The following is a 56,648-nucleotide window of genomic DNA, read 5'->3' as shown; positions in this document are numbered from 1 at the left end:
ACAACAAAGCTAGGTCGCTTACCGGGTCGAAAGCCATCACCGTCGCTGGTTGAGTCTCCGCCTCGCCGGCCACCATGACCTGTGGTTGGTCAACCCCCGACACCACATGAGCGTTCGTGACCAAAAGGCCAGACTCCAAAAAGAAGCCGGAGCCTCGTTGAGCACGGGCACACCCCAAACCCAAAATGCTGGCCGTCGAGCCATGAGTTTGGGCAATCAAATCCAAAGAGAAAAGTGTGGCCTCTGGCACCTCCATAGACGGAAGCACTTCAACTGGTGGCGCGTCTTGTCCGACGTCGCTACTTGAACAACCAGCCAGAGCCAAAACCAAAACAGCAGTCCAGCAGATTCGTTTGCGCATGTTTAGGAAGGAAGCATCCGGGCATGGGTAAGAAACGCCGTGTGGGCCACCATGCGGTGATCTGGCCGAACCGCCGGGGGCTCAATATGCCAGGTCCGGTTCAACACCTCAACCGTTTCAGCAAAAGCAAAACCGTGTTCGGTCAAGGCCTCACGAAAGGTAACGGCCTGCACGATGCTCGGGGTGTAGGCCAAAATGATGCCGCCGGGACGCAAGGCCTTAACAGCATGGGGCACCACCTGCCAAGGCTCCGGGAGATCCAGGATCACCCGATCCAAGTTGGTTTCGGCGATACCTTGGTAAACATCGCCGATGGTGATTTTATAGCGATCCATCACTTCGGTGCCCAAAACTGCGGTCACGTTTTCTTGGGCTCGTTGGGCAAAATCTTCACGGATTTCATACCCCACAATGTCCACGCCGGCGCGCAACATGGTCATAGACAAAGCCCCCGATCCAATGCCTGACTCCAGAACGCGTGCCCCGGGGAACAAATCAGCCATCATCAATATTGGGCCAAGGTCTTTCGGGTAAATAACTTGGGCACCCCGCGGCATTTTCAAAATAAAGTCCGACATGGTGGGCCGCACGGCCAAAAAGTTTTCACCTCGACTCGACCGGCATCCGGTGCCATCAAGGTTGCCAATCAAATCATCATGACTTACCACTCCGGTATGCGAGTGAAATTCACCGCCGCTTTCCAAAGTGATGAGGTAACGCCGTTTTTTTCGGTCTACCAGCAACACATGGTCGCCGATGCTGTATTCGTTGCTCATAAAGAGGTGGGTTCCTTTTTTGCGGTGGGTCCAAGTTTTACCGGGACGTCTTGGGTGGCTCGTTCGACCAGACGACAAAAGGCGCAAACTTCGCTGCTGCAGGGCGCTCCACAGGCCGTGCAGGGGCTAAGCGCCGGGCGGTCATCAATCGTTTCGTTTTCTAGCGGCGTAAAGCGATCTACCGCTCGAGCCAAGAACCCCGCATAAAAGTCGTGCTTGCTGCCTGGCGATTGCGCTTCCAAAAGGTTCAATACCTCTTTGTACCCGAGGTGCTTGTTCCCTACTGCTTTCGGGCATTCATCAACGATGTAGTCAATGCCCGTTAACACGCAGTAGGCGGCCATCTCTCGTTCTCCCAGTCGCACTAAGGGTTTTACCTTGCGGGGAAAACCCTGGCCGGCGGGCAGTACCGGTTTTTGTCGCCCCAAATAGTCGCTTTGCCAGCGCAAGGTGTTGCCCAATAAAACCGCTGCTTCGTCGTCAAGGTTGTGGCCCGTCACCACCACGTCGTAGTTGCCTTCGGTGGCCGCTTGGTCAAAGAGGTGGCGTTTACTTAAGCCACAGGCGCTACAGGGGGTTCGTTTGGCTGCTCGGGACCCAGAGGGAATGTCGTACCCGTAGTCCCTGGGGAGATCAATAATCCGCAAATTTACGTCGCGGGTTTTGACGTATTTTTCCACGTAGGTCACTGACTGCTCAGAATATTCTCCAATACCCAAACCGATATAGAGCCCATCAACTTGGTAGCCCATGTCTAACAAGATGTCCCAAAGAGCCAACGAATCTTTCCCCCCGGACACGGCAATTAAAATACGATCGTCGGGAGAAAACATGTGGTGCTCGGCGATGGCCTTGGCCACTTGATCTCGACACAAGCGCAAAAAATGTTCAACACAAAAGTTAGCGTTATGGCGCCGCAGGTCGATAACTGCAGGCTCCCGACAGACCCGACATTTCACGAGTGGCCACCAGAAATCACCGAACGGATTTCAATATGATCTTCGTGAGCCAGCATGGCGTCGCCCGGCACCAGGGTGCCGTCCCGGATGACCAGCACCGACTCACGGTTGAGTTCCAAGCGATTCAAAAGCGCAACCACCGACATTGTTCCCTTGAATTCCAAGGTGCGGTTGGGGTTACGTAATTCTACCTTCATGCGCTGTTTTTTTCTTCTGCGGAGGGGGCCTTATGGCGAATTTCTAGCGTTTCCCCGGCTTTCAATTTTTCAGAAAAAAGCACCGGCCCGCTCCCCCGTTTACTGGTTCGCCCAACAAAACGCAAAACGGTGGCCACCAAAAAAATAACCTGCCAACCGCGATGGCCACCCATTAGTCCGCGCCGCACTCCGGTACGCAGGAGCCCACTCAACGAAAAATGCATGATTAAAGGCGGCGAATCTCAACCGTGGTGGAGGCAATCCGCCCCACCCGTCGCCCTAAAAAATAAGCGACGGTAACCACTGCTACACCCAGCATTACTGCTCCGGCCAGCAGCGACGTTCGGTGCTCTTCTAAGTTTCCCAAAGGCCCCCCGGCTGTCCGCCGGAGTTCTTCTTCTAAGTCCGCTGGAGTAATTTTCTCAACCATTGAGCCCTCTTTCGCCACCAATGCGACTCAAAGCAAGAGCGGTCACCCCGCTAAGCGCGGCCGCCATCATTAGGTAAGGCAGCCACGACCACCAACCAACAAAAAAATGGATCTCTTGAAGCCCCCGCAAACCGCCGATTGCTAAAAGAACCAAACCCAGCCCAGAAAAAAGAGCACTTAAAATGCCGTTAATCAAAAAACGGCCCGAGGCACGCAGTGGGTCCACGGTTTCTTGACGCAAATAGCGCCCCAGCAGATCAATCAGGTCACCTGATTCTCGTTTACGTCCCATGATGGCTCCACGCTATCCAAACGAGTGGTGGCCCGTTGATCTGACGGTTAGGAAACTAGAACCGGAAACGGTTCCAACAAAGCCAACGGCGGGCCTACGGGGAAGGCCACCAGATCTAAAACGATTTGGTCGTGGAGTTGAAGAAGATTTTCGGGAAGCGGATCGGCATTGCTAATCAGCGCAAAGGTCAAGGTGCGTCCCTCTAACGTTTCGACCACACCGGCCAAGCTCACTACATCATTCAAGGTGCCAGTTTTTGCGCGCACCCGGCCTTCGCCCGACGATCCCACCAAACGGTTGCGCATGGTGCCGGTAGAGCCGGCGAGGGCCAAACCGCTCCGGAGGTCGGTGGCGTCCCATCCACCAGTATCCCCAAGCAAATCCACCAAAAGAGAACAAGTAACGAGGTTTCCGGGGTCCAGGCCTGACCCGTCAGCGGCCACTATTTCTTGTAAGAATATTTCCCCTAAAGCGCCGCTCATTTCTTGAAGGCCTTGCTCGGTGGTGCCGTGCCCATAAGAGAAACCAGCCAAAGCTTTGACCAGCAGTTCCGCCGTGGTGTTATCGCTGGCCTGCAACATTTGCGCAACCAAGATTGCCACAGGGGGCGAATCGATAGAGGCCAACTCGACCAAAGCATCCTCGGGAGCAAGGCCAGAACTGGCTCGTTGATAAATCCTCAAAGAACGGTCTTCAAGTAAATCATCGAAGAAGGCCGCGGCAAATGCCGCAGGATCTTCGGTGGCGGTGTTTAAACCATTCGCCGTATTTTCGCTATCCCACTGAGAGAAACCGTCATTAACCGATAACGCACTCAGCGGCCCAGATTGGTTTTGGGCACCGGCCCGAAAACGCTCCGGCCAGGTGGCTACCCAGCGCAGATCATCAAAGTAACTTTCATCACCAACTACCGCTCCGGTGATGGTGTCAACATCGGCGGCGGCGATCTGGTCGGCCAGCAAGTTGAGGTCCGTGTAGGGCAAGGGTGTCGAAAAACGGTCGGCATAATCGGCGGTCATAAGTAACGGATCGCCGGCTCCCACCAGCCAAATGTTGCCGTCTACCACCCCATCAACGGGACCACTTTGTGCCATAACCCGTGTAGTAAAAACATAGTCGGGGCCCAGCACCGCCAGAGCGGCGGCGGCCGTTAATAACTTTTGTGTGCTGGCGGGCACCAGAGGCAAATCTGCTTGATGGGCATAACGGGTTTCCCATCTTTCGTTCACTGCTAAGCAACTGCCGGCGGGGAGTTCCGCCACCGCTTCGTCCAAGGTTGCCACCAATCGGCGTTGCGCTTCGGGCCCTTGAAGAACTTCTGGCAATCGACGACCCGAGAGCAGTGGGGTGGACAAGCGAGGGGCTGCCGCCTCAACAGTCAACGGTGGGCGGTTGGCATCGACATCGGTCACCTGGGACTGCCAAAAAGCACCCACCGCTACCAAAGCGAACACTAAGGGTAAAAATAATCTTGAGACCACGAGGGCATATTAGAGGCCAAACCCGCCTCTGCGTGTGCAAGCCGTAGTTTTATGCACTATTGCCCGTAAGGTCATTTCTCACCGCCCCTGTCACCAGCCTTCAGCAAGCGAAGTATTTATGTCCTATTCCGTAGCTCTTTCTGAACATCCTGACCCCGGGGTGGCCACCGGCGAAGCTGTGGGCCAGGTAATGGAAGCCTTTAGCACCCCGCCCGATGTGGTTTTACTTTGGGTCACCGAACCCTTTGCCTCCCACCTAAAAAGTATTGCCGACACCGTTCAGCATCTACTGGAAACTCCTTGCTTGATGGGGGTAGTAGCGGAAACCGTGTTGGCAAATCATCAAGAAATTTTTGGCACCCCAGCTGTTTTGCTTTGGGCCGGGCACACCGAAACGGCCCGTCCTTTTTCCATACACCCCGGAGATTTACTTCCTCAAAGCCAGCACGATGGTGATGCGTTACTCCTTTTTTACGACGCAGATTTTCACTATATGGCTGAACTTTTAGACGATCACCCTTCTTACGACTGGATAACCGGCGGGTCCAGTTCGGCAAAACAATGCTCACTTATCCTGAACGGACAGCCACAGACCAGCGGAGCGGTGGGGCTAGTATTTCCCACCGGTTCCGTCAACGCTCCCCGCTTGACCACCGCTTGTCGACCTATCGGCGACCCATTTATTATCACCGACCGAAGAGGCCACTTAATCGAACTGCTGGGGGGCCGCCCGGCTATGGAAAGGCTTGACGCGGCGCGAAACTCGCTGTCTGAAGAAGACCAAAAGCTCTTGCCACGCAGGTTGTTTATCGGGCAAGTGGAGCGTGAAAGCAAAAGCGATTTCCAGGCCGGCGACTTTCTTATACGCCCGGTGGTTGGCAAACAAGAAAACACTGGAGCAATAGCCATTGGCTACCCCATAGAAATAGGGGCCACCGTTCAGTTTCAAATAAGCGACCCGGAAGTGGCTATTCAACAAACAGAAGAAAAGTACCGCCACTGGGAGGCCGACTCTTTATTGTGCTTCGTTTCAAAACACCGAGGGAACACCTTGTTTGACGAAGAAGGCAAAGAAGCGGAGCTCCTCTTGGAGGCTCTTGGCTTTCCGACAATCGCCGGGATGTATTGCACCAGCGAAATAGGCCCCACGGCAACCTTTGGTGCCTTGCACTACTGCTCAACTTCCACCCTGCTCTTTAGCGCACTTGAATAATACCCGACCAACCGGTATCGGGGGGATAGTGTGGCCGCTGTCTCTCCCCTCAACGAAAAGTTTTTCTTATGAGCAATTTGGCCCTTGAAAAAGAAGCAGTAAACGTAGTACGTGCCTTGGGCATGGATGGTCCGCATGCGGCTCGCTCCGGCCACCAAGGAACGGCCATGGCCTTAGCGCCTTTGGCTCATGTTTTATGGACCAGGGTCTTGAACTACGATGCCACAGACCCCGCTTGGCCCGACCGGGATCGCTTTATTTTGTCGCCGGGGCACGCCTCGATGTTGTTGTACTCCATGCTTCATCTCACAGGCTACGGGTTGACCCTCGACGATCTTAAGGATTTCCGTCAATGGGATTCAGCAACTCCCGGCCACCCCGAGGTTGGGCACACCGCAGGGGTCGAGGTAACCACCGGACCGTTGGGCCAAGGCTTCACCAATGCCGTCGGTATGGCCATAGCAGAACGCAACTTGCGGGCCCGTTTTGGGGCGGAACTTTGCGATCACTTCACTTACGTGATTTGCGGCGACGGCGATCTGGCCGAGGGCATCAGTCACGAGGCCGCTTCGCTGGCTGGGCACCAAGGCTTGGGGCGACTTATCGCCGTCTACGACGACAACCACATCACTATTGACGGGCCCACCGAAATCGCCCTCTCCGACGACGCCCCTACCCGCTTTGCCGCTTACGGGTGGGAGGTCATTGACCTCGGAGAAGCAGCCGAAGATTTAGACGCCATGGAAGCTGCGTTGCAATCCGCAAAACAAAGCACCGACCGGCCGACGCTTATTGTCTTGCGCTCGCATATAGGGGCCCCTTCACCGGAGGCAGATACCTCTGGCGTGCACGGGTACGCCTTGACCGACGATGGTATTGCCGAAACTAAACGCCGTTTAGGGATGCCCGAGGATCAATCTTTTTACGTGCCCGATAATGTTTTGGACTTTTATCGACAGGCCGGCCAACGCGGGCAACAATCTCGCCAAGCGTGGGAAGACCGTTACCGCAACTACTCCGGAGACCAAGCCGCTTGGGACGCCAGCCAGAACGGAACCGGTCTCGCCGATTGGAGCGACCAACTTCCTACCTGGTCGCCCGGCGATTCAGTGGCCACCCGTAAGGCTTCCAACGAGTGTTTGCAAGCCTTGCTTGACGCAGTGCCCGGACTCATCGGCGGCGGTGCCGACCTCACCGGTAATACCGGAACCACCATTATGGGCCACGGGGTGCAGAGCAGCGAGTGCCCAGAGGGTCGCCAAATTTACTTTGGGGTGCGGGAACACGCCATGGGAGCAATCTGTAACGGTTTAGCTTTACACGGCGGGTTTGTTCCCGTTAACGGCACTTTTTTAGTCTTTAGTGATTACATGCGCGGAGCGGTGCGCTTAGCGGCGTTAACCCAAGCAAAAAACATTTTTGTGTGGAGCCACGACTCGGTGGGCGTTGGCGAAGACGGCCCCACCCATCAACCTATTGAACATGTGGCTTCCTTGCGGACCATGCCCGGTCTGCGAGTTTTGCGTCCGGCGGACGCCAACGAGACCGCCGCCGCTTGGCAACTCGCTATCCAAGGGCCCGGTCCTTCCGCACTCATTTTGACTCGACAGAACGTGCCAGTTTTGGCAGGAACCGATGACTACGCAAAGGTGGCTCGCGGCGCTTATGTCTTGAGCGATGCCCATCAGCGCCCAGACATCATTTTGATGGGAACCGGCAGCGAAGTTTCTTTAATAGTCGAGGCGTCAGAGACCCTGCAGAGCGAAGGCTTGGCGGTACGGGTCGTTTCTATGCCTTCCATGGATCTCTTCGCGGCACAAGATGCGGCTTACCGTGAAGAAGTTTTGCCCCCCGGCGTACCGGCGGTCTCTATTGAGGCGGGCAGCACCATGGGTTGGCATCGTTGGGCCGACCTCCCTCTTGGCATTGATCGCTTTGGGGCTTCCGCTCCCGGAGACGAGGTTATGGCCCGCTTGGGAATGACCGCCGAAGCCGTCGTAACTGCCGCCCATCAACTCGTTAACCGTTAGGAACCCCATGAGCCGACTTCATGACCTTTTCAATCAACAGGGACAAAGCCCCTGGTTGGATAATTTGCGCCGCTCGTGGGTGGCCTCTGGAGAACTGCAAGATTGGGTAGACCGCGGGGTACGCGGTATTACTTCTAATCCATCCATTTTTGAAAAAGCCATGACCGGTACCGACGCTTACGATGAGCAACTGCGAGAACTTAAAGCATCCGGGGCCTCCATTGAAGAAAGCTACTGGGCTTTAGTGGTCAGCGACATTGAAGGAGCACTAGGCGTCTTGCGCCCCCTCTACGAAGCCAGCGATGGGGTAGACGGCTTTGTTTCGGTGGAGGTTGACCCCACCTTGGCCCCCGACACTGAAGGCACCATTACGGCAGCCCGGGCCTTGCATCAACGCATAGACCAACCCAATGTTTACATTAAGATTCCCGCTACCCAAGCAGGCATTCCAGCCATCGAGCAGATGATCGCCGAAGGCCGCAGCGTAAATGTGACCTTGATCTTCTCTCTTTCTCGCTACCAAGCAGTCATGGAGGCCTACCTCTCGGGCCTTGAACGCTGCCCGGGTGACCTTTCTGCGGTTTCTTCCGTGGCTTCTTTCTTCATCAGCCGTACCGAAACTGAAGTAGATAATCGTTTAGACGCCTTGGGTACCCCAGAAGCCAGTGCGTTGAAAGGCCAGGGAGCCGTCGCTCAGGGGCAAGCGGCTTACCATTTGTTTTTAGAAACCTTTACCGGGCCCCGATGGGAAGCACTGGTGGCTCGGGGGGCCAAGGTTCAGCGGCCTCTGTGGGCATCGACCTCCACAAAAAACCCTGACTACTCCGACACTCTGTACGTTGATGCCCTCATCGGCCCCGACACGGTAAACACGCTGCCCGACAACACCCTGGCCGCTTTTGCTGACCATGGCACGGTGGCTCGTACCGTAGATGCCGACCCAGCACAGGCCCATCAAGTACTGGCCAGTTTGGAAGCTTTAGGGGTGAGCATGGAAGATGTGTCGCAGGTACTTGAAGATGAAGGGGTGGCGGCCTTTGTGAAATCATTCGACGATTTGCTGGCCAACTTGGCGGAAAAGGTCGCTACTTTTTAATCCCTGCCCAGTCCGTTTCTTTTTGCTACGGACTGCTACGTTGGGGCCATGCCAGACCACACCGCCGTTGCTTCCCCCACCGCCACTTGTTCTCTCGCCGCCACCCTGGAGGCCATCGGCGACCGCTGGACCTTGCTAATTTTACGAGATTTGTTTCGCGGCGTACGACGCTTCGAAGACCTTCAACGAGACCTCGGCATCGCACGCAATCTTTTGAGCAACCGGCTAAACAAGCTCATCGACCATGAGATCGTTGGACGACAGCCCTACCAGCAACGCCCGATTCGCCACCAATATATTCTCACCGCCAAAGGGCGCGACCTCTCCCCCGCCCTCATTGCCCTCATGCATTGGGGAGACACCTGGTACGCCGAAGAAGGCCCACCCACGCTGCTGGTACATCAAACCTGCGGCACTCCACTAGACCAAACGGTGCACTGCTCTCACTGCCATCAAGACATCACCGCTCAACAAATTTCTAGCCGACCCGGCCCTGGCCACACCCCGCAGTTAAGGAACACCCCATGACCTCATTTCCTACCGGCCCAGAACTTTTTTCGTTAGCCCGTCAACGCCGCCAAGAACAGTTCGGGGATCGCATTACTTTTAGCCCAAAAGTTTTCATTCCCCTCACCATGCTGTGCCAAGATCGCTGCGGTTACTGCACCTTTGCCCAACCACCGGCCCGCCTTGAGGCGCCTTACCTCTCCCCAGAACAGGTCCTCGAGATCGCCCACCAGGGTGCACTCATGGGCTGCCACGAAGCCCTCTTTACCTTGGGCGAGCGCCCAGAATTACGCTACCCCCTGGCCGCCGACTGGCTCAAAGAGCACGGGTACACCTCCACCATTGATTACTTGGCGGCCATGGCCCAACTGGTTCTCGACGAGACGGGGCTCCTCCCCCACGCCAACGCCGGCGCCTTGAGTCAAGACGAGCTGCAGCAACTCCGTTCTGTCTCTCCTTCGCAGGGGATGATGGTCGAGTCGCTGGTCCCCGACTTGGCTTGCCACCGGGGTGCCCCAGACAAAGACCCAGCCCGCCGTTTAGCCACCTTGGAGGCGGCCGGGCGTTTAGCCATTCCTTTCACTACCGGCATTTTGGTGGGCATCGGCGAAGAACGCCTTGACCGCATTGCTGCCTTGGAGGCCATCGCTGCTGCACATCTTCGCTACGGACACATTCAGGAAGTAATCGTGCAAAACTTTTTGCCCAAGGCAGGCACGGCCATGCACCAGTCCCCGCCTTGCCCGGTCGACGACTTTCTGGAAGCCATAGCTTTAGCGCGGCTCATTCTGCCCCCCGAGGTTCATGTGCAAGCTCCGCCAAATTTGACCGACGACTTTGGCCTGTTGCTTGATGCGGGCCTTGACGACTGGGGCGGGGTTTCCCCAGTTACCGCCGATCACGTCAACCCCGAACGCCCTTGGCCGTCGCTAGACAAACTCCGCCAGGCCACCGAAGACCGAGGCTTGGTATTGGCTCCTCGACTTACCGCCCACCCCGAGTTTGTTACCGACCCAGACCGCTGGTTCGATTCTGCTTTACATTTCCCGATCATGGACCGTTCAGACAGCGAGGGCTTAGCTCGCGACGATCCTGGGGCTTTTTTTCCTGAACGCTTTGAAGCGGGCCCCGAACCAGACAGCGAGATGCAAGCCATCGGCGAACCCTCGACGAGTTGGTGCTCCGGAGTGCCGGTTACCCCACTTACCTTGGTACCGGCTCCCCATAAAATTACCGGCCACCTTCGAGAAGTCCTCAATGGGGTCCTCGCCGGGCAAGAAGTCGGTGCCCCAGAAATGACGGCACTCTTTGCTGCTCGCGGTCCTCAAGTAGCAGCAGTAGCCGAGGTCGCCGACCAGTTACGCAAAGACGCGGTGGGCGATGCGGTGACTTGGGTAGCCAATCGAAACATCAACTACACCAACGTGTGCACCTACAAGTGCCGTTTTTGTGGTTTTTCAAAAGGCCCCTTATCGCTGAACTTGCGGGGCCGCCCTTATCTTCTGGAATTTGATGAAATTGCTCAACGAGCCGCCGATGCGGCCCGCATGGGGGCCACGGAGGTTTGCCTTCAAGGGGGCATCCACCCGGACTTTGACGGCGACTACTACATCAACGTGACCCGCGCCGTGTGCCAAGCCGTCCCGGACATGCATGTTCACGGTTTTACCGCTTTGGAGGTCACCGTGGGGGCGCAACGTTTGGGGCAACCTCTCGCCGAGTACCTCAAACGCATCATGGAAGCTGGGCTAAAGACTTTGCCCGGCACCGCAGCAGAAATTCTTTGCGACGAAGTGCGGGCCGACCTTTGCCCCGACAAAATCAATACCGAAGAATGGCTCGAAGCGCACCGCACGGCCCACCAAGTGGGTTTACGATCCAACATCACCATCATGTTTGGCTCCATCGAACGCCCCGAACATTGGGTGCGCCACCTGTTGCTTTGCCGAGACCTGCAAAAAGAGACCGGTGGCTTTACTGAATTCGTGGGGCTTCCTTTTGTTCACATGGCATCGCCCATTTATTTACAACATCGTTCGCGCCGTGGGCCTACCTTTAGAGAAACCCTGCTCATGCATGCCGTAGCGCGCATCACTTACCACGGGTTGATTGACAACATCCAGGCCTCCTGGGTAAAGATTGGCTTTGACGGCGTACGCCAACTCCTCCAATCGGGGGCCAACGATGTCGGCGGCACGCTTATCGATGAAAGCATCTCTCGGGCCGCAGGCGCCGACCATGGACAGCAGGTCACCGAAGCGGACCTGAGCCGTCTGGTGGAGCCTTTGGGGCGCTCTTTACAACAGCGCACCACCCTGTATAAACCGGTAACCAGAGCTACCCGCCTTACAGTAAACCGCGCCGATGACGGCCGGGTGTTAATACCGGTGGTCGGTGCTTGAAACAACTTGCGCCTAGTGTTGCCCCATGAGTTTGCATACCTACCGAACCGGCAACGACCAGATAGACCAACAAATACTGGAATTCGTGGAGGCGGTGCCAAACGAGAACCGGGACCTCATCGCAGAAATCTTGGTTAGCGCCTTTCGCCTCGGTAATGAAAATGCCGACCGGGGCGAACTAAAACTGGTCAACAGTGCTTTGAAAGAACTGCGGCACGCTTTTCATGTTTTCTCTCCCTACCGAGACCACCGAAAAGCGACTTTGTTTGGTTCCGCCCGCATTAAAAAAGGCGACCCCACGTACCGAAGCGCTCGCCAGTTCGGGGCCGAAATGGTTAAACGAGATTGGATGGTCATGACCGGCGCCGGGCCAGGGATTATGGCCGCCGGTTTAGAAGGAGCAGGTACAGAAAATTCTTTCGGTATTAACATCGATTTACCTTTTGAGAACACCGCTAACCCCTTCATCGCCGACGACCCCAAGTTGATTAACTTTAAATATTTTTTCACCCGCAAGGTCACTTTCATGAAGGAATCCCATGGCTACGCCTTGTTGCCTGGAGGCTTCGGCACCATGGATGAGGCCTTCGAGCTTTTAACTTTGATGCAAACCGGAAAATCCCCCATTAGTCCAGTGGTTCTTTTGGACCCCCCGGGCAGCACCTACTGGGAGCGCTGGGTGGACTTCATCCGTGCCGAACTCCTTGAAGGACAGTTGATAAGCGAAAACGATTTGGCTTTCATCTCGGTCACCAACGATCCGGCGCAAGCCGCCAATCACCTGTGCCACTTTTATTCCACCTTCCATTCAACCCGTTTCGTGGGGGGCCGCTTAGTCCTTCGCCTAAACCGGATGGTCGAAGACGCTGAACTCTCTGCCTTAAATACAGAATTTGGCGACCTGTTAGAAAGCGGAAGCATCGAACGCATTGAGGTCACCAGCGCAGAATTAAAAGACAACGACCAGGTGAGCCTTCACCGTTTAGCTTTGCGTTATCACCGTGCAGGCCAAGCCCGGCTCCGTCTAATGATTGACGCCCTTAACGACTACCCGAGTTAAAAAACGTCTTGACCCGCAGGGTCTAACAATATGGCGGCTTTCTCCACCGCTCGTCGAGCACGGGTCAAACGCTTTTCCAAAGGCGTTGTCTTCTGCCGGCCTTCTTCTAGAGAGTCCCGAAGATCCGCAAGGGCCAGGTCGGCAATTTCTTCGGAAATAGCCATTAGACGACTACTTATTTCTTGATACTGATCGCTCATGTTGCGCTCCTACTTGTCGTCGATGGCTTCTGCCAACAACTCTAAAGGGTGTCGTACCTTGGCCCCCGCTGCTTCAAGATGCAAAGCACAACCGGGGTTTGCACTCACCACCTCGTGGTTGCCAGCCCGAGCGATGGCTTCCATTTTGCGCTTACGCACCTCTTGGGACAGGTCGGGGTGCACGAGAGAGAACGATCCACCGGCTCCGCAGCAAAGCCCTTCATCATCAAGTTCCACCACTTGGGCCACCGGACCAAGTACTTCACGAACTGCTTCATGACATTGCTGGGCGTGACGAAGGTGGCAAGGGTCTTGAACAATTACTGGCGGCCGTTCGGTTTCCTTGAGGGGAATTTTTGCCAAGCGCTCTGGGTGTTTAGCAAGCCACTCTTGGACATCAAAAACCCGTTCGGCAAATTCTTGGGCTTGCTGTGTACCCAAGAGGTGTCCGTAATTTTTTAAGGCGGCCCCGCAACCTGCAGCATCGACCAGAATCGGGTGCTGACCGGGCAGCGAATCCATTACCTGCTGTGCTCGTTGTCGGGCTTGGTCGGTTAACCCGGCGTGTTCGTGGAGTGCCCCGCAGCAACCCGTGGTCGGCCCTGAAAGCATCACCGTGGTGCCGCTGGCTTGTAGCACTTTTTCGGCCGCTCGGTGCACTTCAGGCATCCACGTGTCCATGACGCATCCGGTGAACAGCACTACTTCACCGGTTGAAGTAGCGGTGGACTTGGGGCGCCGCAAGGAGAGCTTTTTGGGCCACAGCGATGAGTTGCGGGGCAGGAGACCCAGACGCTGTCCAACGGCCATCGCTCTGCTCCCCCACAAAAGCAACCGGGGATGTTTAAGGACCCAAAGCCCGGCCCGGAGTTTGCGCCCCGGAGTGCGCTGTTGCGCCATAGCGGTTTTTGTACCAGCAATAAGCGATCCGTACTTTACCCCCGAAGGGCACGCCGTTTCGCAGCCCAAACACTGGATGCAGGTGTCCAGAGAATCGAACCATTCATTGTCCATGGCCAGAGTGCCCTCTTCTGCCGCTCGCATCAAGTTGATACGGCCGCGCGGCGAGTAGCGCTCATCGAGCGTCACTCGATAAGTCGGGCAATGTGGCAAACAAAGCCCACATGAAACACAGACCGCCAAGTCATCTGGATCGAGGTCTAAAGGCAAGTTCATGTGGACATCCGTTGCGGGTTGCGGCCCGGGTTTAGTCGTCCCTCGGGGTCAAATTGGTGACGAAGTCGATCCACCACCCGTTGAACCTCTGGGGCGATCACCGGTGCCTCTGCCGGTTGAGGAGCGTAAAGAACTGAGGAACCCACGTCAGCAATGGTGCCGCTTTTTAGTGGCCCTTCGGTCAAGCGTTGTCGGTGCGGAGGCAACACCATGGGGCACAGTGGGCCGCTCGTTTCGAGGCCCAGGGAGTGAAGTTTCATTGCTTGTTTTTCTACGTCTTCTTGGTAGCCCTCAAGGCAAACTGCGGTTTGCTGTCCATCCCACAAAATGGTGGCCGGGCGGTAGATCTCGGTTAGAAAACGTTGGGGACTGGCTGCACCGCTTAGCCACCTGGTCGCTTCCGGCCGAGGCCGGGTGCGTAAAATTACTTGGCCAAAAAAACCCAAGGTGCCCAGTGAGCCCACCAACAATCGGCAGAGATCGTAGCCCGTAACGTTTTTCACGGTTGGTCCGCCGGCCTTTATCAACTCACCTTGGGCATCCACGTAGTCGGCTTGCAGCAAGACATCCCGGGCGGAACCTATGCGGCGGCGGCGCAGGCTGTCGTGGCCTACCGCTAATGCTCCCCCCACGGTGGCGCCCGGAGGACCGTCAAGAGCCACTTCTTGACCGTGCTCGGCTAGCGCCTCATCGAGTGCCGCCAATAGGGTGCCGGCACCCAGGCTAACCGTCATCTCTGAGGGGTCCAGAGCCTCGATGCCTTGGGGTGCAGCCACTAGTCGGGCTTGGGGATCTACCGAACCCCCGAGTTGCCACCGGGTGCGTCCCCCTACTACCGCTACGGGTCCGCGAGGGCCCACTGATTGGCGAAATTCTTCGAGAGCGTTCATACCCATGTGCCCTCTGGTGGCTTGTCCATATGATTTATTTCGGCGCAACTTGACCCACCGGGCAGCACTTTGTGGGGGTTTGCCCGTTCATCGGGGTCAAAACTGTGGCGCAATTTTGCTTGGGCGGCCAGATCATTTTCGCTAAAGAGGCGATCCATAAAACGGCGCTTTTCTAAACCAATACCGTGTTCTCCAGAGAGCACTCCGCCCGCATCTAAGGAGGTTTGTACGATCTCTTCTCCGGCGGCCAACACGCGATCCATGATGCCCTCTTCTTGAGGATCAAAGATCAACAGTGGGTGCAAGTTTCCGTCCCCGGCATGAAACACGTTCATCACTAACAGGTCATAGCGTTCCGCCGTTTCGTATACCTTGTTAATGACCTCGGTAAGTTTGGTACGAGGTATCACCGTGTCATGCAAGTAATAACCGGGCTTTACTTGGGCAATAGCGCCGAAAGCGTTTTTGCGACCTTTCCAAATCCGGGCTCGTTCTTCCTCGTCGGCCGCTACCCGCACCGTGCGGGTTCCACACGCCAAAGCTATTTCCGTGATTCGTTCTACTTCGTGTTCAACTCCATCGGCCAGGCCATCTACTTCAATGATTAATACGGCGGCTGCATCTTGCGGGTAACCGACTTTTATGAATTTTTCGACCACTTCGATAACTTTTTGATCCATCATTTCTATAGCCGCCGGAACAATGCCCGCGCCAATAATTGCGCTCACCGTGTCGGCTGCTGTACCGACATCTTGGAAATCCAGCAGCATGGTGCGCACCGCAGGAGGGTCGGGGGTAAGTCGGACCGCTACTCGAGTAGCGACCCCCAAGGTTCCTTCACCGCCCACAAATGCTCCACGCAGGTCGTAACCACCGGTAGGGCCTTCAGGGTCGCCAAAAATAGCCACCGAGGCATCGGGAAGCACCACTTCTACCGCCAAAATGTGAGCGCTGGTCACCCCGTAGGCCAAGCAGTGGGGTCCTCCAGAATTATTAGCCACATTGCCGCCGATGGTGCACGACTGTTGGCTTGAAGGGTCAGGAGCAAAATGCAGACCGGTACCTCGAAGGTGGTTGGTGAGGTCAAGGTTGATTACTCCGGGTTCCACCCAGGCAAACTGTTTTTCTGCGTTCACTTCAAGAATTTTGTTCATCCTGGTGGTGACGATCATTACCGGGTTGTCACAAGGAATGGCCCCTCCGGCTAAACCGGTACCTGCTCCGCGCGGCACAAAAGACCGGTCGTGTTTTATGGCCGCTTGCACACAGGCCGCGACCTGCACCGTGGTTTCTGGAAAACACACCGGTCCGGGCTGCCCACCTGGAAACACCGAACTGTCTCGACTATATAAAAGTTGTGCAGCGCCCCCGAAAGAAACGCTTTCCACTCCAAGCGCTTCTCGAAGTTCGGCAAGTAATTGATCTGGCACAATGTTCTTTCTGTTCTGGTCGCTACTTATTGTGCCACAGTGGGTTACTTTGGTGGCCGTTGGGCACATGACCGCGCATTAACGGTATGAACCCGGTAGGAAAGGTAACCGTGAATCGTCTCCGCACCATAGCCACTCGTGGCGATACCCCTGTCTTGGCGCTGGCCATGTTGACTGGGCTGTTGGTGGCTTTCATTATTGCCGGCTTTGAGGCGGTTACCGACAAGCTTTTGCTAGCCAGCGTAGAGCATTGGCCTCTTTGGCAGTTGATGGCCGCCCCGGGGTTGGGTCTTTTGGGGGCCGGGCTCATACTTCGTTACTTGGGCCGAAACTCTTCTTCGGGCACCTCTGATGAGTTTATTCGTGCCTTTCACGAACGTAACCCCCGCCTTCCATTTCGGGACCTTCCCGCTAAGTTGCTGGCCGGAGTAATCACCATTGGTATGGGCGGAGCGTTAGGCCTTGAGGGGCCCTCGATCTATGCGGGAGCTACCGTTGGCCTTTCAGTTCGTGATCGTTTTAGCAACTGGTTACGCCGCGAAGATGTGCGGGTTTTATTAACTGCGGGGGCCGCAGCCGGCGTAGCAGCAGTTTTTAAGGCACCAGCCACCGGGGTGCTTTTCGCTTTAGAAGCCCCGTACCGCGATGACGTAAACCGACGGGCTCTGTTGCCCTCATTGCTGGCGGCCGCCACCAGTTACGTCACCTACATTAACTTGATTGGTCACGATGCTGCCGTGCCATTTTTAGACGACCCTCATTTTCGTTTAGGGGCCGACAGCAGCCAGATGTGGTTCACCGCCGACGACCTCAACGCCATGTTTAGCGGGGTAGGCACCAGTGACATGCTGGGTGCCCTGATCATTGGAGTGGGTGCCGGGTTAGGTGGGCGCTCTATGGCGTGGCTCGTGCGCTGGGCAAAAACCCAGGCAAAATCCATTGACTTTCTGCCCCGGGTGCTGGCCGGAGGCGTCGTTTTAGCGTTACTGGCGCTCTGGTCTGACCTTATGTTTGATGCTCCACTGAGCATCGGACCGGGCCAAGCGGCCATGGCTTGGGTGGTTCGCCCGGATAACGGCTTGGGCCTCATTGCGTTACTTTTTGGCATCCGTCTAGCCGCCACTATTGTCACCTTAAGTGCGGGCGGGGTGGGTGGCCTTTTTATTCCTTTAGCGGTCCAGGGGGTAATCCTTGGGCAATTTACTGGACAATTTTTAGGAGCCGATCGACCAGGCCTTTACCCCACTTTGGGTTTGGCGGCTTTTTTGGGGGCCGGATACAAAGCCCCTATCGCTGCGGTGATGTTTGTTGCTGAATCAACCGGTGGGTCTTTCGTAGTGCCGGCACTGGTTGCGGCGGCAGTAAGCCAGGTGGTGGCCGGCAAATCTTCAGTAGCCGACCATCAGCACAGCACTCGTTTGGGGCATCTGGAGCGCCGCTTTACTTTGCCCATCACCTCGGCTTTAACCACCGACGTCATGACCGTGCCCCCCGATGCCACAACTTCTGAATTTGTTTATCTTCATGTTCTGGGACGGCGGGAGCGCTCCGTGCCGGTAGTGGACGGTGGCAGTTACCTGGGGATGATCAGCCTGTCTGATCTTTCTGAAGTGGACCGTTCGCTTTGGGATGAAACACCCGTTTCCGATCTGGTGCGCGTTGACCTTCCAGCGGCGCGCCCGTCTTGGTCGCTTCGTGATGCCATCGTGGCCATGGAAGAGGCGCACATTGATGTGCTCGCCGTCGTTGACGACGAGCACAGGTTCATCGGAGTAATCTACGAAAACGACATTTTAAAACTTGACGAGATTTTAGAAGAAACAGACAGCTAACCGCACGCAGTTTTTAAGCCGTTTCTTCTTCTTCGTCAAATTCCTCGGCCCAGGCGTCATGCGCTGGGGAGGCAGGTTTATCTTCGTCGGAGTCCAAGCTGTCAAAGATGGAATCCAAGTCGAGGTCCTCGTTATGTTTAAGCGCTCGCGCTTCTTCAAATCGGCGATGCCGGCCTTTTTTCACGGCGTCACTCCCACTGCTAGTCCAAACAAGTAATACGCCACTCTAGCCACCCTGACCGCAGTCGGGGGCGCATTTTTTTAACCTTTACGTTCTTCTAAGAGCAAGCCGCCGTCTTTGTCGAACGAAAGTGTCGCTTTACCGGCCAATAAGTCTGCTACTGGCCCCCCGATTATTTCGTGTCGCCACCCGGTGCGCATCCGGGCATCGGCGTCGCCGCGTACCAGTGCTTCAATGTCGGCACGCGTCCCCAACAGCGTTGGGTCCAAATCAAATTGACGGGCTGCTTGGCTAACCCAAGCAGAAACCAGCGTTACGCCAGCCCGCAAATCTCGACTGTCTTCTTTTTTGCGGCGGTCGGGTTTCGGCAGCGGCGGCAAGTGGGCGGCTTCTTCCAAGGCCTGCAAAATGCCTTCGGCCATCCCAGCTTTAGTGTGGCGTCCATCTACCCCACGTATTTTGCGCAGGGCATCAATATTTTTCGGTGCTTGCTGCGCTATGGAAACAACGGCCAGATCGGGGAGCAAACGACGCACGGGAATGTCTTGGCCAGCCGCTTCACTCTCCCGCCAGGCCGCTAACGCACGGGCATTGTTTCGGGCTGGGCCTTTGAGGTGGCGGGCTTCTTTTATTCGTTTCCAAGAATCGTCGGGATTGCGTCGACCGCGTTCTCTTTCAAGAAGTAAATCACATTCATCTTGCGCCCAAGTTAAGCGACCCAGTTTGGTCAATTGAGCAGTCAATTGGTCGTAGATCTCCAAGAGGTGCAACACGTCTGCCGCTGCATAGTTGCACTGCGACTGGCTTAAGGGCCGGGCCAACCAGTCGGTTAGTCGATCCCCTTTAGCGAGCTTTATACCCATTTCTCTTTCGTGAAGTGCGGACAGAGAGGGGGTGGACATGCCAACGAACCCGGCCGCTATCTGAGTGTCAAAAAGGTGACGAGGCATGGTCGCACACAGGCGATCAAATACTTCAAGGTCTTGGCCGGCGGCGTGCATAACGATGACCACCTCGCTCTCCAGCAATGCAGAAAATCCTTGAAGATCAAGGGGCAATGGGTCGACCAGGACCAAACCGTCGGACCAGGCAATTTGAATTAACCCGGTTTGCGGAAAATAGGTGCGCTCTCGATGAAACTCGGTGTCAATAGCGACTCGTTCTTGAGCGCATAAGGTCACCAGCAGAGCGTCAAGGTTTGCTTGGTCGTCGATGTATTGGTAATCCGCCGAGGGTTGCTGGTCCGCGTTTGAAGAGCTTTCGCTCTTTCGGCGTCTCAGCGTTCTGCTCCGGTGGGGCCGCTTCGGTGTTCGAAACCTGCGCTTAACCAAGCGTCGGTTCCGCCCGTTACGTTGATGGCCTGCACCCCTTGCTGCGTATAAAATTCGGCGGCCATCTGGCTTCGGCCACCTTTAGCGCAGATCACATAGACCGGTCCATCCGTCGGAACCTCACTTAAGCGGTCCGGAACAGTGCTCAGGGGAATAGAAACCGCTTGGGGCACTCGAGCCGTTGTGTGTTCTGCTGGGTCGCGCACGTCGATGAGCAAGGCACCATCATTTACCAAGTCAGAAAGTTCATTCACGCTGATTTGTGTGACGTTCATCTTTTTTCTCCGAAACCTTTGTCTCATAATTTATCCAAACTTACTTAATGCGACCGCCGTACTTTACCGTCTCCGTCGGTCGCCGCGAGAAGATCGCTGGGTTGGTCTAAATCTTTATAAAAATCGTTGCCGTCTCGTTTAAAGGAGGTCACCGGAAATCCGTGGACCGCTCGAAATGGCGCTCGTTCACCATCGGAAAATGCTTTTTCCAGATGAGGCAAAGCTTCAGGAGGCCAACAAGCATGCATCCACTGGCGCCGCTCTTGAACTTCGGGCACCACCACGGTGTGGGGAAAAAGTTCCGCTTGTTGTATGAGCCTTGCGATTTCGTTTTCGTTGGCCAGCACGAGGTCGCAAGCTAAAACAATCACCGAACACTTTTGTTCTTTGAAGAAATGCAAAGCAGAAAGAATCCCCCCGAGGGGCCCCTGCTGGGGCCAGCGGTCGGGCACTACGAGGGAGCCAGTTTTTTTAAGAACCTCTGATGATCCGCCAATTATGGCTCTTGATTCAACGCCCGCCGCTTCAAGGGCCTTAAGGGGTTTTTCAATAAGGAAACCTCCATCGACCAGCATGGTGGCTTTATCAACGCCCATACGGAGGCTCTCTCCCCCAGCCAAAACCGCTCCTGACACCCGATGATCATTTTCCATAGGGAGTAGGTTAGTAGGTGACCAGACTTTGCTCACTAATGAACTAACCTTCTTTTCATGTTTGACCTTTCTTCCATACTTTCCGCCCTTTTGGACCTCCCGGAAATGGTGGAGTTCCCTTCTTGGGCCAACCCGGAACTCCTCGCCGGGCTAAGCCTCGGAGTTATGGCTGCGCTACTGGTCGGGGCCTGGTTTGTTTTCCGCATGGTTCGCATGCTGGTGGTCCGGGTCTTGGTGGTGGCTTTAGCCGTTCTGCTTAGTTTGTCGTTGTGGGATCAGCGTGCACAGCTCGGAACTTGCGCGGATGAATGCCAATGCACGCTCTTTGGCCAAGCCGTTCAGATCCCCGTGGACCGCAACCCTCGGTGTCAGGGTTCCTAACCAAAAGCTATTTAACGGTCGGCACGATCTGGATGCGCAAAACATTGGTGGAACGTGAAGACTCACTGGTTCCTGCTAATACCGCCACCAGTTCCCCTGCTTGAAGGTCTCCGCTGTCTCGCGCTAAGTTCACGGCTGCCATAATCCGGCCCTCGATGGGACCTTCGGTAGGCAAGAGCCGCGGTTCGGTGCCCCAACTTAACGAAAGTTGCCCTACGGTATTTTCGTTGGCGCTGTAACCCAAGATGCGCGCTTTGGGGCGAAAGCGAGCCATCGAACGAACGGTGAAACCAGAACCGGAGATACACAAAATCGTTTTTATCCCCAATTCATTAACGGCCCGAGCGGTAGCCAACGTCATGGCATCGGTAATGGAGGTTTCTGGTGCTTTGCGGTCGGTGAGACGAATTTCTGCAAGGTCGTCGGCCCAACCCCGGTGATCGAAAGCTTGGTCAGCGTGGTCCACGATGCGTGCCATGGTGGCAATGACGTTTACCGGGTCCACGCCAATTGCTGTTTCTCCCGAAAGCATGACTGCACTTGAGCCATCCCATACGGCGTTAGCCACATCGGATACTTCTGCTCGAGTGGGTTCAGGGTTTTCAACCATGGTTTCTAACATTTGGGTGGCTGTGATGGCGGGCCGTCCCAAGGCGATGCATTCGCGAATAATGTGTTTTTGTATGCTGGGCAGGCCTTCGATGCCGCATTCCAAACCTAAGTCGCCGCGAGCTACCATGACGGCGCCGGAGGCTTCAATAATTTCTGGTAGATTTTTTATCGCTTCGGCGGTCTCAATTTTTGCTACCACCAGCGGCCCTTCGGGGTGGCTTGGGGTACCAAGGCGCGCCAAGTCGGCGGCGCTGCGTACAAAAGAGACGGCCAGCATGTCAACTTTTAGGGCGGTGAAACGTTCAACGGCCACCATGTCTTCAGGGGTAGGGGTAGCCAGAGAAAGTCGTTCCGAAGGAATATGAATTCCTGGACGACCCGAAAGCGTTCCTCCGTGCGCTACCTCTGCATTGAGTTGATCACCAGTGGCATCTAAGATTTTGACCATCACGCGGCCGTCGCCAATGCTCACCACGTCACCGGGGTCAATGTCGTTAATTAGTCCGGCGTAATCGACCTCTACATTTTGCGCAGTACTGGCTTGGTTACCTACCCGTAGGGTTAATTTGCTGCCCTCAGCAAAAGCTACCGACTCTTGACCAAAGTTTGCCGAACGAACTTTAGGTCCGGGCAGGTCAATTAAAATACCTACCGACGTTTTCTCTTCGGCAGCAATGCGACGAATGAGTTCCACCCGTTCTTGGGCCTGATTATGCGAGCCGTGGGCCAACCCGAGGCGAGCAATGTTCATACCAGCCTGCATCATTTGGCGCAAAACTGGTTCTGATTCAGAGGCGGGGCCGATGGTGGCGATTATTTTTGTTCGTCTTGTCACCCTCCCACGCTATCGGAGTCAAAGGGCGGCGGCTATGGTTTCGGGGTGACCGTTTTGCATCCATTTTTAGATCACCCCACGCCGTTGGCTTTTGCTCACCGTGGGGGTGCCGGGGATTGGCCCGAAAATACCATGCCGGCCTTTAATCATGCCGCCGAATTGGGCTATCGCTATATTGAAACCGATGTCCATGTCACAGCCGACGGGGTGGTGGTGGCCTTTCATGATGACCGCCTTGATCGGGTTACAGACCAGCAAGGGTTGATTGCTGATCTTTCATGGGAACAGGTCCAAACTGCTCGGGTGGACGGCCGGGAACCCATTGTCTTGTTTTCGACATTGTTGACTGATTTTCCGCAGATGCGTATCAACATTGACCCCAAAGACGATGCAGTGGTGGAACCCCTCGCTGCTTTGCTGGGCGAACATGACGCATTGGATCGGGTCTGTGTCGGGGCTTTTTCTGATCGCCGCATAAACCAGTTGCGCTCTTTATTAGGACCAGATTTATGCACTTCTGCGGGGCCGCTCGGGGTGGCACGTTTTCGGTCTGCGGGGTTTGGTTTACCTTTTGCTTCTCCGAACTTTCAGTGCTTGCAGGTGCCGGTGAGCATGAGGGGCGTTCGGTTGGTGGATAAACGTTTGGTAGATTCCGCTCATCAGCAGGGTCTTCAGGTTCATGTCTGGACTATTGATGAGGCAACAGAGATGGAACGGCTTCTCGGCTTGGGGGTAGATGGCATCATGACCGATCGTCTTTCGGTGCTGAAACAGGTGTTGGTAGCTCAAGGGCTTTGGCCGTAGCCGTCAATTTTGATGTTCTTGCTGCCAGACTCGTCTTTATGGTAACTCTTGACTCGTTTCGCATTTTTCTTCACGTCCTGGCTGTTTGCGGTTGGGTAGGTGGCCAACTTTTAATGATTGCTTTGGTTCCGCTCCTGCGCAGCATTAGCCCCGAGGCGCCGCGTCTGGCAGCGGCTCGTTTTGGTCGCTTTGCTTGGACGTTCTTTGCTCTCGCTCTTTTTACTGGCCTGTGGAACCTGTTGGCTGTCGATTTGAGCACCCGCGACTCGTCATATCACGTGGCCTTGTTGCTGAAACTTCTGTTGGTTGGTGTTTCTGGTGCTTCGGCGGCAGCTCATAGCGCTACTAATTCGGTGGCGGTTCGAGCTATTACTGGGGCGCTGGGTTTATTGACCGCTTTGGGAGCGCTTTTTGCTGGTGCTGTTTTAGTTGCTTAGCGTTGTACCGGTTCGTTCAACCGCTACCCTAGCCTTTCAGCCCAACCCGCTGCGATGAACCCGCCCTGAGGGGCGGGTTCTTCTGTTTTTACGGTCGAAATTGCCACATAATGTGGAAAGCATGTGGACAACTAGTGCTTCTTCTGGGGAAATACCCAAATCTTCTGGGGAATACTAGTTTTTAGGTTGACTCTGCATGCAAAAACCTGCATCATGTCTTCACGCCGAACTTGGCGTGGGGATCGGATCCTTAGGAACCGGCAAACCACCCCCGAAGATGAGTGAAAGCTCGCCTTCGGCGGAGGATCGCCGAATCCTTTTGGTGAAGCCCTCATAAAAAGTTCGGGGAGGACCGTGACCACACTGAACTCGCAAGAGAACAGTTGGGTTAGCCGCAAACACCGAGGTGTTGCTGCTGGAAGGATCGCTCCAACCTCCGGGTTGAAGCGCAAGAACCAGCAACACATTTCAATCGTGTTGACGTCGACCTGGTTGCCAACTACCGCAAGGTGGTTTGACAATCAGCAAGACCCAGCATGATGTGTTAGGTGCGTCGAGTTCTTTAGGAGTCTCCGGACAACTAAGAACTCGACAATCTTGACTCCCCCGGGAGTCAGTGGCTGATCGGACCAGAGTAAGAGACCGCAAGGAATCAAGCTCCTGGTTCAAACGGATTCCACCTTTCGAGGTGGTTTCAGTTTCAAGGCCTTCACCTTTCGAGGCGAAGACCGCAGTGGCCACGAGACGATGGAACGGCTCCGAAGAGTTGACCGGTTTTCCGGAAGGCTACTCGGGGCCGTTTCCGCGTTTACGGCCTTGCCTACTGGCTCGTAGTAAAGGCACTAAGGAACGTAGATTCCTAGAGAAGCGGCCGCGGTCAAACACACCAACCCGGCCAGCGAAACAGCAGGGATAACACGCTGAAGGCGTCGACCTTCCATCAGGAAAGCTAAAGCAACCAGTAAAGGGAACGCACTCATGGCGTAGCGTTCCAAACTATTTATATTCTCTGCGGCCAGCGCCACCAGCAACACCGGGCCGGCATAGGCCCCATAAACCAAAGGCATTTTTTTAACCACCACTGCCAAGAGAAGTAAAAAGAATAAAGCAGTCACCAAATGAAACGCTTCAGGGTTCTTGTCCCACAGGTCTCCGAACCCATGCCCCAGTCGGCTAAACGGGTCAACAAAGCCTCCTCGTAGCGACCTTTGTGCGGTCACCGGCAACCAAGGCTGCCCGGTGGAGGCATAAGCCCACCACAAATAGGCACTCACCCCCAATGGGGCACCCAAGAGGGCCGCCAATTTAGCTAACCACGGTCCACGGCGGCCCGCATTTAAGAGCGAAATAACCACTGAAAAAACCACCAACACCCCGGTGGGGCGAGTCAAACCAGCGGCAAAAAATAAAGCTGCTGTCCCCCACCAATGCTTTTTTTGCAAAGCAAGAAAACCAGCGATTACAAAAACTAAGAATAAACTTTCCGCATATCCCCAAACCAAAACAAAACCGGTAGGGAAAAAGGCCAGGAGCCAGACCGTTCGGCCGGCCAAATGGCGGCCCATATTTTCTCTCATCACGAGTTGGTAAAGCAAAAAGAGCATTAAAAGCGAAGCCCCATTACTTACTAACAGCAGCGACCACTGAGCATCTCCCGGGAGAAACATATGGACTGCTCGCCCGAGCAAGACGTATCCGGGGAAGAACCGAAACCCCTCAGCCACTCCAAGGTCGTAGCCATTGACCAGCAACGAGCGGTACCAACCGGCGTCCCAAGATTGAAACCGCTGCCTTACGAATTCTGCCCGCTCCTCTGGGGCAAAAACATGAACCAAAACCATGGTGCACCCAACCACCAACCGGGCCGCCAACCAAGCGGGAACTACCGCACGAATAGCGGACCGAGAAAATATTTTGTTCATTCTCTAGTCGCCAAAATGCGTTAAGTTCGCCGAATTGTAAAAACGGTCACCGTCGGCATTAATCATGCGGTCCGACCCACTGCTACCTTCGGCCAATGCCCTATGGAGTTGGCCACATTGGCTTCCGAAAGTGGCGTACCCATCTACCCAAACCAGCCAAATACTGTGATCGTTGCCACCAAGCGCCAAAATTTCATCAGCTTTTTCGTTTACTTCGGTTGCTGAGTTTCTTTTGGCGTAATCACTCCAGTTGACCGTTTTTCCGGTGTCAAGCGTTGGGTAGGCCAACAACGCAAACGATTCATCCAAGAGTCGGTTTCCCGCCGGGGCAAGTTGATCAGGGCAAAAAACCACCAGGTCTCCCGGCTGGCCTTCTTGATTTATGCGCTGTGCCACTTCTCCGAGTTGCGTTCGGTCACGTGAAAGTTCGCGTGCTACCGATACTCCAGAAAGCAACGCCAAAGCCACCAAGACCGCTAACCCATAATGACGGGGCAATCGAGCAAGGCCCACGCCCGCCGCCGCCACCAAGGGAACAAAAGCAAAAACTCCGTAACGACCTTGAAAAGCCGAGCCCATGAGAAGACTAACCGTCATCCCTAGCCCCATGGTGGCCACACCAACCCCCACCGCTACTCGCAACCACAGTAAATCTGTAAGACCGAGAACTAAGACCTGCCCGGCGAAGGGCCGTGACCATACCCCTAGCGAAACAAGAACCATAAACAAGACCGCCACCAAAAGGGCCTCCGAACCTCGTCCTCCTCCGTAGGCCTCTAAGGCCAAAGCGGCGACCACCGAAGGGCGCGGTGCCGGCGACCATGGGGTTCCAGTGTGGGCCAGTTGCGTGAAAAAAGTTGGGAGCCACAGAAGAAATGGCAGCATCCCCAGACTCATAGCCAAGAGCAAACGTCGGGCCTTTTTTCGATTGTTTAGGTCTTTTACCCCGAGCAAAAAGATCAGCCCTGCCCCGAGCACCGCCAGTAAAAAAAGTGACCAATAGTGGGTATAAATTAACGCCGTGGTGACCGCGGCAACCCCAGCCAGTCGGCGCCGGGTCGGATCTACCCAGGCAAACCCGAAGGCCCCATGCCCCAGCAGCAACAAGAACACCAACAGGGCGTACATGCGCACTTCGGTGGCGTAACGAATAGCAAACGGACTGCTCGCTAGCACACCCACCGCCATCAAGGCCATCCAACGGCCCGCTACTTTCCGAAGCAAAAGCCCAGCAGCAACGAGAGAAAATACGGAGATCACCCCAGAAAGAGCGCGCACTGCTCCATCTGATCCGCCAAAGAGTTTAGTCCACCCCATGAGTAGTAAATAGTAAAATGGCGGATGGCCGTCATTGCGTAGACCTTCAAAAAGCTCACCGAGCCCTTCACCGGCCAAAGCTGCTGAAATAGCTTCGTCCAACCAGAGTGGTGTCCCTGCGTAAAACCTTAGGATCACCCCACCCAGGGTTATGAACCCGACCAACACACTGGCGGGCGTCATCCACTCCGGGGCGGCATCTTGCTTTCTTTTGCTAAGCACAGAAAGTAAGGGTACTCCTCAGCCTTCTTCGGTTGGGTATGCTCGCTCAACTCTTTACTTTAAGGCATCCATGATTGAGCAAGCCCCCAACACCACCGAACCCTGGCAGCCAATCGCAATCATTATTGGTGCTGGTCCAGCCGGACTTACCGCTGCCTACAAAATAGGTCAAGCCGGGCTCACCGCAACGGTTTTAGAATCTGACCCAGTAGTGGGTGGGATTAGCCGAACCGTTGAACGCGACGGGTGGCGATTCGACATTGGCGGTCACCGGTTTTTCACTAAGGTTTCCGTGGTTTCGGCACTTTGGCACGAGATTCTCGACGATGACGATTTTTTATTACGGCCGCGAATGAGCCGCATTTACTACCAGGGCAAATTCTACGATTACCCATTAAAAGCCAGTAACGCTCTTCGGAATTTAGGGCTTTGGGAATCAGCGCTTTGCGTGCTTTCTTACGTTTGGGTGCGGCTACGGCCACCTAAAGATCTCACAAACTTTGAAGGCTGGGTAGCGAGCAGGTTTGGGTGGCGTCTTTATCGCAAGTTTTTTAAAACTTATACCGAAAAAGTGTGGGGCGTCCCAGCGCACCAGTTGCAAGCCGACTGGGCTGCTCAGCGCATTAAAAACTTGTCGCTTTTTAGTGCCGTGGTGAATTCGCTCTTGCCAAAGCGCAACCAAAAAGAGATCACCAGCCTTATTGAAGAGTTTGAATACCCTCGTTTCGGCCCCGGCATGATGTGGGAAAGATGTCATCAACTGGTTACCGATCAGGGCAGCACGGTTCACCTGGAACACCACGTGACTCGCATCGAACACGCAGAAGGCCGTGCCACTTCGGTTCATAGCACGGGGCCTTCGGGACCTTCAGTTTTTCCGGCTAGTGACATCATTTCTTCTATGCCGCTCCCCCACTTACTCAAGGCCATGGACCCTCCGGTTCCTCATGAGGTGCAGTTGGCCGCCGATTCGCTAACTTTTCGCGATTTTCTTACCGTGGCCTTAATTGTTCCGGTCGAGGAGGGGTTTGACGACAACTGGATCTACATCCATTCTCCAGACGTTGAGGTAGGGCGCGTACAAAACTTTGGCCAATGGTCACCACACATGGTAAAAGAAGGTCGCACTTGTTTAGGGCTAGAGTATTTCGTCACCGAAGGCGACCACTTGTGGGAAGCGAGCGATGAGGACTTAATTGCTCAAGCCACCAAAGAACTCTCCGTGTTGGGCCTCGTTGACCTCGCCCTGGTGCAAGGAGGCCATGTGGTGCGCATGCCGAGGGCTTACCCAATGTACGACGCTGCTTACCGAGCCAACGTAGAGGTGCTCCGTGGGTGGCTCTCCGAACACGCCAGCAACGTTCACCCGGTGGGGCGCAACGGCATGCATCGATACAACAACCAAGACCACTCCATGTTGACTGCCATGTTGACGGTAGAAAATTTGCTCGGTGCCGATCACGACGTGTGGCAAGTCAATGTCGAAGAGGATTACCACGAAGAAACCATCTCAACCTGACCGCAATATTTTCGTAACCCTACTGAAACACCAAAAACCCTGTTTCACGTTGCGTAGTCGCCTCACTACACCTTTGACGGTGATCCCTGTACAACCACCAAAGACCCATCTACCGTTTAGTGATTACTCGGACAGGTCAATTCCGGCTTGACCGAGCTAACCATATAAAGGGGATACATCATTATGATGGCAACAATTCTCGGACTGATCATTCTTGCAATGGTCTTCCAGGGCGTCATGGCAGTAATCAACAGCATTTTAGATTTGGCTGGCGTAAACGGAATGCTTAAGGGCCTTCCACTCGTTGGAACAAACCTGAACCTCATTTGGGCTTACCTGTTCGTAATGCTTTCCGAGGTAGGTGCACTCGGTTACGGCGGAGTTGAAATCGCTCAATTGGGTGACTTCGGTACCGACGTAGCAACAGCAATCGCCATTGTGGCCTTTATCCCAGTCAAAGACGCAGCAATCAGCGCCCTTGGCAAGGGTCTCGCCCGCGGCTAATTCGTTTTTCGCAAAACCCCCTGTGGCTTTCGGGCCGCAGGGGGTTTTGTGCTTTCTGGCCAAGAAAAGACTGCGGACGGTAGCGTCTCTTCTATGACTAAAGAAACCTTAATTCTCGGTGTTGACCTCGACGGTGTTTGCGGCGACTACACCACCGCTTTTCGCTCCGTGGTAGCCCAGGAACTCAACGTCGACCCGGCCAGCCTCCCCGACCAACGAGGCTGGGATTTTGCCGAATGGAACCTCACCGGAGACCAATTCAAAGAACTCCACCATTTAGCGGTTAACGAACATCGCATGTTGCGTTCCATGCCTGTTTTTGAAAATGCTTCCGAGGTGCTCTGGCGCCTCTCCGATGCCGGGGTGTGGATACGCATTATCACCCACCGTCTTTATGTCAATTGGGGTCATGCCACAGCCGTCACCGATACCGTGGAATGGCTCGACCAGTCACGAATCCCCTACCGAGATATTTGCTTTCTCGGTGATAAGCCAGAGATCGAAGCCGACATTTACATTGATGATGCGGCACACAACGTAAACGGTTTGCGTGACTCAGGGAACACGGTCATTGTCTTTGACGCTCCCTACAACCAAAAACTAGCCGGGCCGCGTGTAACAAACTGGCTGGAATGCGAGCAAACCATCCTCACCTTGGCTTCTGAAATGGGCTTCAACCTGCAGCCCGAGCTCCCGGGCCTCGACTTCGACGATGCCCGTTTAGCTGAGCATTAGCCGGCAAAAGCTGCTTGGGCTGCTTTGAGGTCTTTTCGGCTGGTAACCCCGGTCCATTTTTCTTTTGACCGCACCACCAACACTTCGAGAAGCCCTTCGGCCCGCTGTTGATCCAGTGCTTCGGGAAGTAAAAACTCGGCCGAAGGGTCGTCGCTGTTTTGCGCGTAAAACGAGGCCCACTGTCCAGCTAAGCGATCCACTGCCTCGCCGCTCAACCCCCACAAGTTCATAGAGACCGGCGCATCAGCTGACAGTTCACCTGAAGGGTCATCAGCCAAAATACGGTTCCCTTCAGCGCGAATCCCGTGTGTCTCTACCAACTCTTCTAAACACCCCTGAGAAATCCGACAGACCCCTCGAGAAACCGAACCAGTAGCAGACAAGGTGCGACCCAATTCGAAAGCAACCAATACCGCAGCATTACCTTCCGTGCCTTCGAGGGCTTTAACGGCCTGGGCGATACCAGTAGATCCATAATGGTCGTCGGCATTAACCACCACCACGGGCCCGGTTAACGCACTTGTGGCACTCAACACGGCGTGCCCGGTTCCCCACGGTTTGGCTCGGGTCGGGCCGTAAGTGTCTTGATGCACGATGGTTACCGGAAAATCCTCACCATGTTGAGCGTCTAGGTGGGCACGAAGCGGTGCTTGAAGGTCGGTGCGGGCCACGATTACCACTTGCCCGAGCCCCAGGTCATGGGCATCGTTTATGGCGTAATCCAAAAAAGCTTCCCCATTGGGCCCTACCGCCACCAACTGTTTGTTGCCGCCAAAGCGCGAACCCAGACCTCCGGCCATAACAAGCAAGGAGATTTCTTGGCGATCTACGGTCATTTAAACTATTTCTGCATCGTTGGCAAATAAAAAGTACCTCGCGACCCTACCGCCCCGCACTCCCCCTCCAGACCCCCTCACCAAATTCCGCGTCATGATGACTCTGAGACCACATGACGCCGATGATCTCCCTCAAACCGTGTTAACCCCGCTAACCTAAGCAGTGCTGACTACACCACTGTGGGAGAGCTTCGGAATACCGAAGCGCCGAAGGAGCAACCGCCCTCGGAAACTCTCAGGCAACCGGACCGCAGTGGCCGGCACTCTGGAGAGCGGTCGTTTTGCGACCCACCGACGGGGCAAGCTGCAGGTTTCTGCAGTCCATCTCTCAGGTTTCGGACAGAGGAGGGTGCGTTATCCCTATGCGTACGTACCCATACCTCTGAGGAACCGATGACCAAAACGTCTTTTCGCCCATTAGAAGAACTCTTCAGCCCGGCCGAGTTTGTGCCTCGCCATATTGGCCCGAGTCTGTCTGATCGTCAACACATGCTTGAGACCATCGGGATGAGTTCGCTTCGAGAACTCATTGACCAAACGGTACCCACCTCTATTCGTTCCACTGAGCCTTTAAACCTTCCCGGGCCCGTTTCAGAAGCCGAGGTTCTTGATCGACTCCGGGTCTTAGCCGACAAAAACAGTGTCTTTACCAGTTGTTTAGGAGCAGGCTGGCACGACACCTTTACCCCCTCGGTCATTGTGCGCAATGTGTTGGAGAACCCCGGTTGGTATACCGCTTATACCCCCTACCAGCCAGAGATATCCCAAGGGCGCCTTGAAGTTTTATTAGCCTTTCAAAGCATGGTTGCCGACCTGGCAGGCATGGAAATAGCGAACGCTTCTTTGCTTGATGAATCCACCGCAGGCGCTGAAGCCATGGCGCTTTTGCATCGGGCCGGACGCGGCAAAGGGGACACTTTTTTCATTGATGAGCAGTGCCACCCACAAACCGTTGACGTTCTCCGCACTCGCGCCACTCCTTTAGGGTTAGATATCTTGGTGGGTGACCCGTGGAACGACCCCATCACTGACGGTTGCTTCGGTGTTTTAGTCCAGTATCCCGGCGGAGATGGCCAACTTCGCGACCTCTCCCCGGTAGTTGAACGCTTTCATAAAAACGGCGCAGGGGTAGCAGTAGCCGCCGATTTGCTCGCCCTTTGTTTAATCACTCCCCCGGGAGAATTAGGGGTTGACGTTGTGGTGGGTTCCGCTCAACGGTTCGGCGTTCCCATGGGTTTCGGTGGCCCACATGCCGGGTTTATGGCCGTTAACCAAAAACACCAACGGATGCTTCCCGGCCGCTTGGTGGGTACCTCCGTTGACGTAAACGGTCAACCAGCACAGCGTTTGGCTTTGCAAACCCGTGAGCAACATATTCGTCGAGAACGGGCCACCTCAAATATTTGCACGGCCCAAGTGCTCTTAGCCATCGTGGCTGCGCTTTACGCTGCTTACCACGGCCCAGAAGGCCTCAAACGTATTGCCCAACGGGTGCACCGCTTGACGGCGGTGACCGTAGCGGGCCTCGCTCAACACGGGTTTCGCTCGACTGCCGAATCTTTTTTTGACACCGCCACCATTCATGCTCCAGGTCAGGCGGAACAAATCGTCGAGGCGGCACGCCAAGGGCAAGTAAACCTTCGCCTCGTTGACCAAGACCATGTGGCCTTTAGCTTGGATGAAACCACCAGCAGCGAAGTAGTCGAAACCATTTGGGAAGCCTTTGGTCTTTCTGGCCTCTCGGTGGTTGAGATCGATGCCTCGACTTCCGACGGCATTCCATCATCGTTGCAACGAACTTCGGATTTTTGCCAGGCCGCCTGCTTCTTAGCGCATCAAAGTGAAACCGAAATGTTGCGTTGGCTCCGGCGCTTATCGGACCGCGACCTCGCTTTAGACCGCACCATGATTCCTTTGGGATCCTGCACCATGAAGCTCAACGCCACCACTGAAATGATGCCGATTACCTGGCCGGAGTTTTCTGGCCTGCATCCTTATGCCCCCGCCGAGCAGGTGGCGGGCTATCACGAGTTGATTGCTGACCTTGAGCAAATGCTGGTGGAAATTACTGGGTACGCCGCCGTTTCTTTACAGCCCAACGCTGGGTCACAAGGCGAGTTGGCCGGGTTGCTGGCCATTCAGGCGTGGCACCACCAGCAAGGCCACCCAGAGCGCACCATTTGCCTCATACCTGCTTCGGCACACGGAACCAATGCGGCCAGCGCCGTCATGGCCGGCCTCAAGGTGGTCGTGGTGGAGTGCGATGACCAAGGGAACGTTGATCTTAAGCATTTAGATGAGTTAGCGACTCTCCATGCCAAGGAACTCTCTACTTTCATGATCACCTACCCGTCAACTCATGGGGTTTTTGAGCCCGAGATTACGCAAATTTGCGCCAGGGTCCACGATGCTGGGGGTCAAGTTTATTTAGATGGCGCCAACCTCAACGCCATGGTGGGTTTAGCCCGTCCGGGGCGCTTTGGCGCTGATGTTTCGCATCTCAATTTGCATAAAACTTTTTGCATACCTCATGGCGGTGGCGGCCCCGGGGTGGGGCCCATCGGGGTGGGCGCTCACTTAGCACCCTTTTTACCCAACCACCCGGTGGTCAAAGAGGCCGGCCCCGCAACTGGCGTAGGAGCTATTTCTGCTGCTCCGTGGGGGTCTGCTGGGGTGTTGCCCATCACTTGGGCCTACATCACCTTGATGGGTGGTACCGGGCTTACCGAGGCCTCTGAGATAGCGATTTTGTCGGCCAACTACATCGCCGCCCGGTTAAGCGATGACTTTCCAGTTCTTTACCGTGGCGAGAATTCTTTAGTGGCCCATGAATGTATCTTGGATACCCGATGGGTTAAAGAGGCCGGTGTTTCTGCCGATGATCTTTGCAAACGCCTTATCGATTACGGCTTTCACGCACCGACCGTTTCTTTTCCCGTAGTGGGAACCCTCATGGTGGAACCTACCGAGTCGGAGAGTTTGGCCACGCTGGATTCTTTCTGCGATGCCATGGTGGCCATCGCCCAAGAGGTGCGCCAGGTAACTCAAGGCGATTGGCCGGCCGAAAACAACCCATTGGTTAACGCTCCGCATACCGCTCAAGATCTCGCTGGATCGTGGGATCGCCCCTATTCGCGAGAGTTGGCGGCTTACCCGCTTTCTTATTTACAAAAGGACAAGTACTGGCCACCGGTGGGCCGCATAGATGCCGCTTACGGGGATAAAAACTTGGTTTGCGCTTGTCCTTCCCTCGATGATTATCGAGAGACATCGTAGAGAGGGAAGAGAATCTCTGCGGCTAGGGTTTCTTTTTATCTAAGCTTCGTTCGGAGAAACCATGCCCCATCATGATCTGCTAATAATCGGTGCCGGTTCTGGCAACTCAGTTACGGGCGGCGATCACCGCCACTGGGATGTTGCTATAGCGGAGCCTTGGGTTTTTGGTGGCACCTGTTTGAATCGTGGGTGCATTCCATCAAAAATGTTTGTCCATACCGCTGACCGGGCTTACCAAGCGCAAAATAGTGCAGGTTTCGGGCTCAAAACTTCTTTCGATGGCGCAGATTGGCCGGCCATCCGGGACCGCGTGTTTGGCCGCATTGACCCTATTGCCGAAAGCGGGTTGGCCTATCGAGAGTCTTTAGCCAACACCACGGTGTATCCACATTCTGCTCGGTTCATCGGCGAACGCACGGTCGAAATCAATGGCCAAACGGTCACCGCTGAACGTATTGTTTTAGCAGCCGGAGCGCGCCCGGTTATCCCTGAAGTGCCGGGCTTAGCGGAAAGCCCTTACGTCACCTCAGATTCGGTCATGCGCTTAGATGAGCTTCCTCGCCATCTGGTCATTTTGGGCGGTGGGTTTATTGCCGTAGAAATGGCCCATGTTTTTGCTGCTTTGGGCAGCAAGGTGACCATGGTAAACCGAAGCCATCATTTGCTTCGCGAAATGGATACCGCTATTTCGGAACGCATTACCGAAATCTATGGCCAGCGCATGGATCTCGTCATGGGGGTCACCGTTGATGCCGTGCGCCACGAAAAAGACTTCACCCTTGACCTATCTGATGGATCCACCCTAGTCGCTGATCAACTTTTGGTGGCTACCGGACGCCAACCCAATAGCGACACTCTGGACGTGACCGCCGGCGGCATAACCGTCAATGAGCGCGGTCACGTGCTTACTGACGAACATTTACAAACCGTGGTACCCAACGTTTGGGCCTTAGGCGACATCACCAACCCTGTTCAGTTGAAGCATTTAGCCAACGCCGACGCCAAGGTGGTTTTACATAACCTGACTTACCCGGAGGACCTCCATTCGGTGGACCGTTCGCTGGCCCCTTACGCAGTGTTTGGCCATCCGCAAATTGCTACTATCGGCGCCAACCAACGCGACTTAGACGCTCAAGGCCTTCCTTATTTGGTCGCTCAACGCGACTACGCCGATACTGCGTATGGGTGGGCTATGGAAGACACCGCCGGTTTTGTCAAACTTTTAGCCGACCCTAAAACCCGCCTTTTGCTGGGCGCCCATTTAATTGGGCCTCATGCTCCGACGCTCATTCAACAACTTATTCAAGGCATGGCTTTTGGGCAAACGGTTGACCAAATGGCTCGCGGGCAGTTTTACATTCACCCCGCTATGCCAGAAGTCGTCGAACAAGCGTTGCTGGAGTTTTAGTTTCTCTTGTTTCTGGGCCAGACTCTGACCAAAGGAGAAACTATGAAAAACTTGGGTGGCAAAGTAGCGGTAATAACGGGGGGCGCTTCGGGCTTAGGGAGGGCATTCGCTCAGCGGTTTGCCGCTCAAGGCATGAAGTTGGCGTTAGCCGACATTGAAGAACCGGTGCTTGAGGCCACGGTGGCCGAACTTCGAGCCTCGGGAACCGAGGTCATTGGCGTTCCTTGCGATGTTTCTGACCAGGCTTCGGTACAAAATTTTCACCAACAGGTCATGGAAACTTACGGAGCGGCCCACGTACTGTGCCTCAATGCTGGGGTAGCCGGCGGCGGCACTATCGCTGAGTTAACGGCGGCACAATGGGATTGGGTTCTGGGGGTCAACCTTTACGGAATCATTTACGGCCTAGAGGCTTTTTTACCGGGCCTGTTGACTCAAGATGATGGCCATGTGGTGCTTACTGCTTCGGTAGCTGGCCACACTTCGTATGCCGGCATGGCGCCCTATAACGCTTCTAAGCATGCCACGGTAACCATCGCGGAAACTTTGTTTGCTGAGTTGCGTCAAGAAGATTCAGCGGTGGGGGTTTCTTGTCTTTGCCCGGGGTTTGTCGCCACTAATATTTTTGTTTCTGACCGTAACCAGCCCGAGGAACTCACCGATGCTCTCGCCGAGCCGCCTTCTCAAGAAGATGAAATTCGCCGAGCCGCCATCATGGAATACATGCAGGCCAATGCTTTACGCCCTGAAACGGTGGCCGACTTAGTTCACGATGCGGTACTGGACAAAAAGTTTTGGATCTTCACCGACGAAGAACATCTCGCCGCCATCGCTACTCGTCACGAAGAGATTCGCCACCGAAGCGACCCAACTGCCGAAGCAATTTTTGACAATATCTAACTGTCAGTAGTGCCGATTGCCGCTTGGGCGGTTTCTTTGGCCCAGCGGTAATCAGTTTTCCCGTTCGGGCTGCGCTCAATGCGTTCTACGACCACGATGCGTTTTGGTATTTTAAAACCGGCCAAAATGGCGCGGACTTCTTGACGCAAAATATTTTCTGGGTCTTCGCCTTGAAGAGCGTCGGCTTCTAGTTCTACTACTGCGGTCACTGCTTGGCCCCACCGCTCATCCTCAAGGCCCACCACGTTGCAGTCGCGTACCGCGGACAATGCTTTGAGGGCTTCTTCTACTTCTTCTGGGTAGACCTTTTCTCCGCCGGTGTTGATGCAGGCCGATCCCCTTCCCAACAGGGTGATAGTGCCTTCTTCATCAACGGTGGCGTAGTCCCCGGGTATAGACCAGCGGCGCCCATTTACCGTCGGAAATGCCGCTTCAGTTTTTTCTGGATCTTTGTAGTAGCCCTGCGGCAAGGGGTACCCCAAAGCCAGCTGACCTTTTTCGCCGGAGCCCGGCATCACTTCTTTTCTTTGGTCGTTGAAAACCCGGGTGTGTTCACCTAAGGAAAATTTTGCGGTGCCCGACCGCTGAGCGGACCGTGAACTGACTTGGGCGGCCATGCCGGTTCCTTCGCTGGATCCCAAAGTGTCAACCACCAAAAGATCTACGTGCGCCAAGAGGCGTTCTTTCACCGGAGCACTAAACATTACGCCAGAAGAAAGAACCATGCGTAGAGATGAGAGGTCCCGCTGCTCTCCCCTGTCTTGCGTTTGATCTAATGCATCAACCATGGGCTTGGCGAAAGCATCACCGACGATGCTGACCATGGTGATTCTTTCTCGCTCAATGGTGTCCCAGAGTTCGTTGGCGTCGAAGGAATGCCCGGTCAAGGTGGTAAGTGACCCGCCGTGGCTGAGGGTGGCCAGACCGCTCAGGCCGGAGGTTCCATGCATGAGCGGTGCGGCACAGAGTTGGCGTATTTCTTTTCCTTGGCTGGTAACCCGTAGGGCAATTTCGGCTGCTTCTTGTGGGGTAATAGGAGGAAGTGTTTTATAAGGGCGGAAGGTGGCGGTCATTGACCCCCACAGGTTGCTGTGGTTCCACATGACGGCTTTTGGCATGCCAGTGGTGCCGCCGGTATAAAGAAACCAGAGGTCTTCACCATTACGTTCGATGCGCTTCATGGGGGCGCTTTTCACAGCTTCTTGGTAAGAGACCGCCCACTCGGGGCACTTGTCTCCTCCTACTTGAATAGCTACTTTTAGTTGCGGGCAGTGGCGACGCGCTGCTTCTACATGCTCCTCGAGGGTGTGGTCAAAAAAAAGCGCTTCCGCGTCGGCGTTGTTTAAAATGTAGGCCAACTCTTCGTCAAGATAGCGATAGTTGACGTTGGCGGGTACGGCCCGCACTTTGAAGGCGGCGTATTGAGCTTCAGAATATTCAGGGCCGTTGTAAAGGTAGAGCGCAACTTTGGCGTTGGGGCCCAGCCCGTGGCTTTCCATGGTGGAGGCCAGAGCTGCTGCTCGCTGATCGAACTCGGCCCAGGAGGTGTGTTCCCCCGCTGCGGTGAGCGCAATATTGTCGCCAATGGTGTCGGCTATTGCTTCCCAAGCGCTGGCAATATTTAAGGTCGTTTCAGGCATCCTTTAAAATTAGCAGTTCTTTACAAAATAAAGAAACCGGCGGCGGGCGCCGTCTGCCCTATGCTCGCCTTTGTGAGCAGCTCATTTGGACATCTTTTTCGTATCGCCACTTGGGGCGAGAGCCACGGCGGTGGCGTCGGAGTAGTTATTGATGGTTGTCCGCCGCGTTTAGACCTCTCGGTAGACCATCTGCAAGCCGATTTAGACCGGCGGCGTCCCGGGCAAAGCCGACTCACCACACAACGCCAAGAAGCCGATGAGGCAGAAATTCTTTCCGGGGTTTTTGAAGGCCGCACGCTCGGCACACCCATTGCTGTTTTGGTACGCAACACCGATGCGCGCCCTGCGGCCTACGATCATCTCAAAGATGTTTACCGCCCATCTCACGCTGACTTCACTTATCAAGCAAAATATGGTTTACGCAATTGGGAAGGCGGCGGGCGCTCCAGCGCTCGTGAGACCATTGGCCGGGTAGCCGCTGGTGCGGTCGCTCGCCAGTTGCTGACCCAAACCTGCGGCCTGGAAGTTTTGGCTTGGGTTTCTCAGGTGCACACCATCGGCTCCACTGTTGATTCTTCAACGGTTACTTTGGCCGACGTCGAGGCCGACCCCACTCGTTGCCCCGACCCTGAAGCGGCGGCCGCCATGACTACGGCTATCGAAGACGCCCGACGACGAGGTGACTCGCTGGGAGGCACCGTTACTTGCGTGGTTCGCCAAATGCCGGCGGGTCTCGGTGAACCCGTTTTTGATCGCCTCGAAGCGGATCTAGCCAAGGGCATGCTTTCTTTGCCCGCTGCAAAAGGGTTCGACATTGGCAGCGGTTTTGCGTCCGCCGCTATGACCGGGTTAAGCCATAACGATCCCTTCAGCCCCGGGCCGGAAGGCCCGGTTACTGATACCAATCATTCCGGTGGCGTTCAAGGCGGCATATCGAACGGGGCGGATCTCTATTTTCGGGTGGCTTTTAAACCCACGGCGACCATTTCTTCGGCCCAAAAAACTGTCGACACCAATAACCAACCGGTGACGTTAGAAGCCAAAGGGCGCCATGACCCTTGCGTGCTCCCCCGCGCCGTTCCTTTGGTAGAGGCCATGGCTTTGTTGACTTTGGCTGACCATTGGCTGCGCCAACAAGCCGTCGACGTTCTCGATGCCATCTAAGTATCTTCCGGGTTCTACACTGCGCTTCTACCCAAGGAGCACCCATGGCCATCCCTCCCGGCGCCGGCAGCAAACCGTATTACTATGAGCCTCCTTCTTTCGCCTCGGTGGAAGAAGAGCGAGCGCACCGCAAAGAACGCTTAGCTGCTGCTTTTCGTATTTTTGGTAAATTTGGTTTCAGCGAAGGGGTGGCCGGCCATATTACGGTGCGCGATCCAGAACAAACCGATGCCTTTTGGGTAAACGCTTTGGGCCAACCATTTTCTGATATTTCTGTTTCAGATTTACTCTTGGTGTCCCACACCGGAGAAATTCTCGAAGGCAACTACGCCGTAAATGCGGCCGCTTTTGCTATCCACTCTGGCATTCACATGAACTGCCCCGAGGTCATAGCGGCTGCTCACTCGCATTCTCTTTACGGAAAGGCTTGGTCCTCGTTGGGTCGCATGCTTGACCCCATTACTCAAGACGCTTGCATTTTTTACGGCAATCATGTGCTTTTTGATGACTACACCGGGGTGGTCACCGACCCTTCAGAAGGCGCCCGCATTGCCGACTCTTTAGGCAGCAACAAAGCAGCGATCCTTCGCAACCACGGGCTCTTGACGGTAGGGGGCAGTGTCGATGAGGCTGTCTGGTTGTTCGTCACCATGGAACGCACCTGTCAAGCACAGTTGTTGGCCGAAGCTGCAGGCACGCCGGTGGTCTTGGATCACGCCACAGCAGAACACACGCACAAATATGTGGGGAACGATTTCTCCAGTTGGTTTAGCGGCCAACCCTTATTTGAGCAGATTCTGCGTGAACAGCCCGAACTAAAAAACTAGCTACCCCACAAAGGGAAGTTTTACAACTTGTGCCGGCACCTCGGTGCCCCGCTGGTCGATGGTCACTGTTTCTCCGGGGAGCAGGTGCGGCGGCAAAAAGGCGAGGGCGATCCCGTGACCCAAGGCTGGTGAAAAGTTGCCGCTCGTTAGGGTGGCTATCGCTTCTCCGTCTTTAAGTACGGTTTGTCCTTCTCGAGGCGGCCGGCGCCCTTCAACGGTTAACCCTCGTAACCGTTTTTGCAACCCCTTTTCTTGCGCTGCCAACAGGGCTTCTTGACCTATGAACGCTTCTTTATCCCAGCCCACTACCCAGCCCAGGCCGGCATCAAGTGGCGTTATTTCTGGGCCTAATTCGTGGCCATGCAGAGGGAGGCCTGCTTCGAGGCGCAACGTATCGCGAGCCCCGAGGCCTGCTGGGTCGCAGCCGGCTTCCACCAACGCTGCCCAAAGGCTTTCTGCTGCTGCTTGAGGAACAGCGATTTCGACTCCTTGTTCACCGGTGTAACCGGTGCCTGCCACCAATAACTGATGCCCTTGCCAGACAATTTCTTTAACGCGGAAGCGGCCTACTTGGGCTGCTTCGGCCGACACAGTGGCCAAACGCTGTTTAGCCTCGGGGCCTTGCACGGCCAGCAAAGCCCGTTCCGGTCGGCGGTCAACGCTTTGGGAGAGGGCCGCCGTTACACCGGCCGCATTTGCGGCGTTTGGAAGCACCCAAAACCGTTCGGGCTCTAGCCACCAAACAATGATGTCGTCAACCACCGAAGCATCTCGGGGGTCGAGTAGATGGGTGTATTGCGCTTTGCCCGGAGCAATACGTCGAAGATCGTTGGAAAGCGCATACTGCAATTGGTCGAAAGCTTTTGGTCCGGTAAGTTCTAGCGATCCCAGATGGCTCACATCAAAAAGCGCTGCTTGGTTGCGGCAGGCCAAGTGTTCGGTCAATGTTCCCGTCGGGTACGAAACTGGCATGTCCCAACCGCCGAAGGGCACCATGCGGGCTCCGGCCACTCGATGCTGTGCATCAAGTAAAGACTTTTTTAACTCGGCCATATCGTTCTTATGCAGCGTGCCGAGAAAAGAGTCGTGCTACATCACGTTGATAAAGGATACGGATCTCAATATCTGGGCGTTGTTCGCGCAATTGGCGGATCTTACGATTTTTTCGGGTCACCAAGGGCTGGCGCATGGTCGTAACTTCAAGGTAAATATCATGATCGGGGAGATAAAAGTCCGGGGTGAAAGCCGAAGTAGGGAGACCATCTGCTCCTTGCGACAGGACAAATGTTTCGGGCTCGTATTCCCAGGCGATGCCGTAGAAGTCGAACAGTTCCGCGATGCGTTGTTCTGACTCGTGGGCAAACTCCGCCGTATCTTGTGGTGGATGGAGTTGTTGCACTTGGTTCATTTTGGCCTCGGTGCTTATTTGCCGACCACCTGTTGAAGATCTTTGTCAGCTTCGGCGCGTCGCCCTTGAGGGTAAAGCTCAATAATTTTGGTATCGATTTCTTCTTTTACTCCGGCCAGCGGCAAAATATTCAACACCCCTTGGCCGTTGCGCAGCAAGTCAACGATTTCTTCACCGCTACGCACCATGACCGACCGGTTGCCACTGATCACTAAGTTCACTTGCGTCACGTCTTCATCAAGGTTTTCAGAAAGGTAAGTAAATACTTCTCTCACCAACTCAAGGCGAATACCGGCATCCAGGAGAGTCTTTACCGCTTTGAGCTCTAAGAGGTCTCGGTAGGAGTAGCGACGGCGACTCCCGGAGCCCGAGGCATCGGTCAGCGATGGGCGAATAAGGTCGGTGCGTGCCCAGTAGTCCAATTGGCGATAGGTAATGCCGGCAATTTCTGCCGTTTTTTTCCCGGTGTAGCCTTCGCTTGCTTCGGTGACCGTCATGGTTTCCCTCGTTTCCTGGTGGCTGGGGTGGCTTGCGCGGCCCAGATCACAGGGGCGTAGTTACGTCACTGTGACTTCCTAATAGGGTACGCGATACAGCCACCAAGTTCAACTCTTTGCTCATGGTCCCGCTGTTGAGCCTGCGCCGAGGCTCCCGGTTAACTGGGTTCTGAGTCTCCGCCGGCAAAATCATCAGGGTTCACGTTGTCAAGAAACGCTCGGAACTCTTCGACTTCTTCTTCTGATTGGCCAGAGTCGTCATCTTCGGAAAGATACCCCGCTTGGTCCAAGACTTTTTCTTCCACATAAATTTCACCGTTGCTGCGCACCGCTAAAGCCAAAGCATCCGAGGGGCGGCACGGCACTACCTCAACGCCTACCGGTCCGCGAAAATAGATTTCGGCAAAAAACGTTTTTTCCTGCAAGTCGGTAATCACCACTCGTTCGACTTGCCAACCAAAAGTTTCCACCATGGACGCCAACAAATCGTGGGTCATGGGACGGGGTGGCCGCTGGTCAGCGAGGGCCAGGCCAATAGCTGTGGCTTCAGGGCGGCCAATAAAGATGGGCAGCAAACGCTCGCCCTCTTCTTCGCCCAAGAGAACCACCGGCGCATTCGTGGGCAGCACCTCTTGAATGTTGACGATTTTCATTTTGATCATGCCGTTACCTCATCTGCTGCGTATCGCTGACTCAAGGCATACACCTCGGCACAGATTTCATCAGGGTTGGCTTCTAATTCTTTTAAAGGGACCGTGACCAAGTCGGGAAGATTACGGAACCGTCCAAGATGGTCTAACCCATACCCCACCACAAACGAAGAGTCCAAGGGGAACCCCACATGATGCAAGGTTGCGGGCAACACCCGACGCTCGGCCCGGTCGAACATGGTGCAAACACGTATTTCTCCCGGGTTGCGATCTTTAAGATGGCGGAGCAAAAAATTCAGCCGCATCCCGGTATCGACAAGATCTTCTACCAAAACTACTTGGCGACCCGTTATGTCCATTTCGATGTCTCGCGTAAGGCGCACCCGCCCGCTATCGCGAGCAAACCCACTAAGGGCCAAAAACTCAAGCTCTACGGGCACATCAACGGAACGCACCAAATCGGCCATAAACGGCAAACAGCCTTTTAAGACCCCGACGATTAAGGCGCCTTCGTCAAGGACTTCGGTTAACTCTTCGCCCAGAGCAGTTGCTCGTTGGGCCAGCGACGACCGGTTATACAACATAGTTGCGGTCATGGCCTACCGAGCTTCCCTAAGGAACGACGCAACATGATCTCGCGTAGCCGAGAGCCTGCTTCGGTGAGTTCATCAAGTTGCCCTTGCACCGCTGCTCGGGTTTTTTGGTCATCACGTAGTCGAGGAAGCAGCACTTGTTCAAACACCCCCGCTTCGCGTTGAGCGGCCACCAAATACATGCGGAGGTGCCGTATATCAAATCCTAAAACAAGGAACCGTGAAGCAAGTTTGGCTACCAAAAGCGCATCATCGTCAAACACCGTGGCCGAACCCGCTTGGTGCCCGACCACTAAACCCATGCGCTCAAGTTTTTCCACCACCGAAAGATCAACACCCACCGCCTGGGCGAGTTCTTCACGGCTGACACTGACCGACCCCACCAACGGCCCGCGGCGTGCTCGCTCCCGAAAGGGCTCCACCTCCGCGGGGTCTCCCTCTTCGGGGCCGTCAGGTATTTCGCCACCCGCCTCATCCAGTAGTTGACGAATGACCTTCAGTGGCAAAAAATGTTCGCGCTGCTGGCGTAAAATCCAACGAAGTCGCACCACATCCTCACCAGAAAACTGGCGGTAGCCGGAAGGTGTCCGTTCGGGGTCGAGTAGCCCTTGAGCCTCCAAAAAGCGGATTTTTGACACCGTTATGTCCGGAAACTCTTCTTCTAACCCGGCCAATACCTCGCCAATGGAAAGCGTTCCCGCACCTTTGCCTGCTTCTCCGCTGGCTGCTTGATTACCGCTCATTGTTGCTAGTTCGCCGTGCCGTGAAAGAAAACCAGTCGAAAGCGCCCAATCTGGAGTTCGTCTCCGTCATGAAGTTCCGTTGACTCAATACGAACCCGGTTTACATAGGTCCCGTTCAACGAACCAGCGTCGGTGACTACGTAATGGTCACCGGTTCGTTTAACAGCAGCATGTTGACGTGACACCGAAACATCATCAAGAAAAATCCCCGCATCCCCATGGCGCCCCAGGGTGGTGTCTTCTGCTTCCAACCCGTAGCGGGCGCCTGCTTTGGGGCCAGATTCAATAACAAAGAGCCCGCAGTTCTGAGGAAACTTCGCCCGATCTTGTTCATGAGGAAGGATCTCCGAAAGTTCAAATACATCTGTTTTTTCTTCTCGGGATTCGGCCATAGGTTGGCCACACGATGGGCAAAAACGCGCCGACCGGTTGTCTTCGTTACCGCACCCAGAGCAAACGACCGTGGCCATCGTTTAGCCTTGACCCTCAAGCAACTCTTGATAGGCCGCAGCATCAAGCAATGCTTCATACTCTCCAGGGTCGGTTCCTTCGAGTTCGCAAATCCACCCTTCACCGTACGCATCGCTATTGACCAACTCTGGGGTGCCTTCCAAGGCATCGTTGACGGCCACCACGGTGCCGGAAAGCGGTGCGAAAAGTTCAGAAACTGATTTTGTTGATTCAACTTCACCAAAAACTGAACCGGCCGCTATGTGGTCACCGACTTGAGGAAGGTCAACATAGACCACGTCCCCTAAGGCATCTTGGGCATAATCGGTAATACCGATTCGCGTTCTCCCTTCAACGACCGCAATCCACTCATGATCCGACGAATACTTGAGTTCTGTTGGAATGTTCATACCAAGAACCTACAAGATAGAGCAGAGCAAAGTGGGTCTCTCCCCTACTCAACTTACTTGTTGGCTCGGCCGTCTCTCAAAGCACGCCGAGCTTCCGGTAAATAACCTGCCGCTGACCACCAAGCAATCACCAAACCCGGAATGCCAAATATCCAAGCAGCTACCGCAAACCATTCATGGGCAAAGGCTGTTGATTGGCCGGCCAAAAAGCAAGGGAATGCCCAAAGTAAAGAAAATGTCGCCGTTTTCCCCCACCAAGTGACCTCAATTCTTCGCGCCCCGAGCGCCGCCAAAACTAAGGCACCTAACCCCACCAAGCCTTCTCTGATTAAGGCCAGCACCGCAAACCACCAGGGCACCGATCCCTCAACAATAAGAGAAAAAGCGGCCACCAAGAGAAGCAAGCGGTCAGCCGTGGGGTCCAATATTTTTCCCAAATCGGTTACTTGGTTGAAGCGGCGAGCAAACCAGCCGTCTATCCAGTCGGTGGCCCCCAAAGCCCCCAACAATAAAGCGGCGTCGGTCCGGTTGCTTCCGCCGAAAAGCATCCAAACAAACAGCGGGATGCACGCTAAGCGAATCAAACTAATTAAGTTTGGTACCGTAGCGATAGCAGCCCAACCAGTTCGCGGTGTTGTTGTTTCCTCTGACACACTGACAGCCTACGATTTATCTGTATCCGTAACTCCCTAAAGCAAGGATCAACCATGGCTTCAATATTTACTCGCATCATGGAAGGCGAAATACCCGGTCGGCTGGTTTGGGAAGACGAGCTGTGTGTCGTCATGGTAGATATCCGCCCCTTGAATCGCGGGCACGTGTTGATTGTTCCTCGTCAAGAAGTCGACCCTTGGACCGCCCTACCGGCGGCCACCGCCCAGCATCTGATGGCCGTGGCTCACCGAGTTGCCCAAGCGCAACAAGCGCTTTTTTCGCCACAAAGGGTTGGCTTAATGATTGCCGGGTTCGAAGTACCCCACACCCATCTGCACTGCGTACCGTTGGACTCCATGGCCAACTTGGATTTCTCTCTTGCGCAACCGGGAGACCCCGACGACCTGGATCAGGTAGCATGGGTCTTACGAGAAGCGCTCAACTAGCGGCCGGAGCGGCGCACAAACACTTGAATACCTTCGACGTTGAAGCTTTCTTCAAAACCTAGAACTCGTAAAGACTGGCCAAATATTTTTCTATCGGGCTGCGGCCATCGGGTGGCCGGCCCATCAAATACCACCACGTCGATGCCCAGTACCAGATCATCCGACGCGAGAAACGGGCCACCAGAAGCATCCCTTAGTGGCAGAGAACGAATTGTTTCACGCTCGGCCACCAGGTTAAATACCGCAGGGTGTGCCAACACCCGATCGTAGGCGTCTATGCCACTGGCGGCCTCAAGTCGAGCAACATCAGTGGCGTCTCTGTGGCCCCAATTCCAAGGCTCTTGGTAAGGAGACGATGCGGCGTCTCGCACAAAAAACATGGTTGCGGTAAGCGCCAATACCGCCAACACCCGGCGATCTACCAAAACACGTCGCACCCCGGGTTGCCCAATACGCATCAACGCATAGGTTGCCGCAATAAAAACAAAGGGCAGAATTCCTACATCTTGTTCAGGGTTGCCTCGTCCGCCGGAAGAAACGTCGGCCAGAAGGAAAAAGCCCAACAATGGCAAAACCGGAGCAACATAGCGCATCCTTACTAAGGGCAAGAAGAGAACAGGGGCCACTAAAAGCATGACTTTCTCAAAGCTTGAGCGTTCAAATAAATCGCCCATCACCACCAAAGGGTGGGAAATCATTCCGCCCATCACCCCAAATACCCCATCGCCATAAGCAGCAAACTCCGCCAAATGTGGGTACTCGCCTAAACCCATGAGGGGCTGAACAAATAATCCCATAATCAGGAACCAGAGCAAACCGAAAGACGCCAGAAACCATCCGGGGTTCCGGCGTTCTTCACCCACAAAGACAAGGCCCAGCGCCATGACCGCTAACCCAAGGTCAGAGCGTGCCGCCACCACCACAAAAGCCAACAGCGACACCGCCCACCATCGTTCTTTTTGTCCTTGTAAATAAGCCGCCAACAAGGCCGGTAGCGCAAAAACTTCGGGGTGGAAACCGGCCAAGTTGAGGTTTTGCACTGAGGGGTGAAAAAAGTATGCCGCCACCAATGCGCCGGCTGCTCCAATTCGCAGGTTTCCAGAGTGGCGGGTAATTCGCCAGAGCGGTACTACCGCTAAAGCCAGGGGGAGAGCCTGCAAGATCAGCATGGTTTCGGCCGACGGAAACAACTGGGTCAACCAAATTATCGGGACGAAAAGAAAGGCCGCCTGCATGGCAAAAAGGTTCATGCCAAAATCAGTGATCTGGGGAGCTACCCCATTTTCCAAAAGGTGCAGTGCTTGTAGGTAGTGCCCTAAGTCTTGGGGAAGGCCAAGGTCGTGCAGACGAGCCAAAGACAGGAAGGAAAAAACTAGCCAAGCTGAAGCAGCTAAAACCCATGGGAAGTAACGGTCTACCCGAGGGCTTTCCAAACGAGCCTGGCCGCGCAGCATGGCCATATCCATCCGGCGTCGAACGGTATGGACCCGGGTCACCACATGTTCGCCGGTCCAATCTATGGCGCGAACTGCTCGATCTCGAGATGCATTTACCACGGCCCTAGCGTACCTCTATTTCTCAACTTGCTCCGTCAAACGAGCACACGAGGCTACATCAACACACATTCTCCGAAGCCTCCGACTCCCAAGCGAACCGAAATGGTATCCCCTTTTTCTCCGTGGTAAGAAGGGACCACCACGTCGCCTTGCGCGGTATCTACAGAAATCGTGCCCCGCAAAGCCAGAGTTTCCCAATTCTCATGGTGACTTTCGAGCCCCACCCTTACCGCTTCTGGCCAACTCGTGCCGCCTTCAACCAGCGATACTTCTCCTTGGGGAATACCCAGAGAAAGAATGAGCACGGTGTCACCTCGGCAAGCAACGGTGGCCAACCGGCCCGGCAAGTTTTCTGGGCAGGCTCCGGGAGTGGTCTCGTGGGCCACCACATCAAAGGGCCGCAAGCGATTATCTACTACCGAAACTCTCACACAGGCTTCATCCATCCATCCCGCAGGACCCACCAAAGCAACTTGGCCCCCTCGGTGGCGAAAAATGGTGGCAGAAACTTCACCTGGGGCATGCGAAAGCAATCCTTCGGGCACTTCGGTGCGCACTCGTTCTTCAACTGGGCCTTCCCCAGTCACCACTGCTACCAAGGTGTCAATCGAAGCAACTAACTCAGGAAGAGCAATCGGCAAGCCAAGGGCAAGTTCTTCTTGGCTGTCTTGACTGTCTTGGCTGTTGCCGCTGCCGGTCAGCCACAAAGATTGTTCTGAGCGGTCCACTATGCCTTCTTCAAACAAGGTACGAACAAACAAGCCGCCAATTATTAAGAGAGCAGCCATGGCGGCCATGCCTAAAACCCGGCGGCGAAACGCTACTTTGATTGACTTACTTAGGGCCGCTTCGTCGCGGCGCTCAGCCCGAGAACGAGGTCCAAAAGATTCGGAACTGTCTCCCCCGCTCAGCAACAATGTCCAGGTGGCCAATGTTTCGTCCGGGAAGCGCACCGCTAAGGCGGCAAAGGTTTCTTCTTGTTCTGGCCCGAAAAGCAAAAGCAGGTCATTGTGTCGCGCCAACTCCACGGGGTCAGGGTGATGAACTAATTTTCGATCGCCGGCGAGGCGAATCAGAAACTCTCGTATCTTTCGGTCTGCCTCTGCTTCGCTCCACCGTCCACCCGCTTCGACCTGTATTCCCTCTAGCGGGCTTCCCTCGGCCTTAGCCCGCTGAAAAAAAGTTACCCGGCGACGACGATGCTCTTCAGGGACCATGGTTCCCGAAGCAGAATTTTCTGCGTCGTCGGCTGCCTCTTCTGCGTCGTCCATCGGAATCTCGTCACTCACCTTAGGGAGGTTAGACACTGGCATGGCCGGAAACCGGCATAGCGCCCCCACCTGCCCTCAAGATGCCTCTACGCTCTTTAAGTGGCCAATCGTTCAGTATTTTTCTCCGCAGCATTTAGTTGCCTAATATTTTTATTTGCGACCGCTTGTTCTTTTCCTGAGCCACGCACTTCCCCCCCCTTGTTGGTGCCAACCACCATCACCAGCTCAACCGCTACCACCCTGGCTCCCGAAAACTTTCCCACCAGTCCGCCAGAAACTGAGATCGGCCTCCCGCCGGTTTTTTCCTTTGAATCAACCATTGACCGAGACCAGCCGTTCCGTTCGCTTCAACATTTTTGCCGCCCAAAACAAACTCTTGATCAAGTGAACGAAGCGTTATGGACGGTGGTGGTCCTGCAACCTGAACAAGAGGCTTTAAAAGACTTCGGTTTCCCGCCCACCCCTTCTGCCGCTCTTTCACCCTTCATTGATGCGCTTAATCGGTGCGGTGGTGTCTCTGGTCATCTCTTAAACCTAGAAATCGTCGAGGTAGCGGTTTTGACTGGGCCCTCGCCTTCTCTGCATGAACTCCAAGATGCTTCTTGTCTAGCCGCATCACATTTTTTGCCAGTTGTCGTTATTGATGCTTTCGGATTTCAAAATACCGGCACCCGTTGCGCGGAACTTCTCTCAGACACCGTGGTTATCGCCGCTCAAGGAAGCACCCCCGCCGCCGGGGTTTTGCTGAGCGACGCACCGCTCGACGAAGACCTTTTACACGAAACGGCACTCACCGTTGCCCAATGGGACCCTTCGGGTGACGCTGAAGTAATGGTCATTGCTCCCGATCAACCTGCATTGGCTGATTTGATAAACCGTGAACTGGTGGAACCCCTTCGCTCGTTGGGTTTCTCTTTGCGAGTGGTGTCTTACGCTTGCCAAGGGGGAGCGCTCTGCTCGGGCCAAGCAAAATTAGCTGCAGAGGCAATAGCGCTTCATAAACCAACCCTGGTTCTCCCCGTGTTGGACGCACTTTCTTTTCCACCCTTTTTACGCGAGCTAAACTTGTCCCCCGTTCCGCCGCCAGTGATACTCAGTGGGGTCGGGGATCCTCTACGTTTTATTGATGCGGCGCTACTTCCTCCAGAGTCGGTAGTGCTTAATTTTTCTTTACCCAGCGAAACGAGCAGCACGCTTACCCCATTTGATACTTTGTGCTTAAGAATTGCCGACCAAGACCTTGATTCTTTCAATACCGCTCAGGGCAAAGCGTGGGTAAAAAGTTGCGCCATCGTGCGTTGGGTAGCTCGTTTCCTTGATGCAGCAGGCCCCGAAAGCACTCCTGTGGAGCGTCAGTTTGCCGCTTTAGCGTTAGGCCCCGTAGATGCCCCGGGCATGCTCCCTGGGTGGTTTTCTTCTGACCATCGTGGGCGGCCTGAAGCTATTACCTTAACTCTTTTGCCGCCCCTCGCGAGTTAAGGGCGCACTTCGTAATAGAGGTTCGTTGGGTCGTCAAAGTCGTGCATGGTGAAACGAGTAAAATCCGCCTCGGCGGTCATCTGCTTAGCCATTTTAGGGTTGAACCCCATGGTCCCGAGCCCTACCGCATCGGGAGCCGACATGGCCGATTGCAAACAAGAACCCACCGAGGTGGCATACATCATGGCCAACATTGGGTTTTTTAAGTTGTCTACCCACCGAGGGCTAGATTTTATGTCTTTGATGAGCCAGGTGCCGTCATCACCTATTGCTTGGCGAATGGCCGTCATGGTGAGGTCAGGGCGGGGCATGTCGTGAATGCAGTCGAAAGTAATAATCAAGTCGACATCACCGGTTGGTGGCAGGTCTTCGCCTCCGGCCAAATGCAATTCAACGTTGCTGTGGTCTTTTAAGCGTTCGGTGGCTAAAGCGATGGCGCCTTCTGAAGGGTCGTACCCGGCAAAGGTGGAGGCCGGGAACTTCTGGGCGAGGAGGTCAATAACCATGCCTCCCCCGCACCCCACGTCTATGACTCGAGCGCCGGCTGTTAGTTTTTCTACAATGCCTTCTAAAGCGGGAACAATGGTGGGAAGCAATAACGCTTGGGTCATGGGGCCCAAGATTCCTTCGATATGTTCAGCTGACTGATCGCCCAGACCGTCGTAGTCCAGCCCTAAGCCGGTGTGAAAAGCATCAGCGATGCCGTCAACTACTTCGGGGGTGCGCAGCACCGCAAAAGCACCGGCAGCGAAGGTTGGTGACTCGCTGCGGGCCAACACGGCGGCCGCTTCAGGCTCCAGCAAAAAGGTTTCTCCGTCTTCGCTGAGCATAAGTTGCGCTGCTGCTTGGCTGCGGAGCCATTCCAAAAGCCAGCGTTCATGTAAGCCGGTAGATTCGGCAAGCTCGGCGGCCGTTACCGGTCCGGCCCCGTCGAGGGCCTGGTAGAGGCCCAGTCGGTGCCCGAGGTGAACCATTAAGGTGACCGCTTCGCCTTGTTTATACCCCCAAGCGGTAATGACATATTTGCCTACCCGGTCAGGGTCGAGGGCTGGTTCTGTGCTCATGTTTTTCTCCGAATCCAAATAGTGCCGTTTTTTTCTTGACACGGCCACACTTCAATATCACCTTTGCGGTCTCGACGCCCAGCCATGCTGGTTTTCCATCCGTCGCCGTTGGGGCCAAACCGCCAGTGGTGGGTGAGGCAAACGATTTCTTCGCCTTCTACTGCTCCTTCTCCGGCGAGGTGAGACCATTGGTGGGGGCAACGGGCAGCCATTACGCAGGGGGTGCCTTGGGCGGTACGCCATACCACCAGGTCTTCTCCGTCTATTGCCGATTCCACGATTTGCCCAGGGGCCAAGTCTTCGCTGGTTACGGCGATCCAGTCGTTGGATGAAGAACCGGTTGGTCCGGCCATCTGCTTAGACGTCCAGGTAGCGGGTTACGGCTACTGCTGAACCGATCATGCCCACGGAGCCACCGATAATCAGCAACCAGATACTGGTGTCCCACACGAAGCCTTCGGGGACGGCGAAGCCGCGAAACAACGGAACGGCATCAGATTCTTGGAAAAATGCCAACACTTGTTTATCCACGACGAACAGGGCCGGTATAGCCAATGCTGCGCCTAAGAGGCCATGGATGGTGCCTTCCAACATGAAAGGTATGCGGATGAACCAGTTGGTGGCTCCCACCAGTTTCATTACTTCGATTTCTTGGCGACGAGCGCCAATGGCCGTAAATACTGTGTTGAGGATCAGCAAAGCGGAGACGGCAACGAGAACAACGGCCGCCACCAAGAGGGCTTGGCTTACCCGAGTTGAGAAGTCATCTATTTGCCTGATGGCTTCGGTGGCCGTAGCTACTTCTTTAACTCCGGGTTGACTGGCGAACTGATCGGCCAACTCTGAGACGTTGGCCGCTGAGGGGTCGGAGGGAACGATGCGATACGAGGGTGGCATCACCGCGGGCGACACACTGTTTACGAGATCTGGTTTGTCGGCAAAGAGGTTACGAAACTCTTCGTAGGCATCTTCTTGACCAATGTAGGTGTAACTGGCTATTACCGGGCTGTTGTCCAGCACATCGCGTATGGCCAAGTCTTGATCTTCGGCGGCGTCGGCGTTCATGAAGACTATGAATTCCACGCCTTCTTGAAATTGGGCGGTAGCCCGTTCGGCGCCTTCACGCACCAGCAGCGAAGCCCCGACCAAAGCGAGGGAGATGGCCACGGTGAAGATGGCCGCCATAGTCAGGCTCAGGTTGCGCCAAATACTAGAAAAGGTTTCTCGGAAGTAATACCAAAGTCGATACATAAGTCAGCCCTCAGTCGTAGATCCCGCGAGATTCATCACGAACCACCACGCCGCGGTCGAGTTCAATGACTCGGCGCTGCATGGAGTCCACAATGCTCCGGTCGTGGGTGGCCATGATTACCGTGGTTCCTCGGCGGTTGATGAGGTCAAGAAGTTTCATTATCCCTACCGAGGTCGAAGGGTCAAGGTTGCCGGTGGGTTCATCGGCCAACATGATTTTTGGGCGGTTAGCGAATGCTCGAGCGATGGAGACTCTTTGTTGCTCACCGCCGGAGAGTTCGTTGGGGAATCGATCAGCCTTTTGCGCCAACCCGACCAGGTCCAAGATTGCTGGAACGTTTTTTCGAATGACCGGGCGAGATTGCCCGATTACTTCTAAGGCAAAGGCCACGTTTTCAAATACGGTTTTTTTGTGCAGAAGTTTGTAGTCCTGGAACACGCAACCCATGCTGCGACGGAAATGAGGCACGCTCCATGATCGAAGCTTGCTGAGGTCTTTTCCGGCCACCCAGATTTTTCCTGAATCGGGCACTTCTTCACGATTAAGCAACCGAAGAAAGGTCGATTTTCCTGAACCAGATTGACCGACCAGAAAGACAAATTCTCCGCTTTGAATCTCTGCCGAGACTTCTCGTAGAGCGGTCACGTCCCCTTTGTAAACCTTGGTGACATTTTCGAGTCGAATCATGATTCGGTCAGATCAGTGTTTTGTTGATGAGGCACGAAGGGCACGGTACCAGAACCAACCCCGCAGATCGTGGCGCGTGGCCTTGGGTGATTAATTAGCGGCACGAGCCCAACGGAGGTAGGACTCCATAAAGCCGTCGAGGTTGCCGTCCAGTACTCCTTCTACGTTGCCTATTTCGTGTTCGGTGCGCAAATCTTTGACCATTTGATAGGGATGCAAAACGTAGGAGCGTATTTGGCTACCGAAATCGACGTTGCGTTGTTCTCCCCCGAGGGCTGCCATCTCTTCGTTACGTTTTTGCCGCTCAAGGTCGAGAAGTTTGGCGGCCAACATTTGCATAGCTCGGTCTTTATTTTGGTGTTGGCTGCGTTCATTTTGACACGAGGTAACCACCCCGGTGGGAAGGTGGGTGATGCGTACCGCTGAGTCGGTGACGTTGATGTGCTGGCCACCGGCCCCCGAGGCCCGGAAAGTATCAATGCGGAGGTCGCCTTCGTCAATTTCTACTTGATCGGTGACCGCTTCAAAAAACGGCACCACGTAGAGCGAGGCGAAGGCCGTTTGCCGTTTCGATTCTTTATTGAAGGGCGAGATGCGCACCAGCCGATGTACCCCGCGTTCTCCTTGGAGTAGACCAAAGGCATGCCGCCCCCGCACAATGAATTCCACAGAAGACAAGCCGGCCTCGGTGCCCTCGGAGTAGGACTCTAGCTCAATACTGAAGCCGCGTTTTTCTGCCCAACGAGAGTACATGCGTAAAAGCATTTCGGCCCAGTCCTGGGCATCGGTGCCCCCGGCCCCGGACTGTATGTGGCATACGGCGTCACTCTCATCGTATTCCCCTGAGAAAAGCGAACGTAACTCCAGAGCCGAAAAACGCTCTTGAAGATCGGCCACCGTTGTTTTTATTTCTTCGTCGAGAGATGCGTCTTCTTCTTCGGTCGCCATGAGGGCCAGGGTCTCTGCTTCCTCTATAGCTTCGCTGAGGCTGGCGAAAAGGTCGAGGTCTTCCACCACGGCGGCCAGATCTTTTTGTACTTGGCGGCCCCGGTTTTGGTCGTTCCATAAATCCGGGTCAGCCATTTCGGCTTCTAACGTTTGCCGGCTTTCGCTTTGTTCACTAATATGTAAATACTTGTCTGCTTCGTCAAGGCGCACCCGCAGTGCACCGAGGGGTTCGGTGAAATCTTCCATGGTTTATTGCCCGTGACAGTGTTTGAACTTGCGTCCTGAATCACAGGGGCAGGGAGCATTTCGTGGGGTGGCTTCCCATTCGGTGTTTACTTTTTGCACCTTGGGTTGCGGTGTAGATTCTTTTACTTGTGTGGGGGCGCCGGCCGCCGCGGCCACCGCAGCAGCTCCCAATACGGGGCCTTCGGGGCCGCTGGTTACCACATCGGAGGGCGCTACTGTTTCATCATTTACCGCTACTTTTATGCGCATGACGTAGCGCACGAAATCTTCGCCGATCAGCACGGTGAGTTGACCGAAAAGTTCGTAGCCTTCACGTTGCCATTCGGTGGTCGGGTCGCGTTGCCCGATGGCTCGGAGGTGAATACCTTCGCGCAGATGATCCATTTCTTGAAGATGTTCACGCCATCGTTGGTCGATGATGCGCAGCATGACTTGGCGTTCTACCTCGCGGTAGGTTTCGGCGCCCAGTTCTTCTTCTCGATCTTGGTAGACCTGTTGCGCCTCGTCAAAAAGAAGATCGGTGAGTTCGGCGACTGTACCGACGGTTCCCATATCGGTAGCGCTCAAAGAGGTGGCCCAGTAACCGTCGATGCCGACGTGTAGTCCTTCGAGGTCCCATTCTTCAGGGTGTTCGCCGAGGCAATAGGTATTAATTTCTTTTTCTACGACCAGAGCCAGTTGGGCCAGCACCTCTTCGCTGAGGTCGGCGCCTGACAATACTTGGTCACGGCGGCGGTAAATCACCTTGCGTTGTTCGTTCATGACCTCGTCGTATTTGAGAACGTTTTTACGCACTTCAGCATTTTTTTGTTCAACGGTGGTTTGGGCTCGTTCAATTGCTTTGGAGACCATTCCTGATTCGATCGGGACGTCTTCCGGTAAGGCGCGATCCATTAATTTACTTAATGACCCAGAGGCAAAGAGGCGCATTAGGTCATCGTCGAGCGACAGGTAGAACCGGCTTGCACCGGGGTCGCCTTGGCGCCCACAACGGCCGCGCAGCTGGTTGTCTATGCGGCGTGATTCGTGGCGGCCGGTGCCTAAGACGTAAAGCCCGCCTGCTTGGCGCACCCGTTCCCCCTCGGCATCACAGTCTGAGGTAAATTTTTCTACAAGTTTTTTGATTTGTTTTTGGCCTTGCTTGGACTCTGGGTCTAAGCCTTCGGCTCGCACCGCACGTTCGGCGAGGTTCTCGGGGTTTCCGCCTAACAAAATATCTACGCCGCGACCAGCCATGTTGGTGGCTACGGTTACTGCTCCGCTTCGCCCGGCTTGGGCAATGACGTCGGCTTCGCGGAAGTGTTGTTTGGCGTTAAGCACTTCGTGGCCGATGCCTCTTTTTTCAAGTTCTCGAGAGAGTTTTTCTGATTTCTCGACCGAGACCGTACCAACCAGAACGGGTTGGCCGCCCTCTGAGCGAGTAACGATGTCATCGATTACTGCATTGAATTTTCCTTCTTCGGTTTTGTAGACTAAGTCTTTGGCGTCGAGGCGGGCGATGGGCCGGTTGGTGGGCACCGATACCACTTGCAATCCGTAGATTCCGGCCAGTTCGGCGGCTTCTGTTTCCGCCGTTCCGGTCATTCCGGCGAGTTTTTCGTAAAGCCGGAAATAGTTTTGCAGGGTGATGGTGGCCAGTGTTTGGTTTTCTTCTTTTATGGAAACGCCTTCTTTGGCTTCTACCGCTTGGTGGATCCCGTCTGACCAGCGGCGTCCTTCGAGCACTCGCCCAGTGAACTCATCAACGATGCGTACTTCTCCTTCGGCCACGATGTAATCGCGGTCCCGGAGATACATTTCTTTGGCTCGCAGAGCTACCTGGAATTGATGCACCAGGTTGGCTGATACTTGGTCGTAGAGGTTTTCTATGCCTAAGATTTTTTCGACGGCGTGTACCCCTTCTTCGGTGGGGGCCACAATACGTTTTTCTTCGTCGTAGTCGTAGTGGACATCGCGTTGGAGCCCCTTGACCACACCGGCGAAACGTTGGTAAAGGGCCACGGCGTCGCTTAGCCGGCCGCTGATAATCAGGGGGGTACGGGCCTCATCGATCAGGATGGAGTCCACCTCGTCAACGATGCAAAAAGCGTGGCCGCGTTGGGCCTTGAGTCTTGCTCCGAGGGCCATGTTGTCGCGGAGGTAGTCGAAGCCCAACTCGTTGTTGGTGCCGTAGGTAATGTCGG

General features: G+C 55.0%; 57 protein-coding genes and 1 riboswitch (2 of these 58 cut by a window edge). Of the genes, 20 read left to right on the top strand and 37 right to left on the bottom strand.

Annotation, left to right across the window (positions count from 1 at the left end):
* The 8 genes in view from EYQ49_03255 to dacB are tightly spaced (at most 47 nt apart) and all read right to left on the bottom strand, a layout consistent with a single transcriptional unit that may run on beyond the window.
* Window positions 1-361: the beginning of a serine protease gene (locus EYQ49_03255; protein HIG24899.1), read on the bottom strand. The gene continues 377 nt to the left of window position 1, outside the view; the window shows 361 of its 738 coding nt (coding positions 1-361); it begins with the start codon at window positions 359-361; its stop codon lies beyond the left edge, outside the window.
* A 2-nt stretch (window positions 362-363) separates the two neighbouring features.
* Window positions 364-1,137: a tRNA (adenine-N1)-methyltransferase gene (locus EYQ49_03250; GenBank protein HIG24898.1), complete on the bottom strand. Its 774-nt coding sequence runs from the start codon at window positions 1,135-1,137 to the stop codon at window positions 364-366.
* The gene (locus EYQ49_03245) at window positions 1,134-2,096 is read right to left on the bottom strand and encodes an adenine nucleotide alpha hydrolase family protein (GenBank protein HIG24897.1); all 963 of its coding nucleotides are present in this window, start codon (window positions 2,094-2,096) and stop codon (window positions 1,134-1,136) included. The genes EYQ49_03250 and EYQ49_03245 overlap by 4 nt, the downstream gene beginning before the upstream one ends.
* Window positions 2,093-2,293: a thiamine biosynthesis protein ThiS gene (locus EYQ49_03240; protein HIG24896.1), complete on the bottom strand. Its 201-nt coding sequence runs from the start codon at window positions 2,291-2,293 to the stop codon at window positions 2,093-2,095. The genes EYQ49_03245 and EYQ49_03240 overlap by 4 nt, the downstream gene beginning before the upstream one ends.
* Entirely contained in the window at window positions 2,290-2,517 is a 228-nt protein-coding gene (locus tag EYQ49_03235) for a hypothetical protein (protein HIG24895.1), read from the bottom strand. The genes EYQ49_03240 and EYQ49_03235 overlap by 4 nt, the downstream gene beginning before the upstream one ends.
* 2 nt (window positions 2,518-2,519) lie before the next feature.
* Window positions 2,520-2,723, bottom strand: a complete 204-nt coding sequence (locus EYQ49_03230; protein ID HIG24894.1) for a hypothetical protein — start codon at window positions 2,721-2,723, stop codon at window positions 2,520-2,522.
* On the bottom strand, window positions 2,716-3,015 hold the full coding sequence (locus tag EYQ49_03225; GenBank protein HIG24893.1) for a hypothetical protein: 300 nt from the start codon (window positions 3,013-3,015) through the stop codon (window positions 2,716-2,718). The genes EYQ49_03230 and EYQ49_03225 overlap by 8 nt, the downstream gene beginning before the upstream one ends.
* A 47-nt stretch (window positions 3,016-3,062) precedes the next feature.
* Window positions 3,063-4,496, bottom strand: a complete 1,434-nt coding sequence (dacB, locus tag EYQ49_03220) for a D-alanyl-D-alanine carboxypeptidase/D-alanyl-D-alanine-endopeptidase (GenBank protein HIG24892.1) — start codon at window positions 4,494-4,496, stop codon at window positions 3,063-3,065.
* A gap of 118 nt (window positions 4,497-4,614) precedes the next feature.
* Between dacB and EYQ49_03215 the strand changes: the two genes are divergently transcribed.
* From EYQ49_03215 to EYQ49_03190, 6 genes are all read left to right on the top strand, one after another.
* A complete protein-coding gene (locus EYQ49_03215) occupies window positions 4,615-5,709 on the top strand; it encodes a hypothetical protein (protein ID HIG24891.1) in 1,095 nt (364 codons plus the stop codon).
* 68 nt (window positions 5,710-5,777) lie between these two features.
* The gene (gene tkt / locus EYQ49_03210) at window positions 5,778-7,739 is read left to right on the top strand and encodes a transketolase (GenBank protein ID HIG24890.1); all 1,962 of its coding nucleotides are present in this window, start codon (window positions 5,778-5,780) and stop codon (window positions 7,737-7,739) included.
* A 7-nt stretch (window positions 7,740-7,746) separates the two neighbouring features.
* Window positions 7,747-8,835 (top strand): transaldolase, encoded by a 1,089-nt coding sequence (tal, locus tag EYQ49_03205; protein HIG24889.1) that lies wholly within the window; start codon window positions 7,747-7,749, stop codon window positions 8,833-8,835.
* Window positions 8,836-8,883: 48 nt separating this feature from the next.
* Window positions 8,884-9,363, top strand: coding sequence for a transcriptional regulator (locus tag EYQ49_03200; GenBank protein HIG24888.1), 480 nt, complete (start codon window positions 8,884-8,886; stop codon window positions 9,361-9,363).
* Window positions 9,360-11,744, top strand: coding sequence for a 7,8-didemethyl-8-hydroxy-5-deazariboflavin synthase subunit CofH (gene cofH / locus EYQ49_03195; protein ID HIG24887.1), 2,385 nt, complete (start codon window positions 9,360-9,362; stop codon window positions 11,742-11,744). The genes EYQ49_03200 and cofH overlap by 4 nt, the downstream gene beginning before the upstream one ends.
* A 25-nt stretch (window positions 11,745-11,769) precedes the next feature.
* Complete coding sequence (locus EYQ49_03190) at window positions 11,770-12,804, top strand: LOG family protein (GenBank protein ID HIG24886.1); 1,035 nt, start codon at window positions 11,770-11,772, stop codon at window positions 12,802-12,804.
* Here the strand turns inward: EYQ49_03190 and EYQ49_03185 are convergent.
* The 4 genes from EYQ49_03185 to EYQ49_03170 are packed head-to-tail and all read right to left on the bottom strand — an operon-like array spanning window position 12,801 to window position 16,569.
* Entirely contained in the window at window positions 12,801-13,004 is a 204-nt protein-coding gene (locus EYQ49_03185; GenBank protein ID HIG24885.1) for a hypothetical protein, read from the bottom strand. The genes EYQ49_03190 and EYQ49_03185 overlap by 4 nt on opposite strands.
* A gap of 9 nt (window positions 13,005-13,013) precedes the next feature.
* Window positions 13,014-14,180, bottom strand: a complete 1,167-nt coding sequence (locus tag EYQ49_03180) for a (Fe-S)-binding protein (GenBank protein HIG24884.1) — start codon at window positions 14,178-14,180, stop codon at window positions 13,014-13,016.
* The gene (locus tag EYQ49_03175; GenBank protein ID HIG24883.1) at window positions 14,177-15,076 is read right to left on the bottom strand and encodes an FAD-binding protein; all 900 of its coding nucleotides are present in this window, start codon (window positions 15,074-15,076) and stop codon (window positions 14,177-14,179) included. The genes EYQ49_03180 and EYQ49_03175 overlap by 4 nt, the downstream gene beginning before the upstream one ends.
* Complete coding sequence (locus EYQ49_03170; GenBank protein ID HIG24882.1) at window positions 15,067-16,569, bottom strand: FAD-binding protein; 1,503 nt, start codon at window positions 16,567-16,569, stop codon at window positions 15,067-15,069. Before EYQ49_03170 ends, EYQ49_03175 begins: the two co-directional genes overlap by 10 nt.
* 17 nt (window positions 16,570-16,586) lie before the next feature.
* On the opposite strand from EYQ49_03170, the gene EYQ49_03165 reads away from it, so the two are divergent.
* The gene (locus tag EYQ49_03165; protein ID HIG24881.1) at window positions 16,587-18,332 is read left to right on the top strand and encodes a chloride channel protein; all 1,746 of its coding nucleotides are present in this window, start codon (window positions 16,587-16,589) and stop codon (window positions 18,330-18,332) included.
* Between the two features lie 261 nt (window positions 18,333-18,593).
* On the opposite strand, the gene EYQ49_03160 is transcribed toward EYQ49_03165, so the two are convergent.
* The 3 genes from EYQ49_03160 to EYQ49_03150 all read right to left on the bottom strand — a co-directional run bounded on the left by EYQ49_03160 (window position 18,594) and on the right by EYQ49_03150 (window position 20,772).
* Window positions 18,594-19,694, bottom strand: a complete 1,101-nt coding sequence (locus EYQ49_03160) for a ribonuclease D (GenBank protein ID HIG24880.1) — start codon at window positions 19,692-19,694, stop codon at window positions 18,594-18,596.
* Window positions 19,695-19,789: 95 nt separating this feature from the next.
* Window positions 19,790-20,119, bottom strand: a complete 330-nt coding sequence (locus EYQ49_03155; protein ID HIG24879.1) for a rhodanese-like domain-containing protein — start codon at window positions 20,117-20,119, stop codon at window positions 19,790-19,792.
* Window positions 20,120-20,163: 44 nt separating this feature from the next.
* A complete protein-coding gene (locus EYQ49_03150; GenBank protein ID HIG24878.1) occupies window positions 20,164-20,772 on the bottom strand; it encodes a molybdenum cofactor guanylyltransferase in 609 nt (202 codons plus the stop codon).
* Window positions 20,773-20,829: 57 nt separating this feature from the next.
* On the opposite strand from EYQ49_03150, the gene EYQ49_03145 reads away from it, so the two are divergent.
* Window positions 20,830-21,153, top strand: a complete 324-nt coding sequence (locus EYQ49_03145; protein ID HIG24877.1) for a hypothetical protein — start codon at window positions 20,830-20,832, stop codon at window positions 21,151-21,153.
* A gap of 7 nt (window positions 21,154-21,160) precedes the next feature.
* On the opposite strand, the gene pyk is transcribed toward EYQ49_03145, so the two are convergent.
* Window positions 21,161-22,600 (bottom strand): pyruvate kinase, encoded by a 1,440-nt coding sequence (gene pyk, locus EYQ49_03140; GenBank protein ID HIG24876.1) that lies wholly within the window; start codon window positions 22,598-22,600, stop codon window positions 21,161-21,163.
* A 132-nt stretch (window positions 22,601-22,732) separates the two neighbouring features.
* Here pyk and EYQ49_03135 point away from each other — a divergent pair, with 132 nt between their 5' ends.
* Together EYQ49_03135 and EYQ49_03130 are read left to right on the top strand one after the other, a co-directional pair.
* Window positions 22,733-23,404: a glycerophosphodiester phosphodiesterase gene (locus tag EYQ49_03135; protein ID HIG24875.1), complete on the top strand. Its 672-nt coding sequence runs from the start codon at window positions 22,733-22,735 to the stop codon at window positions 23,402-23,404.
* A 38-nt stretch (window positions 23,405-23,442) separates the two neighbouring features.
* Window positions 23,443-23,841, top strand: coding sequence for a hypothetical protein (locus EYQ49_03130; protein ID HIG24874.1), 399 nt, complete (start codon window positions 23,443-23,445; stop codon window positions 23,839-23,841).
* Window positions 23,842-24,683: 842 nt separating this feature from the next.
* Here EYQ49_03130 and EYQ49_03125 read toward each other — a convergent pair.
* Together EYQ49_03125 and EYQ49_03120 are read right to left on the bottom strand one after the other, a co-directional pair.
* Complete coding sequence (locus tag EYQ49_03125; GenBank protein ID HIG24873.1) at window positions 24,684-25,763, bottom strand: hypothetical protein; 1,080 nt, start codon at window positions 25,761-25,763, stop codon at window positions 24,684-24,686.
* Between the two features lie 3 nt (window positions 25,764-25,766).
* Window positions 25,767-27,302, bottom strand: a complete 1,536-nt coding sequence (locus tag EYQ49_03120; GenBank protein HIG24872.1) for a hypothetical protein — start codon at window positions 27,300-27,302, stop codon at window positions 25,767-25,769.
* A 70-nt stretch (window positions 27,303-27,372) separates the two neighbouring features.
* Here EYQ49_03120 and EYQ49_03115 point away from each other — a divergent pair, with 70 nt between their 5' ends.
* The 3 genes from EYQ49_03115 (at window position 27,373) to EYQ49_03105 (ending at window position 30,060) form a co-directional block, all read left to right on the top strand.
* Window positions 27,373-28,821: an NAD(P)/FAD-dependent oxidoreductase gene (locus EYQ49_03115; GenBank protein HIG24871.1), complete on the top strand. Its 1,449-nt coding sequence runs from the start codon at window positions 27,373-27,375 to the stop codon at window positions 28,819-28,821.
* A 183-nt stretch (window positions 28,822-29,004) separates the two neighbouring features.
* Window positions 29,005-29,325: a hypothetical protein gene (locus tag EYQ49_03110; protein ID HIG24870.1), complete on the top strand. Its 321-nt coding sequence runs from the start codon at window positions 29,005-29,007 to the stop codon at window positions 29,323-29,325.
* Between the two features lie 93 nt (window positions 29,326-29,418).
* Window positions 29,419-30,060, top strand: coding sequence for a hypothetical protein (locus EYQ49_03105; protein HIG24869.1), 642 nt, complete (start codon window positions 29,419-29,421; stop codon window positions 30,058-30,060).
* On the opposite strand, the gene EYQ49_03100 is transcribed toward EYQ49_03105, so the two are convergent.
* The gene (locus EYQ49_03100; protein HIG24868.1) at window positions 30,057-30,896 is read right to left on the bottom strand and encodes a hypothetical protein; all 840 of its coding nucleotides are present in this window, start codon (window positions 30,894-30,896) and stop codon (window positions 30,057-30,059) included. The genes EYQ49_03105 and EYQ49_03100 overlap by 4 nt on opposite strands.
* A 171-nt stretch (window positions 30,897-31,067) precedes the next feature.
* Window positions 31,068-31,157, top strand: a riboswitch (glycine riboswitch).
* A 132-nt stretch (window positions 31,158-31,289) separates the two neighbouring features.
* Here EYQ49_03100 and gcvP point away from each other — a divergent pair.
* From gcvP to EYQ49_03085, 3 genes are all read left to right on the top strand, one after another.
* Window positions 31,290-34,172: an aminomethyl-transferring glycine dehydrogenase gene (gcvP, locus tag EYQ49_03095; GenBank protein ID HIG24867.1), complete on the top strand. Its 2,883-nt coding sequence runs from the start codon at window positions 31,290-31,292 to the stop codon at window positions 34,170-34,172.
* A gap of 61 nt (window positions 34,173-34,233) precedes the next feature.
* Window positions 34,234-35,580 (top strand): mycothione reductase, encoded by a 1,347-nt coding sequence (locus EYQ49_03090; protein ID HIG24866.1) that lies wholly within the window; start codon window positions 34,234-34,236, stop codon window positions 35,578-35,580.
* 42 nt (window positions 35,581-35,622) lie between these two features.
* Window positions 35,623-36,480, top strand: a complete 858-nt coding sequence (locus EYQ49_03085) for an SDR family NAD(P)-dependent oxidoreductase (protein HIG24865.1) — start codon at window positions 35,623-35,625, stop codon at window positions 36,478-36,480.
* Here the strand turns inward: EYQ49_03085 and EYQ49_03080 are convergent.
* Window positions 36,477-38,120: an acyl-CoA synthetase gene (locus EYQ49_03080; protein ID HIG24864.1), complete on the bottom strand. Its 1,644-nt coding sequence runs from the start codon at window positions 38,118-38,120 to the stop codon at window positions 36,477-36,479. The two genes, EYQ49_03085 and EYQ49_03080, sit on opposite strands and share 4 nt — an antisense overlap.
* Window positions 38,121-38,192: 72 nt before the next feature.
* Between EYQ49_03080 and aroC the strand changes: the two genes are divergently transcribed.
* Together aroC and EYQ49_03070 are read left to right on the top strand one after the other, a co-directional pair.
* The gene (gene aroC, locus EYQ49_03075; GenBank protein ID HIG24863.1) at window positions 38,193-39,284 is read left to right on the top strand and encodes a chorismate synthase; all 1,092 of its coding nucleotides are present in this window, start codon (window positions 38,193-38,195) and stop codon (window positions 39,282-39,284) included.
* Between the two features lie 44 nt (window positions 39,285-39,328).
* Window positions 39,329-40,111, top strand: a complete 783-nt coding sequence (locus EYQ49_03070; protein ID HIG24862.1) for a class II aldolase/adducin family protein — start codon at window positions 39,329-39,331, stop codon at window positions 40,109-40,111.
* On the opposite strand, the gene gcvT is transcribed toward EYQ49_03070, so the two are convergent.
* From gcvT to EYQ49_03025, 9 genes are all read right to left on the bottom strand, one after another.
* The gene (gene gcvT / locus EYQ49_03065) at window positions 40,112-41,164 is read right to left on the bottom strand and encodes a glycine cleavage system aminomethyltransferase GcvT (GenBank protein ID HIG24861.1); all 1,053 of its coding nucleotides are present in this window, start codon (window positions 41,162-41,164) and stop codon (window positions 40,112-40,114) included. It abuts the gene before it with no gap.
* 7 nt (window positions 41,165-41,171) lie between these two features.
* Entirely contained in the window at window positions 41,172-41,519 is a 348-nt protein-coding gene (locus tag EYQ49_03060) for a hypothetical protein (protein HIG24860.1), read from the bottom strand.
* 14 nt (window positions 41,520-41,533) lie between these two features.
* Window positions 41,534-42,016 (bottom strand): MerR family transcriptional regulator, encoded by a 483-nt coding sequence (locus tag EYQ49_03055; GenBank protein HIG24859.1) that lies wholly within the window; start codon window positions 42,014-42,016, stop codon window positions 41,534-41,536.
* A 158-nt stretch (window positions 42,017-42,174) separates the two neighbouring features.
* On the bottom strand, window positions 42,175-42,678 hold the full coding sequence (locus tag EYQ49_03050; GenBank protein HIG24858.1) for a bifunctional nuclease family protein: 504 nt from the start codon (window positions 42,676-42,678) through the stop codon (window positions 42,175-42,177).
* Window positions 42,675-43,262, bottom strand: coding sequence for a hypoxanthine phosphoribosyltransferase (locus tag EYQ49_03045; protein ID HIG24857.1), 588 nt, complete (start codon window positions 43,260-43,262; stop codon window positions 42,675-42,677). Before EYQ49_03045 ends, EYQ49_03050 begins: the two co-directional genes overlap by 4 nt.
* Window positions 43,259-44,002, bottom strand: coding sequence for a MerR family transcriptional regulator (locus EYQ49_03040; GenBank protein HIG24856.1), 744 nt, complete (start codon window positions 44,000-44,002; stop codon window positions 43,259-43,261). Before EYQ49_03040 ends, EYQ49_03045 begins: the two co-directional genes overlap by 4 nt.
* 5 nt (window positions 44,003-44,007) lie before the next feature.
* Entirely contained in the window at window positions 44,008-44,472 is a 465-nt protein-coding gene (locus tag EYQ49_03035) for an FHA domain-containing protein (GenBank protein HIG24855.1), read from the bottom strand.
* Between the two features lie 3 nt (window positions 44,473-44,475).
* Complete coding sequence (gene gcvH / locus EYQ49_03030; GenBank protein ID HIG24854.1) at window positions 44,476-44,862, bottom strand: glycine cleavage system protein GcvH; 387 nt, start codon at window positions 44,860-44,862, stop codon at window positions 44,476-44,478.
* Window positions 44,863-44,915: 53 nt separating this feature from the next.
* Window positions 44,916-45,515 (bottom strand): CDP-alcohol phosphatidyltransferase family protein, encoded by a 600-nt coding sequence (locus EYQ49_03025; protein ID HIG24853.1) that lies wholly within the window; start codon window positions 45,513-45,515, stop codon window positions 44,916-44,918.
* Between the two features lie 54 nt (window positions 45,516-45,569).
* Here EYQ49_03025 and EYQ49_03020 point away from each other — a divergent pair, with 54 nt between their 5' ends.
* Entirely contained in the window at window positions 45,570-45,962 is a 393-nt protein-coding gene (locus EYQ49_03020; GenBank protein HIG24852.1) for an HIT family protein, read from the top strand.
* Here the strand turns inward: EYQ49_03020 and EYQ49_03015 are convergent.
* Both EYQ49_03015 and EYQ49_03010 read right to left on the bottom strand, forming a co-directional pair.
* On the bottom strand, window positions 45,959-47,518 hold the full coding sequence (locus EYQ49_03015; protein ID HIG24851.1) for a DUF2079 domain-containing protein: 1,560 nt from the start codon (window positions 47,516-47,518) through the stop codon (window positions 45,959-45,961). The genes EYQ49_03020 and EYQ49_03015 overlap by 4 nt on opposite strands.
* 53 nt (window positions 47,519-47,571) lie before the next feature.
* Entirely contained in the window at window positions 47,572-48,807 is a 1,236-nt protein-coding gene (locus tag EYQ49_03010) for a hypothetical protein (protein HIG24850.1), read from the bottom strand.
* Window positions 48,808-48,888: 81 nt separating this feature from the next.
* On the opposite strand from EYQ49_03010, the gene EYQ49_03005 reads away from it, so the two are divergent.
* Window positions 48,889-50,268, top strand: coding sequence for a hypothetical protein (locus tag EYQ49_03005; protein HIG24849.1), 1,380 nt, complete (start codon window positions 48,889-48,891; stop codon window positions 50,266-50,268).
* On the opposite strand, the gene EYQ49_03000 is transcribed toward EYQ49_03005, so the two are convergent.
* The 6 genes from EYQ49_03000 to secA all read right to left on the bottom strand — a co-directional run.
* Window positions 50,265-51,332, bottom strand: a complete 1,068-nt coding sequence (locus tag EYQ49_03000; GenBank protein HIG24848.1) for a class I SAM-dependent methyltransferase — start codon at window positions 51,330-51,332, stop codon at window positions 50,265-50,267. The two genes, EYQ49_03005 and EYQ49_03000, sit on opposite strands and share 4 nt — an antisense overlap.
* Window positions 51,329-51,685 carry a hypothetical protein gene (locus tag EYQ49_02995; protein HIG24847.1) on the bottom strand — a complete coding sequence of 119 codons (357 nt, stop codon included), beginning with the start codon at window positions 51,683-51,685 and terminating at the stop codon, window positions 51,329-51,331. The genes EYQ49_03000 and EYQ49_02995 overlap by 4 nt, the downstream gene beginning before the upstream one ends.
* A 4-nt stretch (window positions 51,686-51,689) precedes the next feature.
* Window positions 51,690-52,583: an ABC transporter permease gene (locus EYQ49_02990; protein HIG24846.1), complete on the bottom strand. Its 894-nt coding sequence runs from the start codon at window positions 52,581-52,583 to the stop codon at window positions 51,690-51,692.
* A gap of 10 nt (window positions 52,584-52,593) precedes the next feature.
* Window positions 52,594-53,271, bottom strand: coding sequence for a cell division ATP-binding protein FtsE (gene ftsE / locus EYQ49_02985; protein ID HIG24845.1), 678 nt, complete (start codon window positions 53,269-53,271; stop codon window positions 52,594-52,596).
* Between the two features lie 90 nt (window positions 53,272-53,361).
* Window positions 53,362-54,465, bottom strand: coding sequence for a peptide chain release factor 2 (locus EYQ49_02980; GenBank protein HIG24844.1), 1,104 nt, complete (start codon window positions 54,463-54,465; stop codon window positions 53,362-53,364).
* Window positions 54,466-54,468: 3 nt separating this feature from the next.
* Window positions 54,469-56,648, bottom strand: partial view of a preprotein translocase subunit SecA gene (gene secA / locus EYQ49_02975; protein ID HIG24843.1) — the 3' portion only. It continues 511 nt past the right edge of the window; the window shows 2,180 of its 2,691 coding nt (coding positions 512-2,691); the start codon falls outside the window, past its right edge; its stop codon occupies window positions 54,469-54,471.

This window comes from Acidimicrobiia bacterium (genome assembly GCA_012959995.1).
Classification (GTDB): domain Bacteria; phylum Actinomycetota; class Acidimicrobiia; order Acidimicrobiales; family MedAcidi-G1; genus MedAcidi-G2B.
This window is presented reverse-complemented; position numbering and strand designations above follow the sequence as displayed.

Coding starts and splice junctions, on each gene's coding strand:
- EYQ49_03250 (HIG24898.1), bottom strand. CDS start 1,137: ATGAGCAACGAATACAGCATCGGCGACCATGTGTTGCTGGTAGACCGA.
- EYQ49_03240 (HIG24896.1), bottom strand. CDS start 2,293: ATGAAGGTAGAATTACGTAACCCCAACCGCACCTTGGAATTCAAGGGA.
- EYQ49_03235 (HIG24895.1), bottom strand. CDS start 2,517: ATGCATTTTTCGTTGAGTGGGCTCCTGCGTACCGGAGTGCGGCGCGGA.
- EYQ49_03230 (HIG24894.1), bottom strand. CDS start 2,723: ATGGTTGAGAAAATTACTCCAGCGGACTTAGAAGAAGAACTCCGGCGG.
- EYQ49_03225 (HIG24893.1), bottom strand. CDS start 3,015: ATGGGACGTAAACGAGAATCAGGTGACCTGATTGATCTGCTGGGGCGC.
- EYQ49_03215 (HIG24891.1), top strand. CDS start 4,615: ATGTCCTATTCCGTAGCTCTTTCTGAACATCCTGACCCCGGGGTGGCC.
- tkt (HIG24890.1), top strand. CDS start 5,778: ATGAGCAATTTGGCCCTTGAAAAAGAAGCAGTAAACGTAGTACGTGCC.
- tal (HIG24889.1), top strand. CDS start 7,747: ATGAGCCGACTTCATGACCTTTTCAATCAACAGGGACAAAGCCCCTGG.
- EYQ49_03200 (HIG24888.1), top strand. CDS start 8,884: ATGCCAGACCACACCGCCGTTGCTTCCCCCACCGCCACTTGTTCTCTC.
- cofH (HIG24887.1), top strand. CDS start 9,360: ATGACCTCATTTCCTACCGGCCCAGAACTTTTTTCGTTAGCCCGTCAA.
- EYQ49_03190 (HIG24886.1), top strand. CDS start 11,770: ATGAGTTTGCATACCTACCGAACCGGCAACGACCAGATAGACCAACAA.
- EYQ49_03185 (HIG24885.1), bottom strand. CDS start 13,004: ATGAGCGATCAGTATCAAGAAATAAGTAGTCGTCTAATGGCTATTTCC.
- EYQ49_03180 (HIG24884.1), bottom strand. CDS start 14,180: ATGAACTTGCCTTTAGACCTCGATCCAGATGACTTGGCGGTCTGTGTT.
- EYQ49_03175 (HIG24883.1), bottom strand. CDS start 15,076: ATGGGTATGAACGCTCTCGAAGAATTTCGCCAATCAGTGGGCCCTCGC.
- EYQ49_03170 (HIG24882.1), bottom strand. CDS start 16,569: ATGTGCCCAACGGCCACCAAAGTAACCCACTGTGGCACAATAAGTAGC.
- EYQ49_03165 (HIG24881.1), top strand. CDS start 16,587: ATGAACCCGGTAGGAAAGGTAACCGTGAATCGTCTCCGCACCATAGCC.
- EYQ49_03155 (HIG24879.1), bottom strand. CDS start 20,119: ATGAACGTCACACAAATCAGCGTGAATGAACTTTCTGACTTGGTAAAT.
- EYQ49_03150 (HIG24878.1), bottom strand. CDS start 20,772: ATGGAAAATGATCATCGGGTGTCAGGAGCGGTTTTGGCTGGGGGAGAG.
- EYQ49_03145 (HIG24877.1), top strand. CDS start 20,830: ATGTTTGACCTTTCTTCCATACTTTCCGCCCTTTTGGACCTCCCGGAA.
- EYQ49_03135 (HIG24875.1), top strand. CDS start 22,733: ATGCCGGCCTTTAATCATGCCGCCGAATTGGGCTATCGCTATATTGAA.
- EYQ49_03130 (HIG24874.1), top strand. CDS start 23,443: ATGGTAACTCTTGACTCGTTTCGCATTTTTCTTCACGTCCTGGCTGTT.
- EYQ49_03125 (HIG24873.1), bottom strand. CDS start 25,763: ATGAACAAAATATTTTCTCGGTCCGCTATTCGTGCGGTAGTTCCCGCT.
- EYQ49_03115 (HIG24871.1), top strand. CDS start 27,373: ATGATTGAGCAAGCCCCCAACACCACCGAACCCTGGCAGCCAATCGCA.
- EYQ49_03110 (HIG24870.1), top strand. CDS start 29,005: ATGATGGCAACAATTCTCGGACTGATCATTCTTGCAATGGTCTTCCAG.
- EYQ49_03105 (HIG24869.1), top strand. CDS start 29,419: ATGACTAAAGAAACCTTAATTCTCGGTGTTGACCTCGACGGTGTTTGC.
- EYQ49_03100 (HIG24868.1), bottom strand. CDS start 30,896: ATGACCGTAGATCGCCAAGAAATCTCCTTGCTTGTTATGGCCGGAGGT.
- gcvP (HIG24867.1), top strand. CDS start 31,290: ATGACCAAAACGTCTTTTCGCCCATTAGAAGAACTCTTCAGCCCGGCC.
- EYQ49_03090 (HIG24866.1), top strand. CDS start 34,234: ATGCCCCATCATGATCTGCTAATAATCGGTGCCGGTTCTGGCAACTCA.
- EYQ49_03085 (HIG24865.1), top strand. CDS start 35,623: ATGAAAAACTTGGGTGGCAAAGTAGCGGTAATAACGGGGGGCGCTTCG.
- EYQ49_03080 (HIG24864.1), bottom strand. CDS start 38,120: ATGCCTGAAACGACCTTAAATATTGCCAGCGCTTGGGAAGCAATAGCC.
- EYQ49_03070 (HIG24862.1), top strand. CDS start 39,329: ATGGCCATCCCTCCCGGCGCCGGCAGCAAACCGTATTACTATGAGCCT.
- gcvT (HIG24861.1), bottom strand. CDS start 41,164: ATGGCCGAGTTAAAAAAGTCTTTACTTGATGCACAGCATCGAGTGGCC.
- EYQ49_03060 (HIG24860.1), bottom strand. CDS start 41,519: ATGAACCAAGTGCAACAACTCCATCCACCACAAGATACGGCGGAGTTT.
- EYQ49_03055 (HIG24859.1), bottom strand. CDS start 42,016: ATGACGGTCACCGAAGCAAGCGAAGGCTACACCGGGAAAAAAACGGCA.
- EYQ49_03050 (HIG24858.1), bottom strand. CDS start 42,678: ATGATCAAAATGAAAATCGTCAACATTCAAGAGGTGCTGCCCACGAAT.
- EYQ49_03045 (HIG24857.1), bottom strand. CDS start 43,262: ATGACCGCAACTATGTTGTATAACCGGTCGTCGCTGGCCCAACGAGCA.
- EYQ49_03040 (HIG24856.1), bottom strand. CDS start 44,002: ATGAGCGGTAATCAAGCAGCCAGCGGAGAAGCAGGCAAAGGTGCGGGA.
- EYQ49_03035 (HIG24855.1), bottom strand. CDS start 44,472: ATGGCCACGGTCGTTTGCTCTGGGTGCGGTAACGAAGACAACCGGTCG.
- gcvH (HIG24854.1), bottom strand. CDS start 44,862: ATGAACATTCCAACAGAACTCAAGTATTCGTCGGATCATGAGTGGATT.
- EYQ49_03020 (HIG24852.1), top strand. CDS start 45,570: ATGGCTTCAATATTTACTCGCATCATGGAAGGCGAAATACCCGGTCGG.
- EYQ49_03000 (HIG24848.1), bottom strand. CDS start 51,332: ATGAGCACAGAACCAGCCCTCGACCCTGACCGGGTAGGCAAATATGTC.
- EYQ49_02995 (HIG24847.1), bottom strand. CDS start 51,685: ATGGCCGGACCAACCGGTTCTTCATCCAACGACTGGATCGCCGTAACC.
- EYQ49_02990 (HIG24846.1), bottom strand. CDS start 52,583: ATGTATCGACTTTGGTATTACTTCCGAGAAACCTTTTCTAGTATTTGG.
- ftsE (HIG24845.1), bottom strand. CDS start 53,271: ATGATTCGACTCGAAAATGTCACCAAGGTTTACAAAGGGGACGTGACC.
- EYQ49_02980 (HIG24844.1), bottom strand. CDS start 54,465: ATGGAAGATTTCACCGAACCCCTCGGTGCACTGCGGGTGCGCCTTGAC.